The following is a 47,900-nucleotide window of genomic DNA, read 5'->3' as shown; positions in this document are numbered from 1 at the left end:
GTCGATCGGGGTCTGCGGGGTCACGCCGTCCATCGCGGTCCGCGCCATCAGCGGCTGCTGCGCGCCGCCCGCGCCGGCGCCGCCCCCGGCGGCCACGCCCTGCCTGGTCGCGGTGGCGGTCGGCAGCTTCGGCGGGGCCGGGAACCGCGGGGTGGCCACCGCGCCGCCGATGGTCTCGTCGTACTGCGTCATGATCTGCGCGGCGTGCTCCCGCGCGGCCTGCTGCGCCCGGTAGGTCTGCATGGCTTCGCCCGCGGCCGCCGCGTACTGGATCGGGTCGGTCATCGACATCAGGCGCTGGTTGGTCGCCTGCAGGTCGAACTGCACCGGCGGGTTCGCGGCCATCTGCCGCTGGGTCTCGTTGAGCGCCTGGGAGTGGATCTCCTGCTGGCGGCCGGCGAGCGTGGCGCCCTGCGCGGTGGCGCCGAGCCACTTCCCGACGCCGGCGAGGTGCTCGCGGACGGCGTCACCGGCGTCGCCCTGCCAGTTGTCCGTGCTCGCGCTGATCGCGTCGGCCAGCGTCTTCTGGTGGGTGCCGAGGTCGTTGCCGACCCGCACCCACTCTTCCGAGGTCTCCGCGACGGTCGCCGGGTTGGCGTCCTGCGTGATGACCTCGTTCATCTGTTCGTGGCTGGCGTTGTTCCACAGGGTGCGCGGCGCCCCGCCGTTCTCCCGCATGGTGAGGCCCTCGTCGAGGCCGTGCTTGGCGTCGTTGAGGTGCTGCTGGTAGAGCTCCTGGATCTTCTTGTCGCGCAGCACCGGGTCGACGACCGGGCCGAGCCAGCCGGCCCGGATCTCGTCGTCGATCTGCTTCGTGGCCATCTCGCGGATCTCGTCGCCCGAGGGTGACTTGTCCGTGGTCAGCGGCCCGACGTAGTACTTCGACGACGAATCGGCGGTCACGTCGTAGAGCGGACTGCGCGGGTCGTAGTCCGGCGACGACGGGTCCGAGACGGACTCGGCGGTGGGTGCCACGGTCTCCCTCAGCTCTGGTCGGCGGTCGGGAGCGAGGTCAGCGTCGTGCGCGTGGTCTCTTCCCGGGACTTGTAGTTCTTCTTGGCCAGCTTGATGGCTTCGATGTAGGTCGGGAACTCCTGCCGCGCGGCCTGCAGCTGGGTGACCAGGCCGTGGTCGTCGGCGGCGGTGCTGACCATGTGCGCGGACACCCACTGCCCGGTGGCGGTCCGGCTCATGGCCGGCGCGTCGTGCAGCCGCTGCAGGTTCGCCCAGCGCTGCTCGAGCGACTCGAGCACGCCTTCGAGCGCCTCGATCAGCTGGTTGCCGGTGGTGTCGTCGATGGCGAAACCGCCGCTCTGGGCCAGCCGCTTCAGCTGTGCCCCGGCGAGCCCGACCCGCACCGCGGCCATCGCCTTGGCCTCGGGGGCCGCGGCCGACTGCAGTTGCTGGGTGGCCTGCAGAGCCTGGGCCACCGCCGCGGTCTCTTCGGTCGTCATCAGTCCCCCGTTCAGTAGACAGCCGCGATTGCGTCGCGGATGGCGCGCGCGAGATCGGCCCGCCCGGCGGGCACGTAGTCGGCGGTGAGTTCGCCGCCCTCGCCGGTCCGGGTGTGCACGAGGTACCGGCCATCGGCGGTGTCGAGCCAGCTCAGCGGCTGACCGGCGAGCCGCTCACCCCGCCGTCCCTGAGCGCTGACGGCGATGTGCCCCCCACCCAGCCGAGGTTCGGCCAGCACCCGTTCGAGCACGGCGACATCGGAGGGTTTCGGAGCCGGCGGCCGCCGCCCGGGCCGCACGACGGCCTTGACCTCGATCATCCCGAAGGCATCGGTCTCTTCTTCGTCGAACTCGGCGTCGGCGATCCGCTTCGCGGTCATGGCGGACATCTTTTGCCCGGCGGCCCGGTGCACGGTGTGCCGCCCGGTGCTGGCGGCGGGAGCGGGCGGAAGCACCCCGGTGACGACCTCGACGAGGTCCTCGTCGGCGAAGAGGGAGAAGAGCAGTTCATCGGTGTCCGGAGCCTGCGTGATCCCGAGCGCTTGAGCACCGTCGCTGACGACGAGAACGGCCACATCGGCCCCCAGCCCGTCGATCCCGCTCACGGCGACCGAAACGCGAGGTTCGGCGAGCAGCTCGAAGGCGGTCCGGACGCCAGGGTGCAGCTCACCGGAGACGGACAGCCGCCGTTCCTCGAGCGCGTCGTAGACCTGCCGCGCGAGGCCCACGAACCGCACGGGATCGCTGGGCAGGTTCCCGGCCCGGAGCGGATACCGCCGGACATCGCCCCCGGTAGCCCGCCCGACGACGAGCGCTTCGAAGACCTCGAGGACGAACTCGAACCGCTCCGCCATTTCCCCTCGCCGGATCCTTTTCGTCAAACCTTCAAGCAAGTTCCTTGATGAACATTAGCAGTGCGGCAGGGGTGGGCGTCGGGACCGCCACCCGGATGCCCGAAAGACCACGATCCCCTGGACCAGGCGGGCAAGAACCCCGGGAGCGAGAAGGGGGCTTGGTCCAGGAGGGGCTGAGGTGCGGGGCGGTTGTTCGGCCGCGAGACGGGATTCAGCCTGGTGGGCGACTTGCGCGGGGATGGCTCGGGTGTACGGGCCGGGGTCGGCGGCTACTCGCTCGGCTTGGATGCGGCTCGGGAGGAGGCCGTTGCCGCGGATTCCGCATCGGCAGCTTGCCACGACGGCGATCGCGGCGGCGGCGCGGTGGTCGCGATGGCGGGCGGCAGCGGTGGCCGGGAGCGGTGGCCGAGAGCATGGCCGCGGCGGCGCTCGTGGCGACGGTGGCAGCGGCACAGCGGCGGCAATCGTGGCGGCGGCCGTGGCGATTGTGGCGGCGGTGGCGGACGCGATCGGGGCGGTGTTGGTGGCGGCGATTGTGGCGCCGGCGCGGCGGTGGGGTGCGGATTGGCAACAGCAATGGTGGTAGCCGCCGTCGTGGTAGACAGCGGGCGGCGAGTTTCCGTTCGGCCAGAGCCATCCACTTCCGCTGTGCACTGCAAGCCGCCGGTTCGACGTTTGGTGGGTGTGGGTGTAGGCCCGTAGCCGTGTGGCTGCGGGCCTTTCCCATGTTCATGCTGCGAAGGGCAGCGGTTCGTGCAGGTTGTTGCGCCGAGGTTTTCGGCGGCGGTCGATGAACACCGGCGGAAGGAACTCCGGCAAACCATCGGCCGCAATGCGGACTTCCCACCCTGATCGGTGCAGCAACCGGTGATGGTGGGCGCACATCAACACCAGGTTGCTCAGGTCGGTCGGGCCGCCATCTGCCCAGTGGTGGATGTGGTGGCCTTGGCAGTGGCGGGGTGGCCGATGGCAGCCCGGGAACGCGCAACCCCGGTCCCGCAGGAACAACGCCCGCCGCAACCCCGCGGAAATCAGGCGGCGCAGGCGGCCGAGATTGAGCGGTTCGCTCTTCGCCCCGAGGACCGCGGGGATGACCATGGCGTCGCAGGCATGCACCCGCGCCTCGGCAGCCGAGATCGTGCCGGTGTCGCCGAGGGTGGCCGTCCCAACTCCGGACTTCAGATCCTCAAGGGAGACCGCGACCATCACGTGGGCTCGTTCCCCAGCCTGCATTGGCAAATCCGGAGAGTTCAACGCCAGGTCGACCGCGTCGGAGAAAGCATCCCCGTACCGCTGGGGCAGGGTCCGCAGGTCGGGACCCTCATCACCGGTCCGGCGCTCGGCCAGAGCATCCAACAACGCACTGGCGCGGGTGCCGGTCTCGTCATCGAACCGGCCGCTCAACTCCCAGAACCCGGATCGCTTGCGCCGCAGGAACAGTTCCCGGGTCGGCGCCGCTGGTTCGGTGTCGGCGGGTTCAGAACCGTCGGGGTTCAGGTGGGCGAGGATGCGGGCGCCGAGCGCGGCGACCTGCTTGTGCCCGGCCTCGGCAGCAAAAGAGACAAGGTGGGTCTCGGCGCTTTCCCGGTGTTCCACAGGAACCTCGGCCAGCACACCGGTGATCACGTCGATCATCGAATTGCTCAACTGCCCAGTCAGGGCAGCAGCACCGGTGGCGGGCGCCAAAGCAGGGATGGGGCTGCCGTCGAGGTTACGGCCCGGGTTGAGCAAACGGGCTCGTTTCACCAACCGTTCAGCAGCAGCCTTGGGAATATCGGCAAGCTGTTCCAGCAGCCGCGCAACAGAGCGATACCCGAACACCTCCATCACCCCGCGCTGCTCGATCTCCACCAGCAACGCCCCAAGCCCCGCTTCAGCAGACCGCATGCACGCGACGAACTCCCCGATACGGTCGGCAAAAGCCACCGCCTCGGAGGAACAAACAGCCGCGTTGTCGGACATAACCCAAGATTACCGAGATTCGAACACACGTCATCACTCGATCAGGTGTGTCCACAAGCGACTCAGAACACTTTCAGGAAGCAACCCGCCGAGCCCGTTCGATATCCGGACCACGGTACAACCGCTCAGGAATCCGGGCCAGAGTAGACGGATGCACCTGCTCCCCCAGCCCGTAAAACTTCTGGAAACTCATGATCAACGGCCGCCAGGCGTCCGGATCGATGCGGTCCTCGCTGCCCGCCAGCCGGATCGAATCGTGGACGAACACGCGCTGCACCCGGACCTCGAACGAAACCACTCCGCCGTCGTCCCCGACCGGGTGCACCGCCTCGACGACGACCTCCATCGCCACCGGGCACTCCGCGACCCGCGGCGGTCCGACCGTCGAAGACGCCACCGGGGTCAATCCGGCGCGCCCGAACTTGTCCGCCACGTGGAAGTACCCACGCTCCCGCTTCCCGTCGGGCACCGGATCGGACCCGGTCGTCAGCGCCAGCCGGTCGACGACGGCGGCCATCGACGACGATGGCAGGTTCAGGACGCCTTCCCGGGTGCGCAGCAGGTTCTGCGCCGTCCGGGACCGGACGCCGAGGCCGAGCACCGCCCGCCACCCGAGCCAGAACGCCGATGACATCGGCGCGAGGTTGGCCGAGCCGTCCTCGTTCGTGCTGGAGATCAACACCACCGGTGTACCGAAATACAGGATTCCCGGCTCGATGGCCGTGTGCGCAACAGTTTCCACGCCTTCGATCCTGCCGTCCACACGGGACCCCCCGCTGGCGGGAATCGGCCATCGCGATCACCCGGGGGCGGCACCGGCGCAGTGCCGCCCCCGGGTGATCAACGAGCGGCCTGCGCCAGCGCCCGCCGCGTCAAAACCCGCGCGAGGTGGCGCCGGTACTCCGCCGTCGCGTGGGGCTCGTCCGGGGGGTTCGTCCCTTCGGCCGCCAACGCCGCCGCGTCCTCGATCGACGCTCCCGCCGCCAGGGCCTCCTCCGTGGCCGTGGCCCGCAGCGGTACCCCGCCCATGTTGACCAGGCCGACGCGGCCACCCGTGACCGTCACGCCGACCATCGCCCAGTCGATCGCGCGGCGGGTGAACTTCTCGAAGCCCCAGCCCGTCCCCGTCTGGGCCGGGAGGCGGATCTCCGTCAGCAGCTCCGCCGGCTCCAGCGGGGTCGTGAACGGGCCGAGGAAGAACTCCGCCGCCGGGATGCGGCGCTCGCCCTCCGGGCCGCGGGCCACCAGGACCGCGTCCGAGGCCAGGACCGCCGCCGGGAGGTCCGCCGCCGCATCCGCGTGCACCAGGGAACCGCCGATCGTGCCGCGGTGGCGGACCTGGCGGTCGCCCACTTCGGCGGACACGTGCGCCAGCAGCGGGGCGTGCTCCAGCAGCACCGGGTCGCGCGCCAGCGAGCTGTAGCGGGACAACGCGCCGATGACGACCTCGCCGCCCTCCAGGCGGACGTACCGCAGCTCGTCGAGCGCGGCGATGTCCACCAGGTACTCCGGTGCGGCCAGGCGGAGCTTCATCAGCGGCAGCAGGGAATGCCCGCCCGCCAGCACCTTCGCGTCGTCGCCGTGCGATGCGAGCAGCGAGAGCGCCTCGTCCACAGTGGACGCCCGCAGGTACTGGAACGAAGCCGGGATCACCGGTCCACCTCCTGCCCCGACGCGTCGATCACGGCGCTGACGATGTTGTGGTACCCCGTGCAGCGGCAGAGGTTGCCCTCGAGCCCGGCGCGGACCTCGTCGCGCGTCGGCTTCGGGTTGTCGGCCAGCAGCGACACCGACGCCATGATCATCCCCGGCGTGCAGAACCCGCACTGCAGGCCGTGCTGCTCCTGGAACGCCCGCTGCACCGGGTGCAGCGAACCGTCCGGAGAGGACAGTCCCTCGACGGTGGTGACGGCGTGCCCGTCGGCCTGCGCGGCCAGCACCGTGCACGACTTGACCGACTCGCCGTCGAGCAGCACCGTGCAGGCGCCGCACGACGTCGTGTCGCAGCCGACGTTCGTGGCGGTGAGGCCGGCCGTGTCGCGCAGGAAGTGCACCAGCAGCGTCCGGTCCGCCACCTCCTCGGTCAGCGACCGCCCGTTGACCTCGATCGAGACCTTCACTGCGCGCTTCCCTTCCGAGCTTCTTCCAATGCCGCCCAGACCCGGATCGGGGTCGTGGGCATGTCCAGGTGCCGGACGCCGCGGGCCGCAAGCGCGTCCACCACCGCGTTGTGCACGGCCGGTGTCGAACCGATCGTCGCCGCTTCGCCGATCCCCTTGACGCCGAGCAGGTTCCGGTCGGTCGGGGTGGCCATGTCGACCAGCTCGAAGTCCGGCAGCTCGGCGGCGGTGACGAACGAGTAGTCCGCCAGCGTCGCGGTCGTCGGGTTGGCGTCGTCGTCGTAGGTGACGACCTCCATGAGCGCCTGCGCCGCGCCCTGGCCGAGGCCGCCGTGGCGCTGGCCGCGGAAGGTCAGCGGGTTGACGATCGGGCCGGCGTCGTCGACGGCGACGATCCGGCGCAGCCGGACCTTGCCGGTCTCGGTGTCGACCTCGACGACGGCGAGGTGCGCGCCGAACGGGAACGTCGGCGTGCCGCCGCCGAACCAGACGTCGGCCGAGAGCTTGCCCTCACCCGCGGTCTCGACGACCTGCGCCCAGCTGAGCACGGTGCTCGACGGCGCGCCGCGGACCTGCCAGACGCCGCGCTCGGTGTCCAGTTCGAGGTCGTCCGGCGCCGCTTCCAGGAGGTCGGCCGCCAGCTCGCGGGCCTGGGCGAGCACCTCGTCGGCGGCCTGCCGGATCGCCGAGCCGCCCAGCTGCAGCGAGCGGGAGCCGAACGTGCCGACCGCCTTCGGCACCTCGTCGGTGTCGCCGTGCCGGACGGTGATCTTGTCGAGGGGGACGCCGAGCTGGTCCGACAGCAGCATCGCCAGTGACGTGCCGAGCCCTTGCCCGTGCGGCGAACTGCCGGTCCACGCGACGACCGAGCCGTCCGGTTCGATGTCGACCCGGCCGCTCTCGCCGGCGCCGTCGCCGCCGGTGATCTCGACGTAGGCGGCGATGCCCAGGCCCAGCTCGACCGGGTCGCCCGCCTCGCGCCGGCGCCGCTGCTCGGCCCGCAGTTCCGCGTACCCGGCCGCTTCGAGGACCTTGTCCAGCGCCGCCGCGTACTCCCCGGTGTCGTAGGACGCCCCGGTAGGCGACTGGTACGGGAACTCCTCCGGCCGGATGAAGTTGACCCGGCGGACCTCGGCCGGGTCCAGGCCGATCTCGGCGGCGAAGCGGTCCATCGCCCGTTCGACCGCGGCCGTCGCCTCCGGGCGGCCGGCGCCGCGGTAGGCCCCGATCGGCGTCGTGGTCGTGACGACCGCCCGGCTGCGGGTCTCCACGCGCGGGAACCGGTAGACGCCGACGGCCATCAGCTCGGTCAGCGTCGGCAGCATCAGCAACCGCGGGTACGCGCCGGCGTCCTGGACGACGTCGAGGCGGTACGCCAGCACCGTGCCGTCGCGTTTCCCGCCGATGGTCACGGTGTTCTGCTGGGCCCGGCCGTGCGTCATCGCGGTGAGGTTCTCGCTGCGCGACTCGACCCAGCGCACACCCCGGCCGAGCTGCTTGGCGGCCCAGCCGAGCACGGTCGCCTCGGGGTCCGCGCCGATCTTCGCGCCGAACCCGCCGCCGACGTCCGGCGCGATCACCCGCACCGCCTCTTCGCCGACGCCGAGGCTCGCCGCGAGCTGGCCGCGGGCCATCTGGGCGTTCTGCGTGGACAGCCAGGCCGTCAGCCTGCCGTCCTCGCCCCACACGCAGGCCGCGCCCCGCACTTCCAGCGGCGCGGGCGCGACGCGCTGGTTGAGGATGGTCTGGGTGACGACGACTTCGCAGTCTTCGAAGATCGCGTCGTCGAACTCCGCGGCGCCGTGGACCTGCACGATGTTGCTGCCGTGCGCCGGGAACAGCAGCGTCTCGCCCGCCAGGGCCGCGTCGATGGTCGCGACGGCTTGGAGCGGCTCGTAGTCGACGTCGACCAGCTCGGCCGCGTCGGCCAGCTGGTAGCGCTCTTCGGTGACGACGAGCGCGACCGGTTCGCCGACGTAGCGCACCACGTCCCCGGCCAGCCACGGCTCCGGCAGCGGCCCCGCCGGGTGCGGGGCGAGCCCGAGGTCCGCGGCGGTGAACACGCCGAGCACGCCCGGCGCCTCCTTCGCCGCGCTCACGTCGATGCCGCCGATCCGCGCGTGCGCGATCGGACTTCGGACGAAGACCGCGTGCGCGGCCCCGGAAAGCGCTTCCGCCCGCAGATCGTCCACGTACGTGCCGCCCGCGGTGATCAGATTCCGGTCCTCCCGGCGGACCACCCTGGTCCCGACAATGCTCATCTGGTCTCCTGCTCGCCGATACCCGCCGATCATGCCCGCAGGGCGAGCACGACCGCCAGGCCCAGACCGCCCAACCCGATCCCGATCCGCAGCGGCGTCGCCGGCAACCGGCGCACGAGCACCGAGCCCAGCCACGAGCCGCCGAGTGAGCCGAGGCAGACGGCGAGCGCGGCCGGCCAGACGACCTTGCCGGTGACCGAGAAGACGATCGCGGCGAGCAGGTTCGCCGAGCCGGTGATCAGGTTCTTCGCCGCGTTCGTCCGGGCCAGCGGCTGGCTCCACACCGTGACCAGCAGCGCGAGCATGAGCACCCCCGCGGCGGCGCCGAAGTAGCCGCCGTAGACACCGATGAAGAACGCGATCACGCCGGTCGCCGGGCTGAGGCCGTGGTGCTCGGTGCCTTCGGCCAGCCGGCGCAGCCGCGGCCCGGCCATCAGCACCAGCGACGCCCCGCCGATCAGCCACGGCACGATGGCGGTGAACGCGTCGGACGGCGTCAGCAGCAGGACGAACCCGCCGCACGCGCCCCCGACCGTGGTGATGACGCAGAGCGGGACGAGCCGCCGCCGCTGCCCGGCCAGTTCGGGACGCGCCCCGGCCGCGGCGCCCACGGTGGTGCCGAGCATGGCCACGGTGTTGGTGACGTTGGCGGTCACCGGCGCCAGCCCGGCGGCGAGCAGCGCCGGGTAGGACACCAGCGACGCGAGCCCGGCGGTCGCCCCGGTCAGGCCGGCCCCGACCCCGGCCAGCACGAGCAGGAGCAGCACCCACGGGTCGATGATCACGTTGTCATCTCACCACGCCGCCGCGGCTGTCGATCCGGGCCGCCGCCGTTCGTATGGGCGGTGACACGCCACCCGCTGCGGAAGGACCCCTCCATGCGTTCCCTCACCGTCACCATGAGCGTCACCCTCGACGGCGTCGTGCAGGGCCTCGGCCGTCCCGACGAGGACACCCGCGGCGGCTTCCGCCACGGCGGGTGGGGCACCCGCTACCAGGACGACGTCATGGCCGAGGAGATGGGCCGGGGCATGAGCCGCCCCGGCGACCTGCTGTTCGGCCGCCGCACCTGGCAGGACTTCACCGCCGCCTGGAGCCGGCGCGACGACGGGAACCCGTTCACCACGCACATGAACGCCGCCACGAAGTACGTCGTCTCGACGACCCTCGACGACGCCGAGGCCTGGGAGAACTCGGTCCTGCTGCGGGGCGACGCCGCGGAAACCGTGGCCGAGCTGAAGGGACGGCCCGGCCGGGACCTGTCGGTCATCGGCAGCGCTTCGCTGGTGCGGGCCCTGCACGCCGCCGGCCTGGTCGACCGGTTCACCCTCCTGGTGCACCCGCTGACCCTCGGCTCCGGAGCCCGGCTCTTCGGCGACGGCCCGCTCACGGAATTCGCCCTCACCGGCTGCGTCCCGACGACCAAGGGCGTGCTGATCGCGCACTACGATCGCCAGGTATAGGGCGTTATACGACGGTGTTGTCCGAAACCGGACGGAATCCCCCGGCGGGCTTGCCCGCCGGAACGGGGACCACCCAAAATCCGCGCTGACAAGGTTGTCAACGAGCGGAGGCCGGGGCATGGGCGAGCTGGACCGGCGGCAGGCGCTCCGCCTGCTGGGCGCGGGCGGAGCGGCGGCCGCGCTGGCCTCGGGGTTGCTCCCGGGGCTCGCCCGGGCGGCCGGGGGCGGCCCGCCCGATCCGGTCGCCGCGACCTACCTGCGCGTGCTGCTGCGGCACACGCGCTGGGCCGAGCAGCAGTTCGACAGCGTCGACGGCACCTACCCGGCCCGGGACTTCACCTTCGCCGTCGTGCTCGGCAACGCCGTGCTGCTCACCCGCGACGGTTACGACGCCACGGTCGCCGGCGTCGACCGGGAGACGCTCCGCACGCACACCCTCGCCACGATCCGGCGGTTCGCCGCGTCGAACCGGCTGGCCGGCGGCACCGAGTGGGGCCGGAAGCTGTTCTTCGACACCACCTTCCAGTCGTACTTCGTGCTCGCCGCCCGTCTCTTGTGGACGGACCTCGACGACACGACCCGGCAGCACGTCGAGCGGATCACCGCCGGGCAGGCCGCCTACACCACCGCGCTCGGCACCGGCGACGACCCGGACTCGGGCAGCTGGACGCCGCACGGGCTGCTCGGCGGCCACGTCGGCGACACGAAGCTCGAAGAGATGGGCGTCTACGCCCAGTCGCTGGCCCCCGCGCTCGCGTGGGCTCCGGCGGACCCGCGGGCGGGCGGGTGGCGGGCCGCCTTCGGCGCCTGGAGCCGCAACGAAGCCGGGCTGCCCGCCGCCGACCTGGCCAACCCGCGGCTCGTCGACGGCCGTCCGATCAGCGAAAACACCGCCACGAACCTCTACGACAGTTTCCTCGTCGAGAACCACGGGTCGTTCGGCCCGCACTACCAGGAGGAACTCTGGCGGACGTCCGGCCGCAACGCGATGCACTTCCTCGCCGCCGGCACGCCGCTGCCGGAGGTGCTCACCGCGCAGCCGAACGGTGAACTGCTCTGGCGCACCATGCTGCTGATGACCAGCGACGCCGGCGAGCCGCTGATGCCGATGGTCGCCGACCGCGAGCACCTCTACGGCCGCGACGTCATCCCGCTGGCCTTCCGCGCCCAGGTGCTCGGCGACCGCCACGCCGCCCGCGCCGAAGCCGACCTCGCCGCCCGCCTCGAGCCCTACCAGGCCTACGCGCCCGCCGACCGGATCACGAAGTTCTCCGGCGAACCGAAGTACGAGCCGGAGGCCCGCGCCGAACTCGCCATCAGCTACCTGCTGCACGAATGGCGGGCGCAGCAAGGTCCGGTCGTCCCGGTGACCCGGCAGGAGTTCGACGCGCACGCCGCCGGGGCCGCCGACTTCGGCCCCGGCCCGGGCCTGCTGGCCCACCGCTCCCCCGCCGCCTGGGCGGCCACCGTGACCAAGCCCGGCTTCGTCAAGTTCGCCTGGCAGCCGCACCACGACGACTGGCTGTTCGTGCTCGGCGGCGCGAACCCGATGCTGCTGCCGTCGACGAACCTCGCGGTCCGGGAACGGCACGCCACGACGTACGCGAAGATCCGCGACGGCTTCGACGGCACCGTCGGCGTCCTCCGCTTCGACACCGGGTACGCCGCCTTCGCCACGCTCCCCACCGGCGCCGCGGTGTACGCCAGCACCGGCGTCGCCGAGGGCGAAGGCGTGCTGAACGTCCACAACCTGAGCATGCCCGGCGTGCCGGGCCTCGACGGCGACCGCACCTACACCGCCGTCGAAGGCAGCGTCACCCTCAAGGCCCCGACCCCCGGCGTCCGGACCGACGACCTCACGTTCGCCCCGGTCACCGCGCGGTACGTCCGCATGCTCGGCGTCCGGCCCGACCCGCAGTACGGCTATTCGCTGTGGGCCTTCGAGGTCCGCGACGGCGAGGGGCCGGACCTCGCGCGCGGCGGCACGGCGTCGGCGTCTTCGGCGAGCCCCGGCAAGGAGGCGAAGTACGCCGTCGACGGCGACGCCACCACCCGCTGGGCAGTGTCCACTTCGGACCGGCCGCGCGCGGACAGCTGGCTCGCGGTCGACCTCGGCGCGCCGCGGACGGTCGACCGCGTCCGGCTGAGCTGGGAAGCGGCCGCCGGCCGCCAGTACCGCGTCGAAACGTCACCGGACGGCGTGGCCTGGACGACCGCGGCGACCTACCCGGTGCCCGCGCTCAGCAGCACGAAAGGCCGGCTGGACATCGACGGCCGCGCCGGGATCACGGTGGCGGGCCCGAATCCGATCACCGTCACCGCTGACCGCGTCACGCTCTCCGACGGCCCGCCCGCGCCCTTCGTCGCCGAGCTGTACCCCGGACCCGCGAAGGCGAGCGGCCGGGTGACGGCCGGCGCGGCCGAAGCCACCGTCACCGACGGTTTCCTCGTGCTGCTCAACCTCTCCGGCGCCGCGGTGACCGGCACCGCGACCCTCCCGGGCGACCGCGGCACCCGCCGGCTCTACCGCGGCGAGCAGACCGTCACCCGGACCGGCACGGAGTTCTCCTACGCCCTCGCCGCCGCGGAGGGCCGCATCGAACCGCCGCGGTTCACGCTGACCGGGCCGGCCGGGGTGAAGGCGGTCGTCCGCGACGCGAGCCGGGTCGAGCTCACCGCCCCGGCCGGGCTGCTGCCGGTGCTGGTCACGGTGACCCCGGACGGCGGGCGCGCGCGGCCGGTGCTGCTGCCGCCGCGCCGGACCGTGCCGGTCGTCTTCGGTGACGTCCGCCCGTACCCGCTGGCCGATCGCGCGCTCGGGCGGACCACGTTCCCCGCCGAGCCGCTGCCGCCGGGGATGTCGAGCCCGGCCGCGGCCGTCGACGACGACCCGGCGACGGCGTGGCGGCCGGGCCCCGGCGGCCGGATGGTGGTCGATTTCGGGGCGGTGCTGGAGGTTTCGGCGGTCGAGCTGGCCTGGACCCGCGGCCGCGTCCCCGCCGCGGCCGTCGAAACCAGCGTCGACGGCGTCACCTACGCGACGGCGGACACCGGGCCGGCCCGGTACGTGGCGGTCCGGACGCGCTGGAAGCCCGGCGACGCGAGCCTCGTCCGGCTGTCGGTCCGCACTTGATCGATCTCGGACACCCCGCGGCGGGCCCGCGGGCGAGTACCTTGGCACCACGGAGGCACCACGGAGCTTTCCACCGCCCGATCGGGAGGACGGATGCGCGTCACGATCGCCGAGGTCGCCCGCCGCGCCCGGGTGAGCAAGACGACCGTGTCGCGGGTGCTCAACAACAAGGCCGACGTGGACGCGGCGACCGCGATCCGGGTGCGCGAGGTGATCGCCGCGACCGGGTACATCCCCAGCGCCGGGGCGGTCGGGCTGGCCCGCGGCGTGACGCGCACGGTCGGGATGCTGGTGCCGGGCCTGACCTGGCCGTGGATGGGTGAGGTGCTGCAGGGCGTCGCCGACGTCGTGGAGTCGAAGGGCTACGGCCTGCTGCTGTCCACCGCCAACCGCGGCGCCGACTCCCTCGGCGAGTTCTCGCGCCAGGTGTCGGCGAAGGCGTTCGACGGCCTGCTGCTGGTGGAACCTCCGGACGCGGTCCGGCACCTGCGTGTGCTGCACGACTCCGGGCTGCCGGTGGTGGTGATCGACGACCGCGGCCGCCGTCCCGCCTTCCCGTCGGTGGGCACGGACAACCGGCAGGGCGGCGCGGCCGCGGCCCGCCACCTCCTGGCCACCGGCCGCACCCGGTTCGCCACCGTCACCGGGCCGCACGACTTCGGCTGCACCGCCGACCGGCTCAACGGCTTCAACGAGGCCGTCCTCGACGCCGGCCTGACCCTCGACCCGCGGCTGATCATCGAAGGCGACTTCACGAGCGAAAGCGGCGAGGCGGCCATCCGCCAGCTCCTCGAAACCGGCCCGGAGTTCGACGCGGTCTTCGCGCACAACGACCTCACCGCGGCGGGCGTGCTGGCCGGCCTGCGCAAGGCGGGCCGCGCGGTGCCGGAGGACGTCGCCGTGGTCGGCTTCGACGACATCCCCCTGGCCGCGCACACCCAGCCGCCGCTCACCACGATCCGCCAGCCGCTGCGGCAGATGGGCGAGACGGCGGCCGGGCTGCTGCTGGACCGCCTGGCCGGCGCACCGGCCCCGGACGGCCCGCTGATCGTCCCGACCGAGCTGGTCGTCCGGGAGTCGACTCAGGAGACGGTCAGTGTCGCCGACAGCGGGACGCTGCGCGACGAGTCACCGACGTAGACGCGGTACTGGCCCGCGTTCGCCGTCCACGAGCCGGTCCAGTGCGCCAGGTCCCGCGGCGTGAGCGGGAACGACACCTGAGCGCTCTGCCCCGGGTTCAGTGCCACCTTCTTGAACCCCTTCAGCTGCTTCGGCGGCTCGCCGTTTCCGGCCGGCTGGCCGACGTACAGCTGCACGACGTCCGCACCCGCGCGGCTGCCGGTGTTGGTCACCGTGGCCGTCACGGTCGCCGTGCCGTTCGTCCCCTGCGGCGTCACGACCAGGTTCGAGAACCCGAACGTCGTGTACGAGAGCCCGAAGCCGAACGGGAACAGCGGCTCGATGGTGCGGCTGTCGTACCAGCGGTAGCCGACGTCGAGGCCTTCGGAGTACTCGATCCGGTCGTTCGCGCCCGGGAACTGCTGGACGTTCGCGGTCGGCAGGTCGGCGATCTGCTTCGGGAAGCTGATAGGCAGCTTGCCCGAGGGGTTGACGTCGCCGTAGAGCAGCGACGCCAGCGCGTTGCCGTTCTCCTGGCCCGGGTACCAGCCCTCGATGACCGCGGCGACCTTGCCCAGCCACGGCATGGTCACCGCCGAGCCGGTGTTGAGGACGACGACCGTGCGCGGGTTGGCCGAGGCCACGGCGTCGATCAGGTCGTTCTGCTGGTGCTGCAGATCGATCGTGTCGAGGTCCTGCGTCTCGGACTCGCCGTAGCTGGCGAACACGATCGCGACGTCCGCGGTGCGAGCCGCCGCGACCGCGCCCGGGATGTCCGGCGTCTGCACGTGCTCGCCTGCGCCGTCCACATAGGACACCGTGACGCCGGAGCCGGCCCGGGCCCTGATGCCGTCGATCGGGCTGACCGACGCCGGTGACGGGTTGACCTTGGCGCTGCCGCCGCCGATGTTCTGCGGGTCGATGCCGTCGCCGCCGGACAGCGCGATCGACTTCACCGCCGGACCCAGCGGCAGCACACCGGTGTTCTTGAGCAGCACCGACCCGGCCGCGGCGACGTCCCTCGCCGTGGCCACGTTCGCCGCGTTCGTCACGACCGACTGCGGAGTACCGCGCCGGGCGCGGTCGAACACGCCGAACTTGAACATCTGGGTCAGCACCCGCCGGACCATGTCGTCGACGCGCGCCTGCGTGACTTCACCGCGCGAGACGGCGTCGAGCAGGCCCTGGCCGAAGAACGCGCCGCCGGGCATCTCCATGTCGAGCCCGCCGTTGGCCAGCTGCCGCGGGCCGCCGGTCGCCGAACCCCAGTCCGAGCCGACGAACCCTCCCCAGCCGGCGTCCTGCTTGATCGCCGTGGTGAGCACGCCGCTGTTCTGGCACGCCGGGACGCCGTTGATCTGGTTGTAGGCGCACATCATCGACGCGACCTGGCCCTGGCTCGCCACCTGCTGGAACGCCGGCAGGTACAGCTCGTGCAGCGTCCGGTCGTCGATGATGACGTTGTCCGACGGCGTCCCGCGCGACGCCCCGGCCTCGACATTGTAGGCCGCCGCGTGCTTGGCCTGCGCCATCACGCCCTGGCTCTGGATGCCCTGGATCGTCGAGGTCCCCGCGGCACCCGCGAGGTACGGATCTTCGCTGTAGGTCTCGAAGTTGCGGCCCCAGCGCGGGTCGCGGACCAGGTTGATCGTCGGGCCGAGGGCGATGTCGACGCCCTTGCCGGCGAACTCGGCGCCCATCGCGCTGCCGTAGCGGTTCAGCAGCGCGGTGTCCCAGGTCGCGGCGGCCGACACCGGGGCCGGGAACTGGGTGACGCCGTCGAGGCCGTCGCCGACCCCGGCCGGGCCGTCCTGCAGGCCGAGCGCCGGGACGCACAGCTCCGGCACGGCGTCGGTGTTGCCGATGTACGGCCCGGTCGCGCCGTTGCCGTGCAGCACCTTCACCTTCTGCTGCGGGGTCATCACGGCCATGAGCTGGTTGACGCGGTCCGCGACCGGTGCCGTCGAGCCCACCCACGGGCAGCCACCCGGGTTGGTCGGCGTGGTCGTCGGCGGGCCGCTGTCACTCGTGTGCACCGCGAACTCCCACAGCGAGACACCCCACTGGGTCGCCCGGGCCGTGGCGTTCAGCCGGACGTATCGGGCCGTGCCGGACACCGCGGGGTGCTCGGTGCCGCCCGCGCCGGTCACGGTCGCCGCCGTCGTCCACGACGAGCCGTTGGCCGACAGCTGGATCGTGTACGCACTCGCGTACGCCGCCTCCCACGTCAGGTCCACGCCGCACACCGGACGGGAGCTGCCGAGGTCGACCTGGAGCCACTGCGGGTCCGCGGCCAGGCTCGACCAGCGGGTCCCGCCGTCGCCGTCGAACGCCGCGCTCGCCGGGAACGCGTCCGACTGCACGCTCGACGCCGTCGCGGGTTGCCGCAGCGCGGCGTTCGCGCTGCCGCACGCCTGCGCGGTGCCGTCGCCGTAGACCTGGAACTCCCACAGCGACACGCCCCACTGGGTCGCGCGCTGGGTCGTGGTCAGGCGGACGTACCGGCCGGTGCCGGACACCGGCAGCGTCTGCGTGCCGCCGGTGCCCGTCGTCGTCGAATACACGGTGGACCATTCGCTGCCGTCGGCCGACGCCTGGATAGTGAAGGCCTTCGCGTAGGCCGACTCCCACTGGAGCACGACCTGGTTGAGCGTGTGCGATCCGCCGAGGTCGACCTGCAGCGTCTGCGGGTCGGCGGCCAGGCTCGACCAGCGGGTGCCCGGGTCGCCGTCCACCGCGGCCGTAGCCGGGAAGGCGGCGTTCTCGGTGGAGGACGCGGTCACCGCGCGGCCCTGCGAGAGCAGGACCGGCGCGGCTTGCGCGGTGAACAGCGGTGCCGTCAGCAACCCGGCGGCGACCACCGCGCCCGTGACGAGCGCGAGCCGTCGCCTCACTGGTAGACCCGCACGTAGTCGATCACCATGTCCTGCGGGAGCACGGTGCCCGCTCCCGGCGGCCCGGGGAAGTCCCCGCCGATGGCGTTGTTGAGGATCAGGAAGAACGGGTGGTCGTAGACCCACGGCCCGCGCGTGCTCTCGACCGTGTCCCGGTTGATCGTCTCGAACGCGTTCCCGTCGACGTAGAAGGTCATGTGGTTCGCGTCCCAGTCGAGGCCGAACCTGTGGAACCCGGCCGAGACGTCCTGGCCGAGGTCGTACGGCTGGCCGATGCCGCCGGCGCCGTTGTACGCCGGAGCGTGGATGGTCGAGTAGGCCAGGTTCGGCGACTTACCGACGTGCTCCATGATGTCGATCTCGCCGCAGTTCGGCCACGGCGTGCCGCTGAAGAAGTTGGCACCCAGCAGCCAGAACGCGGGCCACAGCCCCTGCGTGCCGGACACCTTGATGTTCGCCTCGACGTGCCCGTAGGTGAAGCTGAACTTGCCCGCGGTGTTGATCCGGCCGGAGGTGTACTGACAGGTGCCGCTGCCGCTGATCGGGTCGACCGGGCAGGCGCTGCCCGGGGTGGCTTCGCGGCGGACCTGGATGACGAGGTTGCCGCGGCCGTCCTGCTTGGCGTTGTTGTTGTTCGTGTAGTACTCGAGCTCGTTGTTGACGCCGGGGCCGGTCTCGGCGGTCCACTTGCTCGGATCGGGGTTGGCACCGGCGGCGCCGTTGAACTCGTCGCTCCAGACCAGCGTGCCCGGGAAGTGCGGGGCCGGCGGCGCGGGCGGCGGCGTCGTCGGGTTGCCGCCGGTGCCGTAGACGTCGAAGCCCCACAGCGAGTAGCCGTAACCGTTGGAGCGGGCGGTGCCGTACATCCGGACGTACCGGCCGGAGCCGTTGACGGTGAGCGTCTCCTTGAAGCCCTTGCCGCTCGTGGTCGAGTAGATCGAGGTCCAGTTCGCGTTGTCGTTCGACACCTGCAGCTGGTAGGCGACGGCGTAGGCCGGGTCCCACTGCAGGACGACCTGGTGGATCGTCGCGGGCGCGCCGAGGTCGACGGTGATCCACCCCGGGTCGACCCAGCCGGTCGTCGCGCTGGTCGCCCAGCGCGTGGCCGGGTCGTGGTCGAACGCCTTGGCCGGGAGGCAGCCGGGGCAGTTGCCGTCGTCCTGGTACGAGGACGCCTGACCGGACCTGCCGTAGGACAGCAGGACGTCACCGGGCTGCGTGGTGCCGCCCCCGCCGTAGACCTGGAACTCCCACAGCGAGTAGCCGTACTGCGTCGCGCGCTGGGTGCCGGTGAGCCGGACGTACCGGCCGCTGCCGGTCACGTTCAGCGTTTGGTTGCCACCGGTCGCGGTGGTGGTCGAGTAGAGGGACGTCCAGGTGGCGCCGTCGGCGGACGCCTGGATGGTGAACGCCTTCGCGTAGGCGGCTTCCCAGTTCAGCACGACCTGGGACAGCTGCTGGGTCGAGCCGAGGTCGACCTGCAGGGACTGCGGGTCGCTGAAGCCGCTGGACCAGCGGGTCCCGGGGTCGCCGTCGACGGCGGCGGACGCCGGGAACGCGGCGGATTCGGACGAGGACGCCGTCACCGGACGGCCTTGGGAGAGCAGGACGGGCGCGGCCTGCGCCACCGGCGCGGTGAACAGGGCGGCCAGGGTCAGGACGAGGACGGTGAGCACCCGGCTCCTCGGCATGCGGCGTTGCATGGGGCACCTCCACGGCGAACCGGCGCCGGGGCGGCCTTGCCCCGGCGCAGTCCGGCTCACGTGGTCTCCGGCGCGGGTGTGGGCCCGGCCGTCGGCACGCTTAGTTCAAGCTATAAATAAAGAGTCGTAAAATGTCAACGGCACTGCGCCGGACGGTCGTGGGACTGGGCCGGGCGAAGGAATCCGCGCCGGCCCCTTGACGCCGCCGAAGTCCGCGCTGTTAACTGCCAACTCACCGACGGAACCGGTTCCGTGACCGCCAACCGGGACGGCTCCGCCGCGACACACCCCCTTCGGGCTGACTGGTTCGCGCTCCTCGCACCACCCGGTACCGCTCCTCCGGCTCACGGCGCCGGGCGGGTGCCCGGGACGCGGACCCGCCGCACCACCCGAGCCGGCGCGAGCTGTGGGGCTCGCCCGGCCCGTTTCGCACGCCCTCCCCCCGATCAGCAGGCAGGCCGATGAGATCACCGACGTTCTCCCCTGTTCACCGTCTCCTCGTCATCGCGACCACCTTGGTCACCGCGGCCACCACCGCGGCGGTGGTCGGCTCCGCGCCGGCCCAGGCCGCCGCGTGCGGGACCACCAACCTCGCGCAGGGCCACCCCGCCACCGCGTCCTCGACCGAGAACGGCGGGACACCCGCGTCCGCCGCGGTCGACGGCAACACCGGGACGCGCTGGTCCAGCGCGTTCAGCGACCCGCAGTGGCTGCAGGTCGACCTGGGCTCCGCGCAGCAGCTCTGCGACGTGGCGCTCACCTGGGAAGCCGCGTACGCGAAAGCGTTCTCCGTCCAGCTGTCCTCGGACGCGAACACCTGGACGACCGCGTACTCGACCACCACCGGCACCGGCGGCACGCAGACCGTGCCCCTCACCGGGACCGCGCGCTACCTGCGGGTCTACGGCACCCAGCGGGCCACCGGCTACGGCTACTCGCTCTGGGAAGTGGCCGTGCACGGCACCGGCGGCGGGACCACCATCCCGCCGACCGACCCGCGCAACCCGGACCTCGGGCCGAACGTGTCGGTGTTCGACCCCTCGACCCCGGCCGCGACGATCCAGAACCGGCTGACGCAGATCGCGAACCAGCAGCACACCAACCAGTTCGGCAACGAGCGGTACGCCGTGCTGTTCAAGCCCGGCACGTACACCGCCGACGTCAACCTCGGGTTCTACGAGCAGGTGGCGGGCCTGGGCCTGTCTCCCGACGACGTCAACCTGAACGGCCACGTCCGCGTCGAGGCGGATTGGCTGCAGCAGGGCGACAACCCGAACAACAAGGGCAACGCGACGCAGAACTTCTGGCGGTCGGCGGAAAACCTGTCGGTGACCCTGCCGGCCGGGCAGGTCGAACGCTGGGCGGTCGCGCAGGCCGCGCCCTACCGGCGGATGCACCTGCGGGGCAGCCAGATCCAGCTGTGGAACGGCGGTGACGGCTGGGCCAGTGGTGGCCTGATCGCCGACAGCAAGATCAACGGTGTCGCCGTTTCCGGTTCGCAGCAGCAGTTCCTGACCCGCAACAGCGAGCTCGGCGGCTGGCAGGGCGGCGTCTGGAACATGGTGTTCGTCGGCTCGACCGGCACCCCGCCGGCGTCGTTCCCGAACCCGCCGGAGACGGTCGTCGGGCAGACCCCGGTGGTCCGCGAGAAGCCGTTCCTGTACGTCGACGGCTCGGGCAGCTACAACGTGTTCGTCCCGGCGCTGCGGCAGAACTCGCAGGGCACGAGCTGGGGCCACGGCACCCCGGCCGGGCAGTCGATCTCGCTCAGCGAGTTCTACGTCGCGCACCCGTCCGACTCGGCCGCGACGATCAACGCGGCGCTGGCGGCGGGCAAGAACCTGCTCGTGACGCCGGGCGTGTACCACCTCGACCAGGCGCTGAACGTCACGCGCCCGGACACCGTGGTGCTCGGTCTCGGCCTGGCCACCCTGATGCCCACCAACGGGACCGCGGCCATCACGACGTCCGATGTGGACGGCGTGAAGATCGCGGGCCTGCTGATCGACGCGGGCGCGGTGAACTCGCCGGTGCTCGTGCAGGTCGGCCCGCCGGGGTCGAACGCCAACCACGCGGCCGACCCGACGTCGCTGCACGACGTCTTCTTCCGGATCGGCGGCGCGGCCGTCGGGAAGGCCACGCAGACGCTGGTGGTCAACTCGAACAACGTCATCGGCGACCACATGTGGCTGTGGCGCGGCGACCACTCGTTCGGCGTCGGCTGGAACGTCAACACCGCGGCCAACGGCCTGGTCGTCAACGGCGCGAACGTGACGATGTACGGCCTGTTCGTCGAGCACTACCAGCAGTACGAGGTGCTCTGGAACGGCAACGGTGGCCGGACGTACTTCTTCCAGAACGAGATGCCGTACGACCCGCCGGACCAGGCGTCCTGGTCCAGCGGCGGCGGACGGCAGGGCTGGGCGGCGTACAAGGTGGCCGACTCGGTGACCAGCCACGAAGGCTGGGGCCTGGGCAGCTACTGCTTCTTCAACACCAACCCGTCCATCGTGGCCAGTCATTCGTTCGAGGTGCCGGTCAACTCCGGGGTCCGGTTCCACAACCTCGTGTCGGTGTCACTCGGCGGCGTGGGCACGATCGCCCACGTCATCAACGACTCGGGTGACGCCGCGAACACCGGGCACCAGGTGAGCCCGCTCGTCTCCTACCCGTAGGACCGCGGCGACGTACGCGTCCGGGCGGACCAGCCAGGCTTCGCCCGGGCGCGCACCCAGCGCCCCGCCCACCGGGATGTCGGCCGACCGCAGCCCTTCGGCCCGCACCCCCGGGGTCGTCAGCAGGAGAAACCCCTGCCGCGCCAGGTCCCGCAATCGTCCACTCGCGACGGTGACGTCCGGGAGCAGCACGCCCGGCCCCGGCGGGGGCACCGCGCCCCGCGGGGGCCGTCCCGCGAACGGCCGGTCCGGATCGGGCGTGGTCAACGGCGAATCCACGTACCAGAACGGTTCCGCCAGCCGGCCCGAGTCGACCTGTTCGCACGCGGCGCGGTCGTGGGCCGCGCGCGCCAGGACGTCCCGCCGGCGCCGGTGCTGTTCCTCGTCCCGGGGCACCAGGAACTCCATGGTGGCGGTGGTGACGGCCGCGTTCTCGACCGCCGCCGCGTAACGCTCGGTGTGGTAGCTCTCCAGCAGTTCTTCCCCCGCGTCGCCGCGCAGGACAGCGGCCAGCTTCCAGGCCGCGTTCTCCGCGTCGGCCACGCCGGAGTTGAGCCCGCGCGCCCCGAACGGCGCGACCAGGTGCGCGCAGTCCCCGGCCAGCAGCACGCGGCCGACGCGCATCCGGCCGACGAGCCGCGTGTGGAAGCGGTACACCGACCGCCAGAGCACCTCGTACGGCGCCGAACCGATGATCGCCCGGATCCGCGCCTCCATCGCCCCGCCCGACTCCTCGGCCGCGAGGTCGTAGTCCTCGGGGACCTGCCAGTCGATGCGGAACCGCGAGCCCGGGCACGGGTGGATGAGCACCTGGCGGCCCGGGTTCCACGGCGGGTCGAAGTAGAAGCGCCGTTCGGCCGCCCAGCCCGGCAGGTCCGCGCGGATGTCGCAGATCAGGAACAGGTGCCGGAACGACACGCCGTCGAGCCGCTGGCCGAGCGCGCGCCGGACGGCGTCGCCGCGCGCGCCGGCGCAGGCGATCGCGTAGTCGGCTTCGATCCGGCGTGTTCCATCCGCCGTTGCGCATTCGACCACCACACGGCCCGGCTGGGTCAGGCCGGTGACGCGGTGGCCGCGGCGCACGTCGATCAGCGGCTGCCGCGCGATCAGCTCGTCCAGGACCTCCTCGACGCGGGCCTGCGACAAGTTGACGAACGGCGGCAACGCGGAGCCGCCGTCCGGCAGCTTCAGGGAGAACAGCTCGGCGTCCCGGTGGAACGTCCGCGCGGTCGTCCACGTGAGGCCTTCCTCGGCGAGGCAGCCCGCGCCGAGCGACGCCCAGACGTCCAAGGTGTCCCGCTGGTGGCAGATGGCCTTGGAGCCCACGGGATCGCGCCGGTCGTGTTCGTCGACGAGCACCACCGGTACGCCCCAGCGCGCCAGCAGCAGCGCGGCCGTCTGGCCGACCGGGCCGCTGCCCAGGACGGCGACCCTCATCCTTGGAGCTGGTCCCAGACTTCGCGGTCGCGCTCGGCCGTCCACACCACCGGCCGCTCGATCCCGGACAGCTCGTCCCACAGCCGCGAGACGTCGAAGGGCAGGCAGTGCTCGAAGATCGGCCAATGGCCGTACCGGCCGGCCAAGGCCGCGTGGGTGCGCTCGAAGGCCTCCTTGAGCGTGCCGCCGGCGTCGTGGACGGCCCCGACCTCGCGGAGCATCGTGGTGAGGAAGTGCCGGGTCTGCGCGATGGCGGCGTCGACCGCCTCGCGGCCGCGGCTGACCCCGCCGCGGCCGCCGATCAGGGTCTCGGCCCCGAAGGCGGCCACTCGGTCCAAAGTGGACGACGCCCACTCCCGGTGGAACGCGTCGCCGGTGTACAGCGCGGCTTCGGCTTCGACGAGGTCGCCGGCGTAGAGGATCTTCCGGCGCGGCAGCCAGGCGACGAGGTCGCCTTCGGTGTGGCCGCGGCCGCAGTACTGGAGCACGAGGTCGCCGCGCTCGCCGCCGAGGTCGATGGTGAGCCGGTCGGAGAAGGTCAGCGTCGGCCAGGTCAGCCCCGGCACCGATTCGGCGCCCTTCGCCAGCCGCGGCATCCGGCCGAACTCGCTCTCCCAGTCCTCCTTGCCGCGCTCGGCGACCAGCGCGCGCGTGTTCTCGTGCGCGACGATCACGTCGGCGTCGAAGGCGGACGCGCCCAGCACGCGCACGGCGTGGTAGTGGCTCAGGACCAGGTACCGCACGGGCTTGTCGGTGTGCTCGCGCAGCTTCGCGAGCCACTCTCCGGCGGCGACCGGCGTGGCCAGCGCTTCGAAGCAGACGAGGAAGTCCTCGCCTTCGATGGCGCCGATGTTCGGGTCGCCCTCGGCGGTCAGCGCGTAGACGCCGTCCGCGAGGACCTCCAGGGTCTGCGCTTTCTCCGCCAAGTCGGCCGAAGAGGCGAAGGCTTTCTTCGTCACGGCGAGCGCTCCTTGATCGTCAAAGGATTGACCATCCGGGTCAGGCTAGCCCGCCGGACCGCCGTGGGAAACCCTTCTTCCCCTAACCTGTGCCGCATGACCGACCGACCGGCCGACCTCGACTACCTCTCGTTCGTCGACTACGCGATCGGGAAGACGCAGGCCGAGCTGCCCGCGACCGACCCGGTGGCGATGCGTCTCGGCCTCACCCTGCACCGGCTGGCCGGCGCGCTGGTCTACGACTGGGAGTCCACGGTCCACCGCCCGCGCGGCTGGAGCTGGGGCGGCTTCCGGGTGCTGTTCGTCCTCTGGCTGGCCGGCCCGCTGGAGTCCCGCCACGTGGCCCGGCTCGCCGGGATGAGCCGCGCGGCGGTGTCGGCACTGGTCAAGACCCTGGAGCGGGACGACCTGGTGACGCGCACCCCGGTCCCCCGCGACCGCCGCGCGGTCCTGCTGGCGCTCACCGAAGCGGGCCACACGGCGGTGACCGACGCCTACCAGGAGCACAACGCACGCGAGCAGGCCTGGGTGGCATCACTGACCCCGGCGGAACGGACCACCCTGATCGGCCTGCTGGAGAAGCTCACCACGAGCCCCGCGGCCGCGGCGGCCCAGCGCCTGACCTGACCCTCCGGGTACGCAGCCCGACCCTCCAGGTACGCAACCCGACCGTCCGGGTACGCCGGGCGGCCGTCCGGGTCAGCTGGCGAGGCCGGGCAGGGAGAGCGTGTGCCCGGTCAGCTCGGCCTTCGCCCGCAGGTACCGGACGTTGTTCTCGGTCGCGAACACCCCGGTCGGGACCCGGTCGCGCACCGCGATCCCGGCCGCCCGCAGCTGCGCCGCCTTGTCCGGGTTGTTCGAGAGCAGGTCCACCCGGTCCACCCCGAGCGCGCCCAGCATCTGCGCGGCGACGGTGTAGTCGCGGGCGTCTTCGGGCAGGCCGAGCGCGGCGTTCGCGGCGTAGGTGTCGAGGCCGCCGTCCTGCAGGGCGTACGCGTCGAGCTTGTTGTAGAGCCCGATCCCGCGGCCCTCCTGGCGCAGGTACAGCAGGTACCCGCCGGCCTCGGAGATCCGCGCGACGGCCTCGGCCAGCTGCGGGCCGCAGTCGCACCGCGCGGAGCCGAAGACGTCGCCGGTCAGGCATTCCGAGTGCGGCCGTACCAGCGGCACCTCCCCGGGCGTGCCCAGGACGAACGCCAGGTGTTCCCCGCCGTCGGCCAGGCCGCGGAAGGTGACGGCTTCGGCGTCGACCGCGACGCCGCCGCCCAGCCGCAGCGGGATCCGCACCCGCGTCCGCACCTCGGCCGTCATGCCCGCGCCCCTGGAATCACCCACAAGATCGACCCTACACGAGGTTCAAATTCGAACATCCTGCCACCACGCGCGCGAGGGGCGGCACTCGAGGCGAAACTCAGTGGCGAGCGGGCCGTATTCTCGGGTCATGATCCCCGGTGCCACCGCCGCCTCGTTCCTGCTGGTCGTCGTGCTGGGGGCGATGTCGCCCGGGCCCGACTTCGTGGTCGTGACGCGCTCGGCGCTCAGCGGCGGCCGGCGGGCCGGCATCGCCGCCGGTGCCGGGATCGCTCTCGGGGTCTTCGCCTGGGTGGTCGCGATCGCCCTGGGGGTCGCCGCCGTGCTCACCGCTTCCGCGGTCGCCTTCACCGTGGTCAAGCTCGCCGGTGCGGCCTACCTCGTCTTCCTCGGCGTGAAGGCGTGGCTGGCCGTGCGCCGCGGCGGCTACCGGGACCTCGGGGAGACCCCGGCGGCCCGGCAGCTCACCGCCGGGGCCGCCTTCCGCCAGGGCCTGGTGACCAACCTGCTCAACCCCAAGGTCGCCGTGTACTTCCTGGCGCTGCTCCCCCAGTTCCTGCCCGCCGGCGGCGCCACCGTGCAGACGCTCGAACTGGCCGGGATCGCCACCGCGGGCACGGTCCTGTGGTTCGTCACCCTCGCCGTCGTGGTCGGGGCGCTGAAGAAGTTCTTCAGCGCCGGCCGGGTGCGCCGGGGGCTCGACGCCGTCCTGGGCACCGTGCTCGTCACCCTCGGTCTGAAGGTCGCCGCCGAAACGGCGTGAGCCTCAGCCGAGCGCTTCGGAAGCCAGTCGCGTGCCCTCGACCCGGGCCGCGATCTTCGCGAACGCGATGTCGCGCGACGTCGACGTGTCGTCGGCGAACGGCGAGAACCCGCAGTCGTCGCAGGTGCCGAGCCGCTCGGCCGGGAGGTACTTCGCCGCGGTGAGCACCCGGTCCCGGATCTCTTCCGCGGTTTCCACCCGCGGGTCGATCGGGTCGGTGACGCCGACGAACACCCGCTGGCCGGCCTTCAGGTGGTCGGCGATCACCCGCAGCGCGCGCTCCGGATCGGCTTCGCTGGCCAGCTGGACGAAGAACCGGCCGGCCTTGAGGTCGAACAACGCCGGCAGCAGGCCCGCGTAGTCGACGTCGAGGCTGTGCACGGAATCCTGGTCGCCGCCCGGGCACGTGTGGACGCCGATCTTCCCGCGCTCCTCGGCGGTGAACCGGTCGAGCACGGCGTTGTTCAGCTCGACGAACTGGCGCAGCAGCCCGCCGGACGGGTCGAGCTTCAGCGACAGCCGCCCTTCGGTGAAGTCGATCTGCACGCTGTCCGCGCCCGCTTCGAGGCTGCCGCGGATGTCCGCCTCGGCCTCGTTCACCAGGTCGGCGACGAACTGCTCCTGCGAGTACCCCTCGATGCCCTCGCCCGGGTAGATCAGCGAGAGCGCGGACGCGGCGATCACCGCCTGCTTGACCGGGCGGTCGGTGAGCGTTTTCGCCCGCGTCAGGTACGAATCCGCGTGGGTCGCGTAGTGGAACGGGCCCGCGGTGAGCCGGGGCAGCTGCCGGGTGTGCCCGTCGGCGAACGGGATGACCACGCCGTCGGGCGCCAGGGCTTCGAGCCCGGCCAGCGGGTACGTCGCGAAGCTCGGTTTGCCCTGCTCCCCGTCGGTCAGCACCGGCGAGCCGGTCTCCTCGAAGCGGCGGATCGTGTCGGCGACGGCCCGGCTCTCGAGTTCGGCGAGCGCGGCCGCGTCGATCCGGCCCGCGGCGAACTCGCCGAGGCCGTCGACGAGGTAGGCGGGACGCGGGATGCTGCCGATCGGCTCGGTGGGCAGGGTCATCAGGTCCTCCGGCTGCTTGAAGGTTCCGACCGGGCACCGGCGCGACCGCAGGACGTGGCCGCCCCCAGCCGTCCGGCCGTGACCGGCCACGTTCAGAGGGCAACTTAACGTGGCCGAAGCCGATCACGGAGCGCGGATCACCCGGTCGGCCCAGCAAAAAGCACGAAATCAGAAGACGTTCGGCGGTTCGCGAGGAGGACGATTGGGTATTCGCTACGGCGATACGGCGGGTTCGGCGCCGAAGGAGGCCCGATGCTCAGTCACCACGATCGCACCGAGCTCGAGAAGATCGAGCGCAGCTTGGAGCTCAGCGATCCGGATCTGGCTGCCGCGCTGCGCGACGGCCGGCGCCCGAAGTCGACCGCGCTCCGCACCACGCTCCTGATCTTCTTCGACATCACCGCCGTGACGCTGCTGGTCCTGGGCCTGGTGCTGCCCGATCCGGGCGTGACGCTGTGCGGCATCCTCGCGCTCACCGGCACCGTCTGGACTCACGTGGCGCGGCACCGGCTCTGACGATCTGAGGCAGACTGGGCGGGTGAAGTGGGTCCTGCACGTCGACCTCGACCAGTTCATCGCCGCGGTCGAGATCGCCCGCCACCCGGAGCTGCGCGGGAAGCCCGTGGTGGTCGGCGGCAACGGCGACCCCACCGAGCGCGCCGTCGTCGCGACGGCGTCGTACGAGGCCCGCGAGTTCGGCGTCCAGTCCGGCATGCCGCTGCGGATCGCCGCCAAGCGCTGCCCGGACGCCGTCTTCCTGCCGAGTGACCCGGACGCCTACCTCGAAGTGTCGGCGCGCGTGATGGCCGCGGTGCGCGAGCTGCCGGTGGTGGTCGAGGTGCTCGGCTGGGACGAGGCCTTCGTCGGCGCGGAGACGGCCGATCCCGAGGCGCTGGCCGTCGCGATCAAGGAGGCGGTGGCGCGCGAGACGGGCCTGTCGTGCGCGGTCGGGATCGGCGACAACAAGCTGCGGGCCAAGCTCGCCACGGGGTTCGGCAAGCCGGGCGGGATCTACCGGCTGACGCAGGAGAACTGGTGGGACGTGATGGCGGCCCGCCCGACCGACGCGCTGTGGGGCATCGGCGGCAAGACCGCGAAGAAGCTCGGCGAGCTGGGCATCCACACCGTCCTCGACCTGGCGGGCGCCGATCCGGCGGAGCTGGCGGCCCGGTTCGGCCCGAAGACCGGCCCGTGGCTGCGCCTGCTCGGCGGCGGCATCAGCGACGCCGAGGTGAGCGCGACCCCGTGGGTTGCCCGTTCCCGCAGCCGCGAGACGACCTTCCAGCGCGACCTGACGGACCCGGCGGAGATGGCGGCCGAGGTCACGGCGCTGGCCAAGCGGGTCGCCCAGGACGTCCTCGACGAAGGCCGCCCGGCGGCGCGGGTGGCGGTCAAGGTGCGGTTCGTGCCGTTCCTGACCCACACGCACAGCATCACGCTGCCGGAACCGACGTCGGACGCGAGCGAGCTGGACCGGGCGGCACAGGAGGTGCTCGGGATGTTCGAGCTCACCCGGGCCGTGCGGCTGCTGGGCGTGCGGGCCGAGTTCCCGCGCGAAGACTAAAGCCCGTCCGGGAGCGGCAACGGCCGGTCCGGATCCAGCTCCACGCCGCCTGCCCGCAGGGTGTGGTCCAGCATCGCCCAGATCGTCCCGGTGAGCTGGGCGGTCAGCTGGGCCAGGGTGAGCGTGCCCGGGTGGTCGAGCCAGCGGGTCGTCGCCGATTCGACGTAGCCGACCAGGCCGAACGCGATCGTGTCCGCCGGGGCCGGGTCCAGCCCGAACGCCTTCAGGTAGCCGCTGAACAGCCGGCTGAGGTGGCGGGCGATCGAGCCGCGGACGTCGGGACCGTCCTCGACCCCGCGGATGAGGTAGCGGTGCAGGTGGGCGTGCTCGGTCAGCCAGCGCAGGTGCGTCGCGATCACCGTGGAGATCATCTCGTTCGGTGAGCCCTCGGGGTGCCACAGCGGCGCCAGGTCGGCCGTCACCAGCTCCGCCGCCCGCTGCGCGATCGCCCGGCGGAGGTCGGCCGCGCCGTCGAAGTGCCGGTACAGGCGGGTGCGGGCGACGCCGGCCCGCTCGGCGATCTGCTCGGTCGAGACGTCGGGGCCGTGCTCGGCGATGGCCGCCAGCGCCGCGTCGACGAACTCCGCGCGCCGCCGTTCCTGCTGGCCCGCCCAGCGCGTCGCCCGTCCGTCGACCTTGGTCACGGCGAAAGCCTACTCACGCACCCATCGGGCGGTGTACGCTGCCGAAGTAGCTAGTACACCGCGTACCCCTTACTTTGGAGGCCGCCATGGGCGTCGAGGCCCAGGACCGGGACGTCACCGCGGCTCGCCTGCTCAGGAGCTCCGCGAAGAACTCCTACGACCCGTACGTCGACATCGACTGGGACGCGCCGCTCGCCGAGGGCAAGGCGTACATGCCGCTCGAGCGCGTCTCCCTCTACGGCACGGACCTCTGGGCGAAGCTGACGCCGGAGCAGCGGATCGAGCTGTCCAAGCACGAGATCGCCAGCATCATGAGCGTCGGCCTGTGGTTCGAGATCGTCCTGATGCAGCTGCTGGCCCGGTACGTCTTCGACCTCGACGCGCGCACCGAGCACGCGCAGTACGCGATGACCGAGATCGGCGACGAGACGCGGCACTCGGTGATGTTCGCCCGCACCGCCGACCGGCTCGGCGTCCCGCGCTACGGCGTCCCGAGGGTGGTCCACCGCGCCGCGAAGGTGTTCGGGGCGACCGCGGCCGGGCCGTCGATGTTCGCCAGCGTGCTGGTCGCCGAGGAGACCACCGACCGGCTCCAGCGGTCGATGATGGACGACGACGGCATCCAGCCGCTGATCCGCTCGGTCAACCGCATCCACGTGGTCGAGGAGGCCCGGCACGTCCGGTTCGCCAAGGAGGAGGTGCTGCGCGAAACGCCGAAGCTGTCGAAGGCGGCGCTGCAGCGCCACCGGCTGCGGACGGCACTGGTCGCCTTCGGCGTGATCGACAGCATGGTCGACGCGCGGATCTACCGCAGCGTCGGCATCGACCCGCGCGAGGGCCGGGCGGCGGCGCTGGCGAACCCGCACTTCCACGAGACGCGCCGGTGGATGGCCGCGAAGATCGTGCCCTTCCTGCGCGACGCGGGCCTGATCGGCGGCCGCTCCGAGGGCATCTGGCGGCGGGCGCACCTGCTCTGAAACTCCTTCGCGCGCGCGTGCCGGTGTCCGCCAGGATGACCCGGTGATCACCATCAGGACCGCCCGCGGTGCCGACGAACCCGTGCTCGCCGAGATCGACCGGCACACCTGGACCTCGGTCGTGTCCCCCGCACCCGCGCCCCCGCCTGGCACGCCCTTCTTCGACGAGGACGCGCGCCCCGAAGACTTCCTCGTCGCCGAGCACGACGGCGTGGTCGCCGGTTACGTCCGGCTCGCCGCGGGCCACGACATCCCCGCGCACCGGCACGTGCTCGTGATCGGCGGCCTCGCCGTCGCTCCTGACCGGCAGCGGCTCGGGATCGCGCGGCAGCTCGTCGAGGCCGCCGTGGCCGAGGCCCGGCGACGCGGCGCGCGCAAGGTGACATTGCGCGTGCTGGGGCACAACACCGGCGCGCGGCGTGTCTACGAGCGTTGCGGGTTCGTCACCGAAGGCGTGCTGCGGGGCGAATTCCGCATCGACGGCACCGACGTCGACGACGTTCTCATGGCCCGCTCGCTCGCTTGACAGCCGCGCGACCGCTTTGCCATCCTGGTCGCGGGCCGAGAGGCGCTGCGACGGAAATTCCTTCCGCCACGCTCGGCCCGCAGACCACGACTCCAAGGGCGCCTCCCGCGAGGGAGGTGCCTTTTTCGTTGTCCGCAAGGACTTCCGTGCTGCCTCCCGAGCGCATCCCGACGATCTCCGGAGTGCACCGAAGCATGAGTGACAAACTGCAGACCCGAAACGGCCTCGACTTCGCCGTGGCCGACCTGTCCCTGGCCGACGCCGGCCGCACCCAGCTGCGGCTGGCCGAGCACGAGATGCCCGGCCTGATGGCCATCCGCCGCGAGTACGCCGCCGCCCGGCCGCTGAAGGGCGCCCGCATCGCCGGCTCGCTGCACATGACCGTGCAGACCGCCGTGCTCATCGAGACCCTGGTCGCCCTCGGCGCGCAGGTGCGCTGGGTGTCCTGCAACATCTTCTCCACCCAGGACGAGGCCGCCGCCGCGGTCGTCGTCGGTCCGGAGGGCACCGTCGAAGCCCCGGCCGGCACGTCGGTGTTCGCGTGGAAGGGCGAGACGCTCGAAGAGTACTGGTGGTGCACCGATCAGCTCTTCGCCTTCCCCGGCGGCCAGGCCCCCAACATGATCCTCGACGACGGCGGCGACGCCACCCTGCTCGTTCACAAGGGTGTCGAGTTCGAGGCGGCGGGCGCAGTGCCACAACCGTCCGAAGAGGACTTCGAGGAGTACCGGATCGTCCTCGAGACACTGCGCGCGAGCCTCGCGGCCGACGGTGACCGCTTCACCCGGATGGCCAAGGAGATCCGCGGTGTCACCGAGGAGACGACCAACGGCGTCAAGCGGCTCTACAAGCTCGCCAAGGACGGCGAGCTGCTCTTCCCCGCGATGAACGTCAACGACTCGGTGACGAAGTCCAAGTTCGACAACAAGTACGGCATCCGTCACTCCCTTGTGGACGGATTGAACCGGGCCACCGACGTCATGATCGGCGGCAAGCGCGTGGTCGTCTGCGGTTACGGCGACGTCGGCAAGGGCGCGGTCGAGGCGCTGCGCGGGCAGGGTGCCCGGGTCGCGGTCACCGAGATCGACCCGATCTGCGCGCTGCAGGCGGCGATGGACGGGCTCGACGTCGTGGAGCTGGACGACGTCGTCGAGCAGGCCGACATCTTCATCACCACCACCGGCAACTTCGGCATCATCTCGGCGGACCAGATGAGCCGGATGAAGCACAACGCCATCGTCGCCAACGTCGGGCACTTCGACAACGAGATCGACATGGCCGGGCTGGCGAAGCTGCCCGGGGTCGCGAAGAAGGAGATCAAGCCGCAGGTGCACGAGTGGACGTTCCCGGACGGCCACGCGATCATCGTGCTCTCCGAGGGCCGCCTGATGAACCTCGGCAACGCGACCGGCCACCCGTCCTTCGTGATGTCGAACTCGTTCACCAACCAGGCGATCGCGCAGATCGAGCTGTTCACCAAGCCCGGCGAGTACGCCACCGACGTCCACCGGCTGCCGAAGCACCTCGACGAGAAGGTGGCCCGCCTGCACCTGGACGCGCTCGGGGTGAAGCTCACCAAGCTGACGAAGGCGCAGGCCGAGTACATCGGCGTCGACGTCGAAGGACCGTACAAGCTCGATCACTATCGGTACTGATCCAAGATTGCTCCATTCGCCGTAGTTTGGTTTATCCGAAAACTGGCCATCCTCACGGCGAGAGCGCATCCGCCCGGACGGCACGGAGCCGGGCCGGGTCTCATGCGAAGGAGTGTGTCAAGTGATCATTCTCGGTGTGATTCTCCTTGTCATCGGGTTCATCGTGGGCATCCCGGTGCTGTACACCATCGGTATCATTCTCGCGGTGGCCGGCGTGGCACTGGCCATCCTGGGCGGCACCGGCCGCCGGATCGGTGGCCGCGCACACTGGTACTGATCCCGAGACCCCGCCACGGCCTGGCGCGCGTCAGCAGCAATGCTGGCCGCGCCAGGCCGTTCGGCCTTCTTTCACCGCCACCCCGGCGATCGCGAGCGCGACGACCGGGTCGGCCCACCACCAGCCGAACAGGGCGTTGAGCAGCAACCCCGCCAGCAGCACCGCGGAAAGGTAAGTGCAGAGCAAAGTCTGCCGCGAATCCGCGACGGCGCTGGCGGATCGCAGCTCTCGCCCGGCCCGGCGCTGCGCCGCGGACAGCGCGGGCATCACCGCCAGGGAAATGGCCGCGAGCACGATTCCGGTTCGCGAACTTTCCGGCACCTCGCCGGTGAAAAACAAACCGAGCGCTTCGCCGGTCACGTAAATCGCGAGCGCGAAGAAGGAAATCGCGATCGCCCGCAACGCCCGCCGTTCCCGCGTTTCCGGGTCACGGCCGGAAAACTGCCACGCGACCGCGACCGCCGACGCGACCTCGATCACCGAATCCAGCCCGAAGCCGATCAGCGCCGCCGACGACGCCGCGGCGCCGGCCGCCAGGGCGACCACGGCCTCGACGACGTTGTAGGTGATGGTCGCGGCCACCAGCAGCCGCACCCGGCGCACCAGCACCGCCCGGCGATCCGGCGGCACCGCAGGTGTACAACAGCCGTCGGCGCACGTCAACGCGCCACCACCTCGTCCTCGCAGGCGTCCCGCGGTTCGACCGCCAGGACGACCTGGACCAGTTCCCGCAGCGCGCGGGCCAGGTGTTCGTCGGCGATCTCGTACCGCACCTGACGCCCCTCGTAGCCGGCCACGACGAGCCCGCAGCCGCGCAGGCACGACAGGTGGTTCGAGACGTTGGACCGGCTCAGCCCCAGCTCCGCGGCCAGCCGCCCCGGATAGGCCGGGCCGTCGAGCAGCGCGGTCAGGATCCGGCAGCGGGTCGGATCGGACAGTGCCCGGCCGATCCGGGCCAGCGCCGACTCCCGCGTCTCACAGGTCACCATGCAGTGAACTGTACAGCCGATCCTGACGTATCCACAGCGGACACCCGGCAAAGAAAAGGGTCCTCCGGCTCCGAGGGGGAGGGAGAGCCGAAGGACCTCGTTAGTGTTAGCACATCGCCAAGCCCGTGTACACAGCTGCATACACGATCGGGTTACGCCCTTGACAGCTTCCTGACGCCGCGCAGACCTCCCACCGGGTGCGGAAAACCCGGCGGGAAGGCCGGCTCGGCCCTGGCGGGAGGCTCAGGAAGCTTGCCGCAGCAAGGGTTTGTGCGACGCGTCGGCACAGCCGCAGCCGCCGCCGACACCCCGGCAGTCGACGATCAGCCCGTGGCGCACGCGGTCACCGTCCTCACAGGCCGGTTCGGTGCACTCGGCGTACCCACCGTCCGGGTGCACCACCAGCGTGCCGTGGCAGTGATCGATCCCGGCGTCACAGGAAGCACACTCCATGACCGGCCGCCTTTCCGCGCTCGTGGACGACGTGCTCCCACGGTAGGACCGGGTCACCCGCCGGCACGGCACCCGGGCGGCGTGTCGGAACGACCACCCGTCCGGGGCGGCTCAGGTGGATTTCGGCGCCCGTTTGCGGGCCGCCGGCTTCTTCTTGGCCGGTTCGACGTCCTCTTCGGACGCCTCCGAAGAGGACTGCCTCGACTTCTTCGCGGCGTCCACACTGGCCTGCAGCGCCGCCATCAGGTCGACGACGTCGGCCTTGGCGGTGACGGCGGCGGGCTTGGTCGTCTCGTCGCCGGCGACCTTGGCCTCGATCATCTCCTCGAGGGCCTCGCGGTAGTGGTCGTGGTACTTGTCCGGCTCGAACACCGGCTCGGCCAGCGAGTCGATCAGCGACCCGGCCATGGTCAGCTCCTGCGGCCGGATCTGCGGCGGGTCGTCGCGCAGGAACGGGAAGTCCGGCTCACGGACCTCGTCCGGCCACAGCATGGTGGTCATCACCAGCACGTCGGCGTGCACCCGCAGCACCGCCATGCTCTCCCGCTGCCGGACCGCGACCTTCGCGATGGCCACCTGGCTCGACTTGTGCAGCGCGTCGCGCAGCACGACGTACGGCTTCACCGCGTTCTTCTGCGGCTCCAGGTAGTAGGTCCGGTCGTACTGGATCGGGTCGATCGACTCCAGCGGCACGAACTCCAGCACGTCGATGGTGCGCTGGGTGGCCAGCGGCAGGTCGGCCATCTCCGCGTCGGTGATCACCACCATCTCGCCGTCCGGCAGCTCGTAGCCCTTGGCGATCTCGGCGTACGGTACTTCCTGGCCGTCGATCGTGCAGAACCGCTTGTACTGGATGCGGCCGCCGTCGGCCTCGTGCACCTGGCGCAGGGAGACGTTCTTGTTCTCGGTGGCCGCGTACATCTGGATCGGGATGCTGACCAGCCCGAAGGACACCGAGCCCTTCCACATCGCCCGCATGCCACGCACCTCCGAGGTAATCTTCACGCTACGTGACAACCGTAGCCCGAATCGTCCCTCGGCGACAGTCTGATCTAGACCTCTGCCAGGTATTTCTCCCAGAGTGCCGGATCCATGAACCAGTGCTGGAAGTCGGCCGGATCGGTGAATCCGTTGACGAACCGCCGGGCGACCGCGGGGTTCTGGCCGGCCACCCCGAGGATCTGGAGCACGTGCGGGGGCGGCGGCAGGAGCAGGGCGTTGGTCCATTCGGTCACGTGCCGGGCGTACTCCCAGTAGCGCTCGAACGTCGCTTCCATCCACCCGGCGTCGAACGGCTGGTCGCCGTGCGCGACGATCGCGTCGAGGTAGGTCGCCGCGCAGTGGCTCGCGTTGTTCGAGCCCTGCCCGGTGATCGGGTCGTTCGCCACGACGACGTCGGCCATCCCCAGCACGATCGCCCCGCCCGGCAGCGTGCCGACCGGGTGGCGGACCACCGGCGTGTACCCGCCCGCCAGGGTCGCCTTGGCGTCGGTCAGCTCGGCGTCGCGGCAGCGCTCGTACTCCCACGGCACGAACTGCCGCATCAGGTCCAGCACGCGCCGGAAGTGCTCGTCCGGGCCCGGGTGGTCGTCGAAGCAGTCCAGCGGCCCGCCGGGCACGCCTTCGAAGAAGAGGATGTCGCAGTTCCCGCTCAGCGTGTACGCCGGGATCATGAACAGCTCGCCGACGCCGGGGACGATGTTGAACCGCACCCCCACCTTGTCCGGGTGCTCCGGGCGCCGGCCGACGCCGTGGGCGTAGACCAGGGAAAGCGCGCGCATCGGCCGGGTGTACGGCGACCGCTCGGGCACGCGGTCGAACAGCTGGACCAGCTCGCCCTTGCCGGCCGAGATGATCACCAGGTCGTAGAGCCGGGCCAGCGCGTCCAGTTCGGACGTCATCACGCCGTGGATGACGAGCTTGCCGCCGCGGTCCTCGAACAGCTCCAGCCAGCCGGCCATCTTCACCCGCTGGTCCACCGACTGGGCGGGGTGGTCGAGCTCGGCGAACCAGTCGAGCGCGCGGCCGCCGTCCGGGGCGGCCACCGAGACGCCGAGGCCCTCGACGTTGACCGTCTCGGCCTCCCAGAGGTTGATCCCGAGGTCGCGCTCGTGCTGCAGCGCGTCGTGGAACATGCACTGCGTCGACATCACCCGCCCGTTCCGGATCTCCTCCGGCGTCCGCGCGGACATCACGGTGACGTCGTAGTCCTTCGCCTGCAGCCCGAGGGCCAGCTGCAGGCCGGACTGCCCGGCGCCCACGACCAGGACCTTGCGCATGGAGTTCGTTCTCCTTCTCAGGCGTGCGGGGCACTGCCGGCCAGCTCACGGCCCGCCGGGCCGGAGAGCACCGCCAGTGACAACGTGTGACCGACGAGCTCGGTCAGGGTGGCGATCGTCGACGCGCGGTCCCGGGCGTCGCAGGTGACCAGCGGCACGCTCGGATCGAGCGCGAGGGCGTCCCGCACCTCCTCCAGGTCGTGCACGGGCATGCCTTCGAACTGGTTGACCGCGACGATGAACGGCAGCTCCGAGTCGTTCTCGAAGTAGTTGATCGCCGCGAAGGACTCGTCGATCCGGCTGGTGTCCACGAGCACGACCGCGCCCAGCGCGCCGCGGCTCAGGTCGTCCCACAGGAACCAGAACCGCGCCTGCCCCGGCGTGCCGAACAGGTACAGCAGCAGGTCCGGGCGCAGCGTGATCCGCCCGAAGTCCATCGCCACGGTCGTGGTCGACTTGCCGCCGGGCGGGATTTCGTCGATGCCTTCCCCGGCCTCGGTCATCCACGCCTCGTTGCTCATCGGCGGCACTTCCGACACCGCGCCGACGAACGTGGTCTTCCCGACACCGAAGCCCCCGGCGACGACGATCTTCGCGGAGATCGTCAGCAGATCGCCCTCAGGCGGGGAGCCGCTTGAGCCCATCAAGGATCCTCTCGAGCACGTTGGTGTCGTGGTGGTAGGCGTGCGCGGTGGGGTGGACGAACACCGCGCCCTGGGCAGCGAGGTCGCCGAGCAGCACCCGGACCACGCCCAGCGGCAGGTCCAGCCCGACCGACAGCTCCGCGACCGAGCAGCGCACCCGGGCGCGTTCGTAGAGCGAGCGCGACTCGGGCATGAGCGTGTCGCTCAGGGCGGGGTCGTACTGCGGCACCGAGATCAGCGTCTCCACCAGCAGCTGGAACCGCGTGCCGGTGCGGCCGCCGGTGAGCGCGTACGCGCGGATCCGGCGGCTCCGGCGCGGTAACGGGGTGTCCTTTTCGGACATCGGCATCACATCCTGGTCGGGCACGTGCGTCACATCCGGGGCCGGCGCGCGGTCAGCACCTGGCGCAGCTCCGCGCGCACCTCGGGGGTGAGCGCGTGGCCGGCGTTGGTGATGAACTGGGTCATCTCGTAGGCGACCACCTTCATGTCCGCCTCGCCCGAGGTCAGCACCGCGAGCCCGGCACCGGAACCGATGCCCATGAACAGGAAGTAGCCGTGGGTGAGCCGGATGATGATCTGCTCGCAGGCACCCTTCCCGAACAGCGCCGCGCTGTTGCCGGCCAGGGAGAGCAGGCCGCTGGCGATGGCGGCGAGCTGTTCGGCCTCGGCCTCGCCGACCGAGTCGGACGCGGTGAGCGGGAAGCCGTCCACGCTCATGATCAGCGCGTGGCTGACGCCGTGGACCTTGCGCACGAAGTCGTCGAGCAGCCACGCGAAGTTCGCCGTGGCCGGCTGGGGGGCGGTCACCGGGCGGTTCCTCCGGGCGTCTCGTCCTGGCGGGTGCGGTTCTCCGCGAGCGCCGCCTGCTCGCCGTCGGCGAACGCCCCGAGGTCGGCGAGCAGCTGCTCGTGCCCGGCCGCGGCGGTGTCCTGGGCGGGCGGGGGTGGCGGTGGTTCCGGTGCGGCCCCGCGGATGCTGCCGGGCACGCGGCGCGGCAGGCCGTTCGCCGTGGTCCCGCCGACGGTCCCCTCGACCGGCCGCGGCCGCGGGCTGGGCTTGCGCGGCGCCGGGGTGTCCGGGGCCTCCGGCGTGTCCCGGGGCAACGTCCCGGCGCGGCGGCGCGGCAGCCCGCCGACGGTGGTCGGCTCGCGGCCGGCCCCGGCCTTGACCGGCTCGATGGTGACGGTCCGGGTGCCCGACCAGGCGTGCTCGGCGAGCTCGGTGACGATCCCGGTGGGCAGCAGCACGGTGGCGACCGTGCCGTGCGGGCTGCGCCGGTCGAGCCGCACGGTGACGTCGTGCCGGGCGGCCAGGCGGGCGACCACGGCGAGCCCCATGTGCCGCGCCGCGGCGTCGTCGAGGTCGCCGCCCGCGGCCAGCCGCGCGTTGAGCTCGCCGATGCGGTCGGCGGGGATGCCGATGCCCTCGTCCTCGATCCGGACGAGCACGCTGCCCTGCTCGGTCAGGTGTGCGCTGACGTGCACCGGCGAGCTGGGCGAGGACTGGTTGGCGGCGTTGTCGAACAGCTCGGCCAGCACCCGGCCCAGGTCCTCCGCGGCGAAGCCGACGACGCCGAGGTTGACCACCCGGCCGATGGTGATCCGGGCGTAGTGGTTGATCGACGACATCGCTTCGCGCATGAGGTCGAGCACCGAAGTCGAGCGGGCCGCGTCGTCGGCGGTGTCCTGCCCGGCGAGCACGCGCAGGTTTTCGGCGTTGCGCCGCAGCCGCGTGGCGAGGTGGTCCAGCTGGTAGAGCTCGGCGAGGCGGCGGTGGTCCTCCTCCCCAGCCTCCAGTTCTTCGAGCCGCGCGAGCAGCTGGTCGAGGAGGTTGAGGTCGCGCAGGGCCACGCTGGCGCAGATCTCGGCCAGCACGCCGTCACCGGACGGCGCCGCCACCGGGTCCGGCCGGGTCAGCTCGACGAAGGCCGGTCCCGCCGCCGGCGCGTACCCGGGGTGCTTCGGGGGCGCGGTGAGGAACTGCGCGGCGGCGACCCGCGAGCGGTCCAGCAGGACGCGTGATCGATCCAGGATTTCCCGGGCCCGGCTCGCCATGTAGGTCCCACTTCTTCCGTGATCGTGACCGACTGTGGTGCTCGAAGAGCGTGTGCTGCGCCGACCCCCGGCGGCGATGCGGGACATGCAAGCAGAAAGGTTCGTGGGATGTCCACAGCGGGTCCCCGCGCGATCGCCCTGGGTGATCGTGAATTCGGAGTGTCGCCGCTGGTGAGCGCAGGGGATTAGGCCATTCGGTTCAATTTTGCAAATTGCGGGTCGCAACAGAGCGCACACGGCCGCCGAACCCGCAGCTGAGCCAGGCTCTACCCGCGAATTCGCAGGACGGTGCCCGATTTGTCGCAACTTTGCGGGGCACGCAATTTTTTGCGTGCCCCGCAAGTTTTTCGCTACACTCCGTCCATGCCGCCGGAAGAACCACCGAAGCTGACCCTGCGCGAGCGGAAGAAGCGCGAAGCCCGCCGGGCGCTCGCGCAGGCCGCGCTTCGGCTCACGCTGGAGCGGGGGCTGGAGAACGTCCGGGTGGAGGACATCGCCTCCGAGGTGGGCGTCTCCCCCCGCACGTTCAACAACTACTTCTCCAGCAAGGAGCAGGCGGTCTGCTCGGTGGTCGTCGACCGGCACGAGGGGATGCGCGAAGCCCTGCTCGACCGGCCGGAGGGCGAGCCGCTCTGGGAGTCGGTCAAGCACGCGGTGCTCGAGCAATATTCGCGTGATGGCGAGCCGGATCGCGCGTATGTTGCGCGTATCCGGGAGCTGATGGGCCAGCTCATGCTGCGTGGCGAATTCCTCAACGCCCACGCGGCGGTCGAGCGGGTCCTGGCCGAAACGATCGCGAAACGGGTGGGCGGTGTGGACCACCTGCTGTGCCGGCTGATGGCCTCCTCGGTGGAAAGTGCCGTCCGCGTCGCCTTCGTCAACTGGTTCACCGAAGGCGAACCGCTCCTGCCGACGCTGGAGCGGCTGCTGGACGAGCTGGCCGCCGGGATGCCGACCCTGACCGGCGGCACCGAACGGAAACCCGAACCGAACACCACCACTCCACTGGGGGAATCGTTGTGCTAGTCAAGCTCCTGCGCAGCCATCTGCGCCCGTACCGGGGCACGCTGTGGGTGATCGTCGCGCTCCAGCTCGTGCAGACGATCGCCATGCTCTACCTGCCGACGCTGAACGCCGACATCGTCGACGACGGCCTGATCAAGGGCGACATACCCTACATCCTGCGGGTCGGCGCGGTGATGCTGGCCGTCACGCTGGCCCAGATCGCCGGCTCGATCGGCGCGGTCTACTTCGGCGCGCGCACGGCGATGGCGATCGGCCGGGACATCCGCGCCGGGGTCTTCCACCGGGTGCAGGACTTCTCGGCCCGCGAGGTCGGCCAGTTCGGCACGCCGTCGCTGATCACCCGCACCACCAACGACGTCCAGCAGGTCCAGATGCTGGTCCTGATGACGCTGACGCTGATGGTGTCCGCGCCGATCATGTGCGTCGGCGGCATCATCCTGGCGCTGAACCTCGACGTGCCGCTCTCGTCGCTGCTGCTGGTCATCGTGCCGGTGCTGGCGGTCGCCGTCGGCACGATCATCGCTAAGATGCGCCCGGCGTTCCGGCTGATGCAGGTGCGCATCGACCGGATCAACCAGATCCTGCGCGAGCAGATCATGGGCATCCGGGTGATCCGCGCGTTCGTGCGCGACAAACACGAACGCCAGCGCTTCGACGTCGCCAACGACGAACTGCTCACCGTTTCGCTGCGGGTCGGGCGGCTGATGGCGCTGATGTTCCCGATCGTGATGCTGGTGATGAACGCCTCCAGCGTCGCCGTGCTGTGGTTCGGCGGTCAGCGGATCGACTCCGGCAGCATGCAGATCGGCGCCATGACGGCGTTCCTGTCCTACCTGCTGCAGATCCTGATGGCCGTCATGATGGCCACGTTCATGTTCATGATGGTCCCGCGCGCGGAGGTCAGCGCCGAGCGGATCAGCGAAGTGCTCGACACCGAGTCGAGCGTCCGCCCGCCGGTGTCGCCGATCCGCCCCGGCGCGGTCCACGGGCACCTGGAGCTCGCGAACGTCGAGTTCCGCTACCCCGGCGCGGAAAAGCCGGTGCTGTGCGACATTTCGCTGATCGGGCGGCCGGGTGAGACCACCGCCGTGATCGGGTCGACCGGTACCGGCAAGACGACGCTGCTGAACCTGATCCCGCGGCTGATGGACGCCACGAAGGGCACGGTCAAGGTCGACGGCGTCGACGTGCGCGACCTCGATCCGGCGGTGCTCGCCCGCGCGGTCGGGCTGGTGCCGCAGAAGCCGTACCTGTTCGCCGGCACGGTGGCGAGCAACCTGCGCTACGGCAACCCGGACGCGACCGACGAAGAGCTGTGGCACGCGCTGGAAGTGGCCCAAGGCAAGGACTTCGTCGAAGCGATGGAAGGCGGACTCGAGGCGCCGATCGCCCAGGGCGGCACGAACGTCTCGGGCGGCCAGCGGCAACGGCTCGCGATCGCCCGGATGCTGGTGCACAAACCCGAGATCTACCTGTTCGACGACTCGTTCTCGGCGCTCGACTACGCGACGGACGCGGCCTTGCGCCGCGCGCTGGTGTCGGAGACCAAGGACGCGACGGTGGTCATCGTCGCGCAGCGGGTCAGCACCATCCGGAACGCCGACCGGATCATCGTCCTCGACGAGGGCCGCGTCGTCGGCACCGGCACCCACCACGAACTGTTCGACAGCAACGAAACCTATCGTGAGATCGTGCTGTCCCAGCTCACCGAGCAGGAGGCGGCGTGAGCACCACGGAATCGCCCAAGGTCGCCGTCACCGAAGCCGGGGAACGGCCCGTCGCGCAACGGCACCGGAACACCGGGGCCGTGGCCGGACCGGCCGGCCGGTTCATGGGCGGCGGTGCGCCGCCGGAGAAAGCCCTCGACTTCAAGGGTTCGCTCAAGCGCCTGCTGCAGCTGCTGAGACCGCAGCGAGCGGCCCTGATCGGCGTCCTCGTGCTCGGCGCGGCCAGCGTCACGCTGACCGTGATCGGGCCGAAGATCCTCGGGCAGGCCACCGACGCCATCCTCGCCGGCGTGCTCGGCAAGCAGGTGCCGCCGGGAGTCACCAAGGAGCAGATCGTCGCCGGCCTGCGGGCCCGCGGCGACGGCACGCTCGCCGACATCTACAGCCGGGTCGACCTCGTGCCCGGCGTCGGCATCGACTTCGACAAGGTCGGCCAGATCCTGCTGACCGTGCTGGCGCTGTTCGTCATCGCGTCGTTCTTCGGGCTCGTCCAGGCCCGGCTGACCACGACACTGGTGCAGCAGGCGGTGTACCGGCTGCGCCAGGAGGTCGAGGACAAGTTCGCGCGGCTGCCGCTGAAGTACTTCGACCGCCAGCCGCGCGGCGAGGTGCTTTCGCGCGTCACCAACGACATCGACAACCTGGCGATGTCGCTGCAGCAGACGCTGTCGCAGATCGTCTCGTCGCTGCTGACGGTGATCGGCGTGCTCATCATGATGTTCCTGATCTCGCCGCTGCTGGCGCTGATCGCGCTGCTCACCGTGCCCTTGTCGGCCGTCGTGGCGGCGAAGGTCGGGAAGCGGGCGCAGCCGAACTTCATCAAGCAGTGGTCGACGACCGGCAAGCTCAACGCGCACGTCGAGGAGATGTACACCGGGCACTCGCTGGTCAAGGTGTTCGGCCGTCGCGCGGAGTCCGCGGCGATCTTCGACAAGCAGAACGAAACGCTGTACCAGGCGAGCTTCAAGGCGCAGTTCATCTCCGGGATGATCCAGCCGGCGATGATGTTCATCGGCAACCTGAGCTACGTGCTGGTGGCGGTGATCGGCGCGCTGCGCGTCGCGTCGGGCAGCCTGACGCTGGGCGAGGTGCAGGCGTTCATCCAGTACTCGCGCCAGTTCAGCCAGCCGGTCACGCAGATCGCCAGCATGGCGAACCTCCTGCAGTCCGGGGTCGCTTCGGCCGAGCGGGTGTTCGCGCTGCTCGACGCCGAGGAGCAGGCACCGGAACCGGAGCACCCGGAGCGGCCCGAGGTGATCCGCGGGCGCGTCGAGTTCCAGGACGTCTCGTTCCGCTACCTGCCGGACAAGCCGCTGATCGAGGGCCTGTCGCTCACGGTCGAACCCGGTCAGACGGTGGCGATCGTCGGCCCGACCGGCGCGGGGAAGACGACGCTGGTCAACCTGCTGATGCGGTTCTACGAGCTCGACAGCGGGCGGATCACGCTCGACGGCGTCGACATCGCGAAGATGAACCGCGAAGAGCTGCGCGACCAGACCGGCATGGTGCTGCAGGACGCGTGGCTGTTCGGCGGCACGATCGCGGAGAACATCGCCTACGGCGCGGACGACCCGAGCCGCGAGGAGATCGTCGAGGCGGCCCAGGCGACGTACGTGGACCGCTTCGTGCGGACGTTGCCGGACGGCTACGACACGGTGCTCGACGACGAGGGCGGCACGGTCAGCGCGGGTGAGAAGCAGCTGATCACGGTGGCGCGGGCGTTCCTGGCCAAGCCGGTGATCCTCATCCTCGACGAGGCGACGAGCTCGGTCGACACCCGCACCGAGGTGCTCATCCAGCGGGCGATGAACTCCCTGCGCAGCGGCCGCACGAGCTTCGTCATCGCGCACCGCCTTTCGACGATCCGCGACGCGGACGTGATCCTGGTGATGGAGCACGGGCAGATCGTCGAGCAGGGCGACCACGAAACGCTGCTGCACAGCGGTGGGGCGTACGCACGGCTGTACGCGGCGCAGTTCGCCGAAGCGATGGCCGAGACGGACTGAGGGCCGGTCTCGGTGCAGTGAATGACTCATTCCTGGCGTCGGACGCCGGGAATGAGTCATTCACTGCCTTTCTTCCGGTCCGGGCGCCGGGATCGCCGAGCCGGCTGCCGCCGTCGCCACGCCGTGCGGGCCGGACCGGTACGCTGGAGGCTCTTCGAGCGGAAGGGGTACTGGGGCGGCCATGGCCGACAAACTCGAGGAATACCGCCACAAGCGAAGCCGCAGCCGCACCCCCGAACCCTGGCCCGACGGCCCGCCCGTCCCCGGGAACGACGAGCTCTTCGTCATCCAGGAACACCACGCCACCCGGCTGCACTGGGACTTCCGGCTCGAACGCGACGGCGTGCTCGTTTCGTGGGCGGTGCCGAAGGGCCTGCCGCTCTCCCCCGGCGTCCCCCGGCTCGCCGTGCACACCGAAGACCACCCCCTGGAGTACCTCACGTTCTCCGGCGAGATCCCCGCGGGCGAGTACGGCGGCGGCCGGATGACCGTGTGGGACACCGGGACCTACGAAACGCTGCACTGGAACGACCACAAGGTCGAGGTGGTCTTCCACGGCGCCCGCACGCGCGGCAAGTACCTGTTCCAGAACCGCCACGACGAGGACGGCCGCGACTGGACCCTGCGGCGCCTCGATCCCGCCGCGCCCGGCCACGAAGACGCGCCCGACTTCCTCGAGCCGATGGTGGCGGAACCGGGTGAGCTGCCGGCGGACGACGACGCGTGGGCCTACGAATTCGCCTGGGGCGGCCTGCGCACGATGCTGCTGGTCTGCGGCGGCCGCGTCACCGCCCACGACGGCACGGGCGCCGACGTCACCGATCGCTACCCCGAGCTGCACAAGCTGGGTGAGGAGCTCGGGTCCACGGAAGTCCTGCTGGACGGCGAAGTCGTCGTGATGAAGGACGGCAAGCCACATCCCGACGGACTGGACCAGCGCCGCCGGGCCGACGGCGCGGCCGCCAAACGGCTCAAGACCGCCTGCCCGGTCTTCTACTTCGCCGCCGACGTCCTGCACCTCGACGGCCGGCCGACGCTCGAGCTGCCGTACACCAAACGCCGCGAGCTGCTGGACGGCTTGGCGATCGAGGACCGGCACTGGCAGGTCCCCCGCTACTTCGCGGGCGGCGGAGAGGCCGTCGTCGAAGCCGCCCGTCAGCACGGGCTCCCCGGCGTCGTCGCCAAGCGCGCCGACAGCCCGTACCAGCCGGGCAGCGGCACGGGCGACTGGCTGCTCATCGAAAGCTGAGCCGTCAGTGCGGCCGCGGCACCACCGTCAGGTGCCCGCGGCGAGCCCGCCGCAGCAAAGCCCAGGCGACCGCCACCTCGGTCACGCCGAACCCGGTGCACGCGAGCATCCCCGCGTGGAACCCGGCGAGCGCACCGGCCGGGCCGGGCGTTGCCGCCATGTCCGCCGCGATGATCGTGGACACCACCGCCACGCCGAGGGCGCCGCCGACCTGGAACGCCGCCACGTTGATGCCGGAAGCGATGCCCGCGTCGGCCGGGGTGACGCCGGCCAGGGCCGCCGCCGCCAGCACGACCGGGCCGATGCCCAGCCCGAGGCCGAACAGGACCAGGCCGGGGAACACCGTCGTCAGATACACGGCGTCGGGCGAAATGCGGATCAGCAAGGCACTTCCGGCCCCGAGCAGCAGGAACGCGGTGACGGCCACCGGGCGGAGGGTGAGCCGGGTCAGCGCCTTCTGCGCGCCGTACGCCCCGGCCACGCAAGCGATCGGCATCACCGACTGGCTGAGGCCGAACTCGATCGGCGTGTAGCCCAGCACGCCCAGGGAATACTGGGAAAGCACCACGGACATGCCGTAGGCGAGCATCGCCACCAGTGCGGTCAGCACGTTCCCGCCGAGCACGGCCCTCGACCGGAACAGCCGCGCCGGCAGCATCGGCGCCGCCGACCGCCGGTCGACGGCGATCGTCAGCCCGACCAGGGCCACGAAAACCCCGGCGAGCCCGAGGATGGGGGAACTCGTCCAGCCGAGTTCGGGTGCCTCGACGAGCAGGTACACCAGCAGGCCGATCGTGGCGCCCATCGCGGCGATCCCGGACCACGCGGCCAGCGCCCGGTTCCGTTCGCGCCTTTCGGAACATGTCGGTGAGGATCGCCAGCGCCGTCGGGGCCATCAGCGCGGCCGAGACGCCGTGCAGCGCACGGACGACCAGCAACAGCGCGCCGCCCGTGGCGAGGGCGGACAGCACCGGCACGACGAGGAAGAGCGCGGTGCCGAGCATGAACACCCGGCGGCGCCCCAGCAGGTCGGCCGCGCGCCCGCCCAGCAAGGCGGGACGGCTCAGCAGCCGCAGGTGTAGTACGTGATGTCCCAGTGGTTCCCCTCGTCGCAGTAGAGGTTGCCGGACGCGGCCTTCCACTGCGGGTAGCCGTCGCCGCGCAGGCCGGCGTAGCCGAAGCTGTTCTTGATGTAGGCGTCGATGCAGCTGTTGTGCGAGATGTCCACCTTGTAGCCGTTGTAGTGGCTGTAGGTACCCGACGCGTGGCCGACCTCGGTGCCGCCGGTGATGTTGATCGCGCAGCCGCTGGCCCGCTTCAGCGTGATCACGCCGGAGACGGTGCTCTGGTTGATCTGCTCGTAGGACGTGCACGTCGAGTTGGACCGGGTGGTGCAGCCGCCGCTCGACGAGTGCGTCACCCCCGCCGCCGACAGCTGCGACGCGGCCTGCGCCTGCGTGAGCTTGGTGACCGTCTCGGTCGCCGACGCGGTGCCGATGGTGGCGAACACCGCCGTCGCGGCCGAGGCGATCAGCACCGGTGCCACCCGCGCCAGCATCCGTTGTCCCGGCATGAGTTGTCTCCCTCCGACGATTTCCGAACGCCGGGGAGCCAAATCCGGGCGGCCATAACTTCGCCAAACTCGCCGCCCCGCCCGCCGGGACGGGACGCCGTCAGGTCCTGATCTTCGTCAAGACTTCACGAGTCCGGTCCCGGTCCGGGGAATCGCTGGTGACGCCGTCGAGTTCGCGCAGCGCGCGCAGCTCCCACAGCGGGAACCCGAGTTCCCGGAACAACCCGGCCGAGGTGCGCAGCAGCCGTTCCGCCTCGGCGCCGTGCCCCTCCTCGGCCTCCGTCCGCCCGAGGCCGAGCAGCGCGTACCCGGCGCCGCGGCGGTCGCGCAGGTCCCGGAACACCTCCAGCGCGAGCCGCAGGTGCCGCCGGGCGCCCACTGGGTCGCCGGCGCGGCGGCGGGCCTCGGCGAGGCTGCGGTGGGTGTAGGCGGCGGCGTGCCGGTGCCCGATCTGCTCGAACAGCGCCAGCGACCGGGTCAGGAAGCGCTGTCCGTCGGCTGCTTCGCCGGCGTCGGTGTGCAGGTCGCCGAGGCTGCGCAGGACGTGCGCCTCCCAGTGCCGTTCGCGGGTGCGGACGGCGCCGCCGAGCGCCCCGGTGAGCAGGTCGGCGGCCTGGTCCCGGCCACCGTGCCGGCGCAGGACGTCGGCGTAGCGCTTGGCGGCCTGGCCGTGCCCGCGGCCGTCGTCGCACTCCCGGGCGAGCAGCATGCTGACCTCGAAGCTTTCGATCGCCCGCCGCACGTCGCCGATGTCCTCGGCCAGCGAGCCCAGCTGCGCCGCCGCGGCCGCCTGCCCGCGGCGGTCCCCGCACTCGCGCAGCAGGCCGAGCGCTTCCCGCAACTCGGCTTCGGCGGTCTCGGGATCACCTCCGTCGAGGTGGACGTCGGCGAGGGCGGCCAGCACGGCGCCGGTGCCCTGCGGGTCGTCCAGGGCGCGGTAGCGGTGCTCGGCCATGACGAAGCAGCTCCGCGCCCGGTGCCAGTGGCCGTGCTGCCAGTGCACCGCACCGAGGTTGTGGAGCTTCCCGGCCTCCGCGCGCGGGTCGCGGCGGCGGCGGGCGGCGGCCAGCCCGAGCACCGC

43 protein-coding genes, 2 pseudogenes and 1 riboswitch are annotated in these 47,900 nt (G+C 71.5%); of the genes and pseudogenes, 16 read left to right on the top strand and 29 right to left on the bottom strand.

All coding sequences use genetic code 11. From position 1 onward, the window contains the following. The 9 genes and pseudogenes from IE317_RS40335 to IE317_RS40295 all read right to left on the bottom strand — a co-directional run. Positions 1-975, bottom strand: a pseudogene (locus tag IE317_RS40335) (hypothetical protein); the annotation flags it as partial. Between the two features lie 8 nt (positions 976-983). Continuing rightward, positions 984-1,454 (bottom strand): hypothetical protein, encoded by a 471-nt coding sequence (locus IE317_RS40330; RefSeq protein WP_191316639.1) that lies wholly within the window; start codon positions 1,452-1,454, stop codon positions 984-986. An 11-nt stretch (positions 1,455-1,465) separates the two neighbouring features. Next, positions 1,466-2,308, bottom strand: a complete 843-nt coding sequence (locus tag IE317_RS40325; RefSeq protein ID WP_191316638.1) for an ESX secretion-associated protein EspG — start codon at positions 2,306-2,308, stop codon at positions 1,466-1,468. A gap of 729 nt (positions 2,309-3,037) precedes the next feature. Continuing rightward, on the bottom strand, positions 3,038-4,270 hold the full coding sequence (locus IE317_RS40320) for an HNH endonuclease signature motif containing protein (protein ID WP_191316637.1): 1,233 nt from the start codon (positions 4,268-4,270) through the stop codon (positions 3,038-3,040). A 73-nt stretch (positions 4,271-4,343) separates the two neighbouring features. After that, positions 4,344-5,012 carry a flavin reductase family protein gene (locus tag IE317_RS40315; protein ID WP_191316636.1) on the bottom strand — a complete coding sequence of 223 codons (669 nt, stop codon included), beginning with the start codon at positions 5,010-5,012 and terminating at the stop codon, positions 4,344-4,346. Positions 5,013-5,110: 98 nt separating this feature from the next. Continuing rightward, a complete protein-coding gene (locus IE317_RS40310; protein WP_191316635.1) occupies positions 5,111-5,923 on the bottom strand; it encodes an FAD binding domain-containing protein in 813 nt (270 codons plus the stop codon). Next, positions 5,920-6,390: a (2Fe-2S)-binding protein gene (locus tag IE317_RS40305; protein WP_191316634.1), complete on the bottom strand. Its 471-nt coding sequence runs from the start codon at positions 6,388-6,390 to the stop codon at positions 5,920-5,922. The genes IE317_RS40310 and IE317_RS40305 overlap by 4 nt, the downstream gene beginning before the upstream one ends. After that, complete coding sequence (locus tag IE317_RS40300; RefSeq protein WP_191316633.1) at positions 6,387-8,651, bottom strand: xanthine dehydrogenase family protein molybdopterin-binding subunit; 2,265 nt, start codon at positions 8,649-8,651, stop codon at positions 6,387-6,389. The genes IE317_RS40305 and IE317_RS40300 overlap by 4 nt, the downstream gene beginning before the upstream one ends. 29 nt (positions 8,652-8,680) lie before the next feature. Continuing rightward, complete coding sequence (locus IE317_RS40295; RefSeq protein ID WP_191316632.1) at positions 8,681-9,436, bottom strand: sulfite exporter TauE/SafE family protein; 756 nt, start codon at positions 9,434-9,436, stop codon at positions 8,681-8,683. A 93-nt stretch (positions 9,437-9,529) separates the two neighbouring features. Here IE317_RS40295 and IE317_RS40290 point away from each other — a divergent pair, with 93 nt between their 5' ends. From IE317_RS40290 to IE317_RS40280, 3 genes are all read left to right on the top strand, one after another. Further along, the gene (locus IE317_RS40290; protein ID WP_191316631.1) at positions 9,530-10,114 is read left to right on the top strand and encodes a dihydrofolate reductase family protein; all 585 of its coding nucleotides are present in this window, start codon (positions 9,530-9,532) and stop codon (positions 10,112-10,114) included. 118 nt (positions 10,115-10,232) lie between these two features. Then, the gene (locus IE317_RS40285; RefSeq protein ID WP_191316630.1) at positions 10,233-13,247 is read left to right on the top strand and encodes a discoidin domain-containing protein; all 3,015 of its coding nucleotides are present in this window, start codon (positions 10,233-10,235) and stop codon (positions 13,245-13,247) included. 93 nt (positions 13,248-13,340) lie between these two features. Then, positions 13,341-14,387: a LacI family DNA-binding transcriptional regulator gene (locus tag IE317_RS40280; protein ID WP_191316629.1), complete on the top strand. Its 1,047-nt coding sequence runs from the start codon at positions 13,341-13,343 to the stop codon at positions 14,385-14,387. On the opposite strand, the gene IE317_RS40275 is transcribed toward IE317_RS40280, so the two are convergent. Both IE317_RS40275 and IE317_RS40270 read right to left on the bottom strand, forming a co-directional pair. Beyond that, positions 14,330-17,260, bottom strand: coding sequence for a glycoside hydrolase family 3 C-terminal domain-containing protein (locus tag IE317_RS40275; protein WP_191316628.1), 2,931 nt, complete (start codon positions 17,258-17,260; stop codon positions 14,330-14,332). The two genes, IE317_RS40280 and IE317_RS40275, sit on opposite strands and share 58 nt — an antisense overlap. Further along, on the bottom strand, positions 17,257-18,963 hold the full coding sequence (locus IE317_RS40270) for a discoidin domain-containing protein (RefSeq protein ID WP_191316627.1): 1,707 nt from the start codon (positions 18,961-18,963) through the stop codon (positions 17,257-17,259). Before IE317_RS40270 ends, IE317_RS40275 begins: the two co-directional genes overlap by 4 nt. 461 nt (positions 18,964-19,424) lie before the next feature. Here IE317_RS40270 and IE317_RS40265 point away from each other — a divergent pair, with 461 nt between their 5' ends. Beyond that, positions 19,425-21,638, top strand: a complete 2,214-nt coding sequence (locus IE317_RS40265) for a discoidin domain-containing protein (protein ID WP_191316626.1) — start codon at positions 19,425-19,427, stop codon at positions 21,636-21,638. On the opposite strand, the gene IE317_RS40260 is transcribed toward IE317_RS40265, so the two are convergent. Both IE317_RS40260 and IE317_RS40255 read right to left on the bottom strand, forming a co-directional pair. Next, a complete protein-coding gene (locus tag IE317_RS40260; protein WP_191316625.1) occupies positions 21,540-23,075 on the bottom strand; it encodes an FAD-dependent monooxygenase in 1,536 nt (511 codons plus the stop codon). The genes IE317_RS40265 and IE317_RS40260 overlap by 99 nt on opposite strands. Further along, the gene (locus IE317_RS40255) at positions 23,072-24,034 is read right to left on the bottom strand and encodes an MBL fold metallo-hydrolase (RefSeq protein WP_191316624.1); all 963 of its coding nucleotides are present in this window, start codon (positions 24,032-24,034) and stop codon (positions 23,072-23,074) included. Before IE317_RS40255 ends, IE317_RS40260 begins: the two co-directional genes overlap by 4 nt. Before the next feature lie 96 nt (positions 24,035-24,130). On the opposite strand from IE317_RS40255, the gene IE317_RS40250 reads away from it, so the two are divergent. After that, positions 24,131-24,661: a MarR family winged helix-turn-helix transcriptional regulator gene (locus IE317_RS40250; RefSeq protein WP_191316623.1), complete on the top strand. Its 531-nt coding sequence runs from the start codon at positions 24,131-24,133 to the stop codon at positions 24,659-24,661. 72 nt (positions 24,662-24,733) lie between these two features. Here IE317_RS40250 and IE317_RS40245 read toward each other — a convergent pair whose 3' ends face one another. Then, complete coding sequence (locus tag IE317_RS40245) at positions 24,734-25,345, bottom strand: GTP cyclohydrolase II (protein ID WP_191316642.1); 612 nt, start codon at positions 25,343-25,345, stop codon at positions 24,734-24,736. A 130-nt stretch (positions 25,346-25,475) separates the two neighbouring features. On the opposite strand from IE317_RS40245, the gene IE317_RS40240 reads away from it, so the two are divergent. Further along, complete coding sequence (locus tag IE317_RS40240; protein WP_191316622.1) at positions 25,476-26,108, top strand: LysE family translocator; 633 nt, start codon at positions 25,476-25,478, stop codon at positions 26,106-26,108. Between the two features lie 3 nt (positions 26,109-26,111). Here IE317_RS40240 and IE317_RS40235 read toward each other — a convergent pair whose 3' ends face one another. Beyond that, positions 26,112-27,173 (bottom strand): cobalamin-independent methionine synthase II family protein, encoded by a 1,062-nt coding sequence (locus tag IE317_RS40235; RefSeq protein ID WP_191316621.1) that lies wholly within the window; start codon positions 27,171-27,173, stop codon positions 26,112-26,114. A 252-nt stretch (positions 27,174-27,425) separates the two neighbouring features. Here IE317_RS40235 and IE317_RS40230 point away from each other — a divergent pair, with 252 nt between their 5' ends. Together IE317_RS40230 and IE317_RS40225 are read left to right on the top strand one after the other, a co-directional pair. Beyond that, positions 27,426-27,689 carry a DUF3040 domain-containing protein gene (locus IE317_RS40230; protein WP_191316620.1) on the top strand — a complete coding sequence of 88 codons (264 nt, stop codon included), beginning with the start codon at positions 27,426-27,428 and terminating at the stop codon, positions 27,687-27,689. A gap of 22 nt (positions 27,690-27,711) precedes the next feature. Continuing rightward, positions 27,712-28,737, top strand: coding sequence for a DNA polymerase IV (locus IE317_RS40225; RefSeq protein WP_191316619.1), 1,026 nt, complete (start codon positions 27,712-27,714; stop codon positions 28,735-28,737). On the opposite strand, the gene IE317_RS40220 is transcribed toward IE317_RS40225, so the two are convergent. After that, a complete protein-coding gene (locus tag IE317_RS40220) occupies positions 28,734-29,381 on the bottom strand; it encodes a TetR/AcrR family transcriptional regulator (protein ID WP_191316618.1) in 648 nt (215 codons plus the stop codon). The genes IE317_RS40225 and IE317_RS40220 overlap by 4 nt on opposite strands. Before the next feature lie 86 nt (positions 29,382-29,467). Between IE317_RS40220 and IE317_RS40215 the strand changes: the two genes are divergently transcribed. The 4 genes from IE317_RS40215 (at position 29,468) to IE317_RS40200 (ending at position 32,816) form a co-directional block, all read left to right on the top strand. Continuing rightward, entirely contained in the window at positions 29,468-30,358 is an 891-nt protein-coding gene (locus IE317_RS40215) for an AurF N-oxygenase family protein (protein WP_191316617.1), read from the top strand. A 43-nt stretch (positions 30,359-30,401) separates the two neighbouring features. Further along, positions 30,402-30,884 (top strand): GNAT family N-acetyltransferase, encoded by a 483-nt coding sequence (locus IE317_RS40210; protein ID WP_191316616.1) that lies wholly within the window; start codon positions 30,402-30,404, stop codon positions 30,882-30,884. A 31-nt stretch (positions 30,885-30,915) separates the two neighbouring features. After that, a riboswitch (S-adenosyl-L-homocysteine riboswitch) is annotated at positions 30,916-30,995 on the top strand. An 83-nt stretch (positions 30,996-31,078) separates the two neighbouring features. Further along, positions 31,079-32,539 carry an adenosylhomocysteinase gene (ahcY, locus tag IE317_RS40205; RefSeq protein ID WP_191316615.1) on the top strand — a complete coding sequence of 487 codons (1,461 nt, stop codon included), beginning with the start codon at positions 31,079-31,081 and terminating at the stop codon, positions 32,537-32,539. A 121-nt stretch (positions 32,540-32,660) separates the two neighbouring features. Further along, entirely contained in the window at positions 32,661-32,816 is a 156-nt protein-coding gene (locus tag IE317_RS40200) for a hypothetical protein (protein ID WP_004559113.1), read from the top strand. A 30-nt stretch (positions 32,817-32,846) separates the two neighbouring features. On the opposite strand, the gene IE317_RS40195 is transcribed toward IE317_RS40200, so the two are convergent. From IE317_RS40195 to IE317_RS40155, 9 genes are all read right to left on the bottom strand, one after another. Further along, a complete protein-coding gene (locus IE317_RS40195; protein ID WP_373309232.1) occupies positions 32,847-33,503 on the bottom strand; it encodes a cation transporter in 657 nt (218 codons plus the stop codon). Further along, positions 33,476-33,805, bottom strand: coding sequence for a Cd(II)/Pb(II)-sensing metalloregulatory transcriptional regulator CmtR (gene cmtR / locus IE317_RS40190; RefSeq protein WP_191316613.1), 330 nt, complete (start codon positions 33,803-33,805; stop codon positions 33,476-33,478). The genes IE317_RS40195 and cmtR overlap by 28 nt, the downstream gene beginning before the upstream one ends. A 243-nt stretch (positions 33,806-34,048) precedes the next feature. After that, positions 34,049-34,258, bottom strand: a complete 210-nt coding sequence (locus IE317_RS40185; RefSeq protein WP_191316612.1) for a hypothetical protein — start codon at positions 34,256-34,258, stop codon at positions 34,049-34,051. A 111-nt stretch (positions 34,259-34,369) separates the two neighbouring features. Further along, positions 34,370-35,236 carry a non-homologous end joining protein Ku gene (ku, locus tag IE317_RS40180; protein ID WP_191316611.1) on the bottom strand — a complete coding sequence of 289 codons (867 nt, stop codon included), beginning with the start codon at positions 35,234-35,236 and terminating at the stop codon, positions 34,370-34,372. 74 nt (positions 35,237-35,310) lie between these two features. Then, entirely contained in the window at positions 35,311-36,537 is a 1,227-nt protein-coding gene (locus tag IE317_RS40175) for a styrene monooxygenase/indole monooxygenase family protein (RefSeq protein WP_191316610.1), read from the bottom strand. A gap of 17 nt (positions 36,538-36,554) precedes the next feature. After that, complete coding sequence (locus tag IE317_RS40170) at positions 36,555-37,181, bottom strand: GTP-binding protein (RefSeq protein ID WP_191316609.1); 627 nt, start codon at positions 37,179-37,181, stop codon at positions 36,555-36,557. Continuing rightward, the gene (locus tag IE317_RS40165; protein WP_191316608.1) at positions 37,156-37,524 is read right to left on the bottom strand and encodes a DUF742 domain-containing protein; all 369 of its coding nucleotides are present in this window, start codon (positions 37,522-37,524) and stop codon (positions 37,156-37,158) included. Before IE317_RS40165 ends, IE317_RS40170 begins: the two co-directional genes overlap by 26 nt. A gap of 29 nt (positions 37,525-37,553) precedes the next feature. Continuing rightward, a complete protein-coding gene (locus IE317_RS40160; RefSeq protein ID WP_043788010.1) occupies positions 37,554-37,991 on the bottom strand; it encodes a roadblock/LC7 domain-containing protein in 438 nt (145 codons plus the stop codon). Further along, on the bottom strand, positions 37,988-39,238 hold the full coding sequence (locus IE317_RS40155; RefSeq protein WP_191316607.1) for a sensor histidine kinase: 1,251 nt from the start codon (positions 39,236-39,238) through the stop codon (positions 37,988-37,990). The genes IE317_RS40160 and IE317_RS40155 overlap by 4 nt, the downstream gene beginning before the upstream one ends. A gap of 363 nt (positions 39,239-39,601) precedes the next feature. Here IE317_RS40155 and IE317_RS40150 point away from each other — a divergent pair, with 363 nt between their 5' ends. The 4 genes from IE317_RS40150 to IE317_RS40135 all read left to right on the top strand — a co-directional run bounded on the left by IE317_RS40150 (position 39,602) and on the right by IE317_RS40135 (position 45,246). Next, positions 39,602-40,264 (top strand): TetR/AcrR family transcriptional regulator, encoded by a 663-nt coding sequence (locus IE317_RS40150; protein ID WP_191316606.1) that lies wholly within the window; start codon positions 39,602-39,604, stop codon positions 40,262-40,264. Further along, positions 40,258-41,991, top strand: a complete 1,734-nt coding sequence (locus IE317_RS40145) for an ABC transporter ATP-binding protein (protein ID WP_191316605.1) — start codon at positions 40,258-40,260, stop codon at positions 41,989-41,991. The genes IE317_RS40150 and IE317_RS40145 overlap by 7 nt, the downstream gene beginning before the upstream one ends. Further along, entirely contained in the window at positions 41,988-43,997 is a 2,010-nt protein-coding gene (locus IE317_RS40140) for an ABC transporter ATP-binding protein (protein WP_308443424.1), read from the top strand. The genes IE317_RS40145 and IE317_RS40140 overlap by 4 nt, the downstream gene beginning before the upstream one ends. Positions 43,998-44,178: 181 nt before the next feature. Further along, a complete protein-coding gene (locus IE317_RS40135) occupies positions 44,179-45,246 on the top strand; it encodes a DNA polymerase ligase N-terminal domain-containing protein (protein WP_191316604.1) in 1,068 nt (355 codons plus the stop codon). Between the two features lie 4 nt (positions 45,247-45,250). On the opposite strand, the gene IE317_RS40130 is transcribed toward IE317_RS40135, so the two are convergent. From IE317_RS40130 to IE317_RS40120, 4 genes and pseudogenes are all read right to left on the bottom strand, one after another. Next, a complete protein-coding gene (locus IE317_RS40130; RefSeq protein ID WP_268246964.1) occupies positions 45,251-46,051 on the bottom strand; it encodes a hypothetical protein in 801 nt (266 codons plus the stop codon). A 112-nt stretch (positions 46,052-46,163) separates the two neighbouring features. Further along, positions 46,164-46,250: pseudogene (locus IE317_RS45235) on the bottom strand (hypothetical protein); the annotation flags it as partial. A gap of 59 nt (positions 46,251-46,309) precedes the next feature. Further along, on the bottom strand, positions 46,310-46,819 hold the full coding sequence (locus IE317_RS40125; RefSeq protein WP_229903175.1) for a hypothetical protein: 510 nt from the start codon (positions 46,817-46,819) through the stop codon (positions 46,310-46,312). 100 nt (positions 46,820-46,919) lie between these two features. Continuing rightward, a partial coding sequence (locus IE317_RS40120) for a tetratricopeptide repeat protein (protein ID WP_191316603.1) occupies positions 46,920-47,900 on the bottom strand: 981 nt, incomplete at its 5' end.

The sequence above is a fragment of the Amycolatopsis bullii genome (assembly GCF_014654205.1).
GTDB classification, from domain to species: Bacteria; Actinomycetota; Actinomycetes; order Mycobacteriales; family Pseudonocardiaceae; genus Amycolatopsis; species Amycolatopsis plumensis.
This window is presented reverse-complemented; position numbering and strand designations above follow the sequence as displayed.

Excerpts from the sequence above, each read along its gene's own strand:
- IE317_RS40330 (WP_191316639.1), bottom strand. The coding sequence starts at position 1,454 with ATGACGACCGAAGAGACCGCGGCGGTGGCCCAGGCTCTGCAGGCCACC.
- IE317_RS40325 (WP_191316638.1), bottom strand. The coding sequence starts at position 2,308 with ATGGCGGAGCGGTTCGAGTTCGTCCTCGAGGTCTTCGAAGCGCTCGTC.
- IE317_RS40320 (WP_191316637.1), bottom strand. The coding sequence starts at position 4,270 with ATGTCCGACAACGCGGCTGTTTGTTCCTCCGAGGCGGTGGCTTTTGCC.
- IE317_RS40300 (WP_191316633.1), bottom strand. The coding sequence starts at position 8,651 with ATGAGCATTGTCGGGACCAGGGTGGTCCGCCGGGAGGACCGGAATCTG.
- IE317_RS40290 (WP_191316631.1), top strand. The coding sequence starts at position 9,530 with ATGCGTTCCCTCACCGTCACCATGAGCGTCACCCTCGACGGCGTCGTG.
- IE317_RS40285 (WP_191316630.1), top strand. The coding sequence starts at position 10,233 with ATGGGCGAGCTGGACCGGCGGCAGGCGCTCCGCCTGCTGGGCGCGGGC.
- IE317_RS40280 (WP_191316629.1), top strand. The coding sequence starts at position 13,341 with ATGCGCGTCACGATCGCCGAGGTCGCCCGCCGCGCCCGGGTGAGCAAG.
- IE317_RS40270 (WP_191316627.1), bottom strand. The coding sequence starts at position 18,963 with ATGCAACGCCGCATGCCGAGGAGCCGGGTGCTCACCGTCCTCGTCCTG.
- IE317_RS40265 (WP_191316626.1), top strand. The coding sequence starts at position 19,425 with ATGAGATCACCGACGTTCTCCCCTGTTCACCGTCTCCTCGTCATCGCG.
- IE317_RS40260 (WP_191316625.1), bottom strand. The coding sequence starts at position 23,075 with ATGAGGGTCGCCGTCCTGGGCAGCGGCCCGGTCGGCCAGACGGCCGCG.
- IE317_RS40250 (WP_191316623.1), top strand. The coding sequence starts at position 24,131 with ATGACCGACCGACCGGCCGACCTCGACTACCTCTCGTTCGTCGACTAC.
- IE317_RS40245 (WP_191316642.1), bottom strand. The coding sequence starts at position 25,345 with ATGACGGCCGAGGTGCGGACGCGGGTGCGGATCCCGCTGCGGCTGGGC.
- IE317_RS40240 (WP_191316622.1), top strand. The coding sequence starts at position 25,476 with ATGATCCCCGGTGCCACCGCCGCCTCGTTCCTGCTGGTCGTCGTGCTG.
- IE317_RS40235 (WP_191316621.1), bottom strand. The coding sequence starts at position 27,173 with ATGACCCTGCCCACCGAGCCGATCGGCAGCATCCCGCGTCCCGCCTAC.
- IE317_RS40230 (WP_191316620.1), top strand. The coding sequence starts at position 27,426 with ATGCTCAGTCACCACGATCGCACCGAGCTCGAGAAGATCGAGCGCAGC.
- IE317_RS40215 (WP_191316617.1), top strand. The coding sequence starts at position 29,468 with ATGGGCGTCGAGGCCCAGGACCGGGACGTCACCGCGGCTCGCCTGCTC.
- ahcY (WP_191316615.1), top strand. The coding sequence starts at position 31,079 with ATGAGTGACAAACTGCAGACCCGAAACGGCCTCGACTTCGCCGTGGCC.
- cmtR (WP_191316613.1), bottom strand. The coding sequence starts at position 33,805 with ATGGTGACCTGTGAGACGCGGGAGTCGGCGCTGGCCCGGATCGGCCGG.
- IE317_RS40185 (WP_191316612.1), bottom strand. The coding sequence starts at position 34,258 with ATGGAGTGTGCTTCCTGTGACGCCGGGATCGATCACTGCCACGGCACG.
- ku (WP_191316611.1), bottom strand. The coding sequence starts at position 35,236 with ATGCGGGCGATGTGGAAGGGCTCGGTGTCCTTCGGGCTGGTCAGCATC.
- IE317_RS40175 (WP_191316610.1), bottom strand. The coding sequence starts at position 36,537 with ATGCGCAAGGTCCTGGTCGTGGGCGCCGGGCAGTCCGGCCTGCAGCTG.
- IE317_RS40170 (WP_191316609.1), bottom strand. The coding sequence starts at position 37,181 with ATGGGCTCAAGCGGCTCCCCGCCTGAGGGCGATCTGCTGACGATCTCC.
- IE317_RS40165 (WP_191316608.1), bottom strand. The coding sequence starts at position 37,524 with ATGTCCGAAAAGGACACCCCGTTACCGCGCCGGAGCCGCCGGATCCGC.
- IE317_RS40155 (WP_191316607.1), bottom strand. The coding sequence starts at position 39,238 with ATGGCGAGCCGGGCCCGGGAAATCCTGGATCGATCACGCGTCCTGCTG.
- IE317_RS40150 (WP_191316606.1), top strand. The coding sequence starts at position 39,602 with ATGCCGCCGGAAGAACCACCGAAGCTGACCCTGCGCGAGCGGAAGAAG.
- IE317_RS40135 (WP_191316604.1), top strand. The coding sequence starts at position 44,179 with ATGGCCGACAAACTCGAGGAATACCGCCACAAGCGAAGCCGCAGCCGC.
- IE317_RS40130 (WP_268246964.1), bottom strand. The coding sequence starts at position 46,051 with ATGGGCGCCACGATCGGCCTGCTGGTGTACCTGCTCGTCGAGGCACCC.
- IE317_RS40125 (WP_229903175.1), bottom strand. The coding sequence starts at position 46,819 with ATGCCGGGACAACGGATGCTGGCGCGGGTGGCACCGGTGCTGATCGCC.